The organism is Compostibacter hankyongensis (assembly GCF_039541075.1).
Lineage (GTDB): Bacteria > Bacteroidota > Bacteroidia > Chitinophagales > Chitinophagaceae > Compostibacter > Compostibacter hankyongensis.
The window spans coordinates 1,095,755-1,153,425 of sequence record NZ_BAABFN010000001.1; the positions used below are offsets into that span (position 1 = coordinate 1,095,755).

At 55.4% G+C, this 57,671-nt stretch carries 37 protein-coding genes (2 of these 37 running past the window's edge); 30 read left to right on the forward strand and 7 right to left on the reverse strand.

Translation table 11 applies throughout. The features are described 5' to 3' along the window. The 22 genes from ABD851_RS04570 to ABD851_RS04675 all read left to right on the forward strand — a co-directional run. Positions 1-238, forward strand: the final stretch of a protein-coding gene (locus ABD851_RS04570; RefSeq protein ID WP_344976045.1) for an EboA domain-containing protein. The gene continues 488 nt to the left of window position 1, outside the view; the window shows 238 of its 726 coding nt (coding positions 489-726); its start codon lies beyond the left edge, outside the window; the stop codon is at positions 236-238. Between the two features lie 36 nt (positions 239-274). Next, positions 275-1,261, forward strand: a complete 987-nt coding sequence (locus ABD851_RS04575; RefSeq protein ID WP_344976049.1) for a TatD family hydrolase — start codon at positions 275-277, stop codon at positions 1,259-1,261. Positions 1,262-1,378: 117 nt separating this feature from the next. Further along, positions 1,379-2,035 carry a hypothetical protein gene (locus ABD851_RS04580; protein ID WP_344976051.1) on the forward strand — a complete coding sequence of 219 codons (657 nt, stop codon included), beginning with the start codon at positions 1,379-1,381 and terminating at the stop codon, positions 2,033-2,035. 67 nt (positions 2,036-2,102) lie between these two features. Next, positions 2,103-3,026: an SMP-30/gluconolactonase/LRE family protein gene (locus tag ABD851_RS04585; RefSeq protein ID WP_344976055.1), complete on the forward strand. Its 924-nt coding sequence runs from the start codon at positions 2,103-2,105 to the stop codon at positions 3,024-3,026. 160 nt (positions 3,027-3,186) lie between these two features. After that, entirely contained in the window at positions 3,187-5,727 is a 2,541-nt protein-coding gene (locus tag ABD851_RS04590; RefSeq protein WP_344976058.1) for a phosphocholine-specific phospholipase C, read from the forward strand. 191 nt (positions 5,728-5,918) lie between these two features. Then, positions 5,919-6,455: a DUF2911 domain-containing protein gene (locus tag ABD851_RS04595; RefSeq protein WP_344976061.1), complete on the forward strand. Its 537-nt coding sequence runs from the start codon at positions 5,919-5,921 to the stop codon at positions 6,453-6,455. 124 nt (positions 6,456-6,579) lie between these two features. After that, on the forward strand, positions 6,580-7,470 hold the full coding sequence (gene eboC / locus ABD851_RS04600; protein ID WP_344976066.1) for a UbiA-like protein EboC: 891 nt from the start codon (positions 6,580-6,582) through the stop codon (positions 7,468-7,470). A gap of 109 nt (positions 7,471-7,579) precedes the next feature. Then, positions 7,580-8,758, forward strand: a complete 1,179-nt coding sequence (locus ABD851_RS04605) for a 3-dehydroquinate synthase (RefSeq protein WP_344976069.1) — start codon at positions 7,580-7,582, stop codon at positions 8,756-8,758. 28 nt (positions 8,759-8,786) lie between these two features. Continuing rightward, a complete protein-coding gene (gene eboE, locus ABD851_RS04610; protein ID WP_344976074.1) occupies positions 8,787-10,004 on the forward strand; it encodes a metabolite traffic protein EboE in 1,218 nt (405 codons plus the stop codon). A 12-nt stretch (positions 10,005-10,016) separates the two neighbouring features. After that, a complete protein-coding gene (locus ABD851_RS04615; RefSeq protein ID WP_344976077.1) occupies positions 10,017-11,369 on the forward strand; it encodes an alkaline phosphatase family protein in 1,353 nt (450 codons plus the stop codon). A 143-nt stretch (positions 11,370-11,512) separates the two neighbouring features. Continuing rightward, a complete protein-coding gene (locus tag ABD851_RS04620) occupies positions 11,513-12,334 on the forward strand; it encodes a phytanoyl-CoA dioxygenase family protein (protein WP_344976081.1) in 822 nt (273 codons plus the stop codon). Positions 12,335-12,362: 28 nt separating this feature from the next. Continuing rightward, the gene (locus ABD851_RS04625) at positions 12,363-15,191 is read left to right on the forward strand and encodes a glycosyl hydrolase (RefSeq protein WP_344976084.1); all 2,829 of its coding nucleotides are present in this window, start codon (positions 12,363-12,365) and stop codon (positions 15,189-15,191) included. Positions 15,192-15,279: 88 nt separating this feature from the next. Then, positions 15,280-18,339 carry a glycosyl hydrolase gene (locus ABD851_RS04630; protein WP_344976087.1) on the forward strand — a complete coding sequence of 1,020 codons (3,060 nt, stop codon included), beginning with the start codon at positions 15,280-15,282 and terminating at the stop codon, positions 18,337-18,339. A gap of 126 nt (positions 18,340-18,465) precedes the next feature. Beyond that, positions 18,466-19,953: a glycosyl hydrolase family 39 gene (locus tag ABD851_RS04635; protein WP_344976091.1), complete on the forward strand. Its 1,488-nt coding sequence runs from the start codon at positions 18,466-18,468 to the stop codon at positions 19,951-19,953. 331 nt (positions 19,954-20,284) lie between these two features. Then, positions 20,285-23,506, forward strand: a complete 3,222-nt coding sequence (locus tag ABD851_RS04640) for a SusC/RagA family TonB-linked outer membrane protein (RefSeq protein WP_344976094.1) — start codon at positions 20,285-20,287, stop codon at positions 23,504-23,506. Between the two features lie 70 nt (positions 23,507-23,576). Continuing rightward, entirely contained in the window at positions 23,577-25,463 is a 1,887-nt protein-coding gene (locus ABD851_RS04645; protein WP_344976097.1) for a RagB/SusD family nutrient uptake outer membrane protein, read from the forward strand. Positions 25,464-25,508: 45 nt separating this feature from the next. Continuing rightward, complete coding sequence (locus tag ABD851_RS04650; RefSeq protein ID WP_344976101.1) at positions 25,509-26,699, forward strand: DUF5000 domain-containing lipoprotein; 1,191 nt, start codon at positions 25,509-25,511, stop codon at positions 26,697-26,699. A 43-nt stretch (positions 26,700-26,742) separates the two neighbouring features. Continuing rightward, positions 26,743-27,843, forward strand: a complete 1,101-nt coding sequence (locus tag ABD851_RS04655) for a DUF4998 domain-containing protein (protein ID WP_344976104.1) — start codon at positions 26,743-26,745, stop codon at positions 27,841-27,843. Between the two features lie 256 nt (positions 27,844-28,099). Continuing rightward, a complete protein-coding gene (locus ABD851_RS04660; protein ID WP_344976107.1) occupies positions 28,100-31,159 on the forward strand; it encodes a SusC/RagA family TonB-linked outer membrane protein in 3,060 nt (1,019 codons plus the stop codon). Positions 31,160-31,210: 51 nt separating this feature from the next. Further along, entirely contained in the window at positions 31,211-32,707 is a 1,497-nt protein-coding gene (locus tag ABD851_RS04665; protein WP_344976110.1) for a RagB/SusD family nutrient uptake outer membrane protein, read from the forward strand. A gap of 14 nt (positions 32,708-32,721) precedes the next feature. Next, positions 32,722-34,542, forward strand: coding sequence for an alpha-L-rhamnosidase-related protein (locus ABD851_RS04670; RefSeq protein ID WP_344976112.1), 1,821 nt, complete (start codon positions 32,722-32,724; stop codon positions 34,540-34,542). A gap of 17 nt (positions 34,543-34,559) precedes the next feature. Next, the gene (locus ABD851_RS04675; RefSeq protein WP_344976117.1) at positions 34,560-37,664 is read left to right on the forward strand and encodes a glycosyl hydrolase; all 3,105 of its coding nucleotides are present in this window, start codon (positions 34,560-34,562) and stop codon (positions 37,662-37,664) included. Between the two features lie 6 nt (positions 37,665-37,670). Here ABD851_RS04675 and ABD851_RS04680 read toward each other — a convergent pair whose 3' ends face one another. From ABD851_RS04680 to ABD851_RS04695, 4 genes are all read right to left on the reverse strand, one after another. After that, entirely contained in the window at positions 37,671-39,101 is a 1,431-nt protein-coding gene (locus ABD851_RS04680) for an efflux transporter outer membrane subunit (RefSeq protein ID WP_344976120.1), read from the reverse strand. Between the two features lie 48 nt (positions 39,102-39,149). Continuing rightward, positions 39,150-42,302, reverse strand: a complete 3,153-nt coding sequence (locus tag ABD851_RS04685) for an efflux RND transporter permease subunit (RefSeq protein WP_344976123.1) — start codon at positions 42,300-42,302, stop codon at positions 39,150-39,152. 58 nt (positions 42,303-42,360) lie between these two features. After that, complete coding sequence (locus ABD851_RS04690; RefSeq protein WP_344976126.1) at positions 42,361-43,542, reverse strand: efflux RND transporter periplasmic adaptor subunit; 1,182 nt, start codon at positions 43,540-43,542, stop codon at positions 42,361-42,363. An 86-nt stretch (positions 43,543-43,628) separates the two neighbouring features. Next, positions 43,629-44,225 carry a TetR/AcrR family transcriptional regulator gene (locus ABD851_RS04695; RefSeq protein WP_344976130.1) on the reverse strand — a complete coding sequence of 199 codons (597 nt, stop codon included), beginning with the start codon at positions 44,223-44,225 and terminating at the stop codon, positions 43,629-43,631. A 138-nt stretch (positions 44,226-44,363) separates the two neighbouring features. On the opposite strand from ABD851_RS04695, the gene ABD851_RS04700 reads away from it, so the two are divergent. Together ABD851_RS04700 and ABD851_RS04705 are read left to right on the forward strand one after the other, a co-directional pair. Continuing rightward, a complete protein-coding gene (locus ABD851_RS04700; RefSeq protein ID WP_344976133.1) occupies positions 44,364-44,798 on the forward strand; it encodes a CBS domain-containing protein in 435 nt (144 codons plus the stop codon). Between the two features lie 106 nt (positions 44,799-44,904). Next, positions 44,905-45,660, forward strand: coding sequence for a dienelactone hydrolase family protein (locus ABD851_RS04705; protein ID WP_344976136.1), 756 nt, complete (start codon positions 44,905-44,907; stop codon positions 45,658-45,660). A 294-nt stretch (positions 45,661-45,954) separates the two neighbouring features. Here ABD851_RS04705 and ABD851_RS04710 read toward each other — a convergent pair whose 3' ends face one another. The 3 genes from ABD851_RS04710 to ABD851_RS04720 all read right to left on the reverse strand — a co-directional run bounded on the left by ABD851_RS04710 (position 45,955) and on the right by ABD851_RS04720 (position 49,934). Then, on the reverse strand, positions 45,955-47,322 hold the full coding sequence (locus ABD851_RS04710; RefSeq protein WP_344976139.1) for a Gfo/Idh/MocA family protein: 1,368 nt from the start codon (positions 47,320-47,322) through the stop codon (positions 45,955-45,957). 12 nt (positions 47,323-47,334) lie between these two features. Further along, positions 47,335-48,696 (reverse strand): 3-keto-disaccharide hydrolase, encoded by a 1,362-nt coding sequence (locus ABD851_RS04715; RefSeq protein ID WP_344976142.1) that lies wholly within the window; start codon positions 48,694-48,696, stop codon positions 47,335-47,337. Positions 48,697-48,902: 206 nt separating this feature from the next. Further along, positions 48,903-49,934, reverse strand: coding sequence for a LacI family DNA-binding transcriptional regulator (locus tag ABD851_RS04720; RefSeq protein WP_344976145.1), 1,032 nt, complete (start codon positions 49,932-49,934; stop codon positions 48,903-48,905). Positions 49,935-50,166: 232 nt separating this feature from the next. Between ABD851_RS04720 and ABD851_RS04725 the strand changes: the two genes are divergently transcribed. From ABD851_RS04725 to ABD851_RS04750, 6 genes are all read left to right on the forward strand, one after another. After that, entirely contained in the window at positions 50,167-51,432 is a 1,266-nt protein-coding gene (locus tag ABD851_RS04725) for a DUF6807 domain-containing protein (protein ID WP_344976148.1), read from the forward strand. Positions 51,433-51,500: 68 nt separating this feature from the next. Next, the gene (locus tag ABD851_RS04730) at positions 51,501-52,331 is read left to right on the forward strand and encodes a ThuA domain-containing protein (protein ID WP_344976151.1); all 831 of its coding nucleotides are present in this window, start codon (positions 51,501-51,503) and stop codon (positions 52,329-52,331) included. 47 nt (positions 52,332-52,378) lie between these two features. Beyond that, a complete protein-coding gene (locus ABD851_RS04735; protein WP_344976154.1) occupies positions 52,379-53,830 on the forward strand; it encodes a Gfo/Idh/MocA family oxidoreductase in 1,452 nt (483 codons plus the stop codon). 36 nt (positions 53,831-53,866) lie between these two features. Next, positions 53,867-55,252 (forward strand): putative oxidoreductase C-terminal domain-containing protein, encoded by a 1,386-nt coding sequence (locus ABD851_RS04740; protein WP_344976158.1) that lies wholly within the window; start codon positions 53,867-53,869, stop codon positions 55,250-55,252. 95 nt (positions 55,253-55,347) lie between these two features. After that, positions 55,348-56,112 (forward strand): SDR family NAD(P)-dependent oxidoreductase, encoded by a 765-nt coding sequence (locus ABD851_RS04745; RefSeq protein ID WP_344976161.1) that lies wholly within the window; start codon positions 55,348-55,350, stop codon positions 56,110-56,112. Between the two features lie 38 nt (positions 56,113-56,150). Next, positions 56,151-57,671 carry the 5' portion of a SusC/RagA family TonB-linked outer membrane protein gene (locus tag ABD851_RS04750; RefSeq protein ID WP_344976164.1) on the forward strand. Its footprint extends 1,650 nt past the window's final position, so only the first 1,521 of its 3,171 coding nucleotides appear in the window; its start codon is at positions 56,151-56,153; its stop codon lies off the right edge, out of view.

Consider the following 57,671-nt stretch of genomic DNA (forward strand, 5'->3'; position numbering starts at 1 on the left):
AGTGGCGCTGGACAATCCCTATCCTTCCGAATACCTGGAAGAAGGGGCCTGGAATCAGCTGGTATTAAAAGCATTTTTTATGGAACGTCCCGTAAAACGGATCATCGGTCTGGAAAAACGGGTGAACCCGGAGCTGGGCCGGATGCTCACCGATTATGCCCGGGAGCGGGAAGCCGCCGGCCGTACGGTGGATCCGCAGCTGCATCAGCTGGCTGCACGCTGTGCCGGGAAACAGTAAGGACAGAAATACAATTGTTATTTATAAATCAGTATTATGTGTTGCAGTTCAGCATTAACGGAGTCGCAGTTGCAGGATAAAGACAGCGAGCCGCTGTATCTCGAAAAGATAAAGGGGATGCGGTTCTTTGATCCGCATGTGCACATGACCTCGCGTACCACAGACGATTACCAGGCCATGGCGGATGCGGGCGTGGCCGCCATTATCGAGCCGGCCTTCTGGCTGGGGCAGCCGCGTACCGGCGTGGACACCTTCCGGGACTACTACAGCAGCCTTATCGGCTGGGAGCGGTTTCGCGCCTCCCAGTTCGGTATCCGGCATTACTGCACCATAGGGCTCAACTCCAAGGAGGCCAACAACGAAGGCCTGGCGGAAGAAGTTATGGAAATACTTCCCCTCTTTATCTACAAGGAAGGCGTGGTAGGGGTAGGGGAGATCGGTTTTGACGACCAGACCGCCCTGGAAGAAAAATATTACCGCGCCCAGCTGGAGCTGGCCAAGGAGGCCAACCTGCCGGTGCAGATCCATACGCCGCACCGCGATAAAAAGCGGGGCACCCGGCGCAGCATGGATATCGCGCTCGAGCATGGGCTGGATCCCGGCATGGTGATCGTGGATCACAACAACGAGGAAACGGTAAAGGAGGTCCTGGACCGCGGTTTCTGGGCCGCCTTCACCATCTATCCGTTTACCAAAATGGGCAACGAACGCATGGTAGCCGTGGTAAAGCAGTACGGCAGCAAAAATATCATGGTCAATTCCGCAGCCGACTGGGGGATCAGTGATCCGCTGGCTGTCCCGAAAACCGCTGCGCTCATGAAAGACCAGGGAATAACGGATTCGGATATACGTCTTGTTACCTATCAGAATGCCATCACCGCCTTCGGGCAAAGCGGACAGATCAATGAGGCCGAATTTGCTGCGGATGCGGATATAGACCAAAGCCAGCGTTTCGAAGGCAGCTCTGTGCTCCGCGGCGGGCAGCAGCCCCGTATCGACAAGCGCTCCGCCATTATCCGCTGAGGCACCCGCATAGCCGGAGGCCGGAGCGCGCGAAAGCGGCGGTCCGGCGCCGGGGAATTGGTACTATTTTTGACAGGGTCGGATGTGAACGTATCCTAATCCCTCAAACCACCGGTCATGAACTCCAGGTTACTGTCCATCCTGTTTGTCTCCGCCGCCCTGGCATTTGCCGGCTGTAAAAAAGACAATAACAGCCCCCGCACCCATATCCTGCTGCAGGATCATTTCGACGACAATACCAACGGCTGGCAAACCGGCTCTCTGATCCCCGGAAAGCTCTCTGCAGAGATCAAGGATGGGAAATACCGCATCAATTCAAAAGATTCTTCCTATAATTATTTTCTGACGCTTCAGGATAACCCTTTCAGCGGAGAAAGCGCCACCGTCCGCGGCATTGAGGCCTCCTTCCGGCATGTATCCGGCGAAAAGGACGATGAGATGGGCTTTGTCTTTAACGTCGAAGGCGATTATGAATTTTACAACGAGTTTCTCATCAGCGATTACGGGGATTTTTCCATCTGGTCGGAGAGCGGGGATATCGTTAACTGGACCGATGCCCCCTCCGTGAAGGTGGGAGGCGTGAATGTTTTGCGCATAGAGAACCAGGGCGATCAGTATGATTTTTTTATAAACGGCAAAAAGGTGGCCAGCGAAACGATCTCCAATACCGCGCTGGGCCCCTTTGGATTTGACATCTATGCTGCGCCCCATGCGGCGAGTCAGCAGGGCTCTGCCGTTTTGGAAGTGGATGACCTGAAGGCATATACCCGCTGAGCATGGCGGTAGGCGCTCCGGTAGGAACTTTTTCTTTTTAGCCCTATCTTTAGGACAAACACCGAAGATGAATAAAATAAAGATACGCAAAGCCGGCCTCGTCCTGCTGATGGCCCTGGCCGCTGCCGGCAGCAGCTCGGGCCAGTATGCGGCGGGAGGCAATACCGCCGCGGGACCTGTTGCGGATACTCCCCTCCGGCTGATCTCAAAGCAATTTTCCTTTACAGAAGGCCCGGCAGTGGATAAGCAGGGCAACATTTTTTTTACCGACCAGCCCAACAATAAGATATGGAAGTACGGAACAGACGGCAAGCTGTCCGTTTTCCTGGATACGGCCGGCCGTTCCAACGGCACCTATTTTGATGCCCGGGGCAACCTCATCACCTGCGCCGACCAGTACGACCAGCTTTGGTCTGTCAGCCCCGCCGGAAAGGTAAGCGTGCTGGTAAAGGACTTCCGGGGCGCGCGGCTGAACGGTCCCAACGATCTGTGGATCGATCCCGGCGGTGGTATTTACTTCACCGATCCCTACTATCAGCGCGATTACTGGAAACGCACCCAGCCCGAGCTGAAAAAGGAATGTGTTTATTATCTGTCTCCGGGCAGCTCAAAGCCCCGTGTGGTGGCTGACGATCTGGAGAAGCCCAACGGCATCGTAGGGTCGCCCGACGGCCAGTACCTGTATGTGGCCGATATAAAAGCCGGCAAAACCTACCGGTACCGGATTACCCGGGGCGGCAAGCTGGCCTATAAGCAGCTTTTTGTCAGCCAGGGCTCCGACGGCATTACGCTGGATAAGGCCGGTAACCTCTATATCACCGGCAAAGGAGTGACCATTTACGATCCGGCCGGTACCAAGATCGGGCATATCGACGTACCGGAAGACTGGACGGCAAACGTCTGTTTCGGAGGTGAACGGCGAAACCAGCTGTTCATCACCGCCGGCAAAGCCATTTACATCCAGCCCATGCGGGTCATCGGTGTAGAGTAAATCTTCCGTTATTTTAGTGTTATGGCTCGCTCCGGGCCGCCCGCCGGGGGGGGAGGTGTGTATCCGTTTCCGGTATCTGCGTATAGCCGGATGCGTTGTAGCGGTCCTCCTGTGGACCTTGCTTGCGCATTTGATAAAAAAGCCCTACTTTTCGAGCACTATGGATACAAGAAGAGAGTTTCTCAAAAAAGCCGCCCTGCTTTCGGGCGCTGCCGGGCTGGCCAGTGTGCTCCCCGAATCCATTCAACGAGCCTTTGCCATTGACCCGCCGCCGGGCAGCACCTATCAGGATGCGGAGCACGTGGTGATCCTGATGCAGGAAAACCGCTCTTTTGATCACTGTTTCGGTACCCTGCAGGGCGTGCGCGGCTTTAATGACCCGCGGGCCGTTACCCTGCCGGATAAAAACCTCGTCTGGCTGCAGACCAATGCCGCCGGCAAAACCTACGCTCCTTTCCGCTTTGATATCCGCGATACCAAGATCACCTGGATGGGCTCTATCCCGCATTCCCGCGCCAGCCAGGTGGATGCCAATAACGGCGGGCGTTACGACGGATGGCTGGAAGCCAAGCGCTCGGGCAACAGGAAGTATGCCGACATGCCGCTGACGCTGGGGCATTATACCCGGGAGGACCTGCCGTTTAACTATGCCCTGGCCGATGCCTTTACGGTCTGCGATCAGAACTTCTCTTCCGGGATGACCAGCACCTGGCCCAACCGCCTGTTTTTCTGGTCAGGCGCCATACGCGACCAGGAGCCGGGCTACACCCGGGCTTTCATCCGGAATGATCTGCCCTATGGCGTAGGAAAGTGGAAGACCTTCCCCGAGCGTCTCGAGGAAAACGGCATATCCTGGCGTGTGTATCAGAACGATGTTACCTGCGGGGGCGGATTTACCGGGGAGGAGCGGAGCTGGCTGTCCAATTTCGGCTGCAACCCGCTGGAGCTTTTTTCGGCTTATCAGGTCAGGTTTTCCTCCCGCTACGTGCAGAGCCTGAAAAAACAAACGGAAACCCTTCCGCAGGAGATTGCCGCGCTCGAGAAAAAGCTGCCTTCCGCCGGCGCATCCGCAGCCAAGCTGCGGAAGGAGCTGGAAAAGAAAAAAGAAGTGCTGGCCCGCGCCCGGCAGGAGCTGAGTAAATGGAGCCGCGAAAGTTTTGAAAAGCTGTCGCCCCGCGAGAAAAGTCTCTATGAGCGCGCCTTTACCATCAACTCGAATGATCCTTATTATCGCGAGATCACCCACCTCAGCTACCGGGATGGAAATACCGCTCGACAGGTGACCATACCCAAGGGGGATGTGCTGCACCAGTTTCGCGACGACGTCAACAAGGGCCGCCTGCCTGCCGTATCCTGGCTGGTGGGGCCGGCCAATTTCTCGGACCATCCCAGCACACCCTGGTACGGGGCCTGGTATGTCTCGGAAATACTGGATATCCTGACCAAAAATCCCGAGGTATGGAAAAAAACCATTTTTATTCTTACCTATGATGAAAACGACGGTTATTTTGATCATATACCTCCCTTTGTAGCGCCGGATCCGAAAAATCCGGAAACAGGCAAATGCTCTTCCGGCATCGATACCGCGGTGGAATATATCCGGCGCGACCGGGAGCTGGAGGAAGGGATCTCCAAAAAGGCCGCCCGCGAAGGCCCTTCCGGGCTGGGCTACCGGGTGCCGATGGTCATCGCTTCGCCCTGGAGCCGGGGCGGACGGGTCTGCTCCCAGGTATTTGATCATACCTCCACCCTGCAGTTCCTCGAAAAATTCTTTAGTAAAAAACTGAACAAGGATATCCGGGAAACCAATATCAGCCGTTGGCGGCGGACGGTGACGGGCGACCTGACCACCGCCTTTCTGCCTTATCACGGCGAAAAGATAAAACCCCTGCCTTTCCTGGAGAAAAATGCATTTATCGAAAGCATTTACAATGCCCAGTTCAAGAAAGAGCCCACTTTCAGGCCGCTGTCGGAAAGCGAGATCGCCCGGATCAACCGGAACCCCGCCGCCGAGCCGCTGATGCCCAAGCAGGAGCCCGGGATACGCGTGTCCTGCGCGCTGCCTTATGAGCTGTACGCGGATGGACAGCTGAGTCCCGACAAGAAAAATTTCACCCTGGAAATGGAAGCGGGAAACCGGCTTTTTGGGGAGGCCTCGGCCGGTTCTCCTTTCAATGTTCACCTGCCGGGAAAATATGCCAATAGTAAAGGCGTTCTGGAAAATGTGGGAAGCCGTTCCTATGCCGTAGCCGCCGGGGACAGCCTCAGCGATGCCTGGCCCCTGCAGTCCTTCGAAAACGGTATCTATCATCTCCGGGTATATGGCCCCAACGGGTTCTTCCGGGAATACCGGGGCAGCGCTGCCGACCCGCTGCTAAAAGTAGCGTGCCGTTACGGACAGGAGCCGGGCAGGACGCCGACCGCCCATATCGTGCTCAGCCTGACCAACCTGGACCCGGCAAAGGCCTGTACGGTGGAAATCACCGACCATGGCTATGGCCGCCCTCCGGTAAGAAGAACCATACCCGCGGGTTCCGGACAGGCGGAGGCCATCACCCTGGACCTGAAGAAAACCTATGGCTGGTATGATTTCAGCCTGCGGGTCAGCGGGGACAGTGTTTTTGAAAAACGCTATGCCGGACGGGTGGAAACCGGTAAGGACAGCTACAGCGATCCGGTGATGGGAAGATCCGCCGGCTAAGGCGCTGTCCCGCCCGCTGCCGATAGGCCCGGCCACTTTAATAAAATTTTAACATATCCCGGGAAAGCTTTTTTCAGCGGACGGGTTAAAAAGCCTATTATTGTTTTGTTTTTACGGCTTTGCCGCCCGGCGGCATCCCGGATGCAACCCTAATCGACGGCTTTCATTTTATTCATTAAAAACTGTATCTCATGAAAAAATTTTTGTCCTTTGCGGTAGTTGCGGCGCTGACGCTCGCAGCTTACGGCAGCGCCCGGGCCCAGGGTGGCGGCGATAAATCCAAACGGCCCAGCCCCCCTGCCAAGGTAACCCAGACCATTTCCAGCGGAGCTACCATTACGATAGACTACAGCCAGCCCGCCATCAAAGGCCGTACCATCGGCAAGGACCTCGAGCCGATGCCCGGAAAGGTATGGCGCGCGGGTGCCAACGAAGCCACCATCTTTGAAACCGACAAAGCGGTGAAGGTCGAAGGCAAGTCGCTGCCTGCAGGAAAATACTCCTTTTTTGTGCTGGATAACGGGAACGACTGGACGCTTATCTTCAACAAGAACTGGAAGATCTGGGGCACCGAATATGAGAAAAACAAGAGCGCCGATGTCCTGAAGGTGAACGTGGACAAGCAACAGGCCGCTTCCTCCCCCGAAAGACTGACCTATACCATCAGCAAAAGCGGAGATATAGCCCTGCTCTGGGGGCCGCTGAACATAGGCTTTAATGTTAAATAATGCTGCTCTTCCGCCACAGGCGGGGACGGTAACCATGCCCGAAACGGCCGCGTGAGCAAAACACGCGGCTGTTTTTTTGCAGTATGCTTCACATCCTGCGTCAGGCTGATTATTTTTGCAACCTATGCAGAAAGCGTATGCTTACCTTCAGCTGATGCGGCCGGCCAACCAGCTGACCGCCATATCGGATATATGGGCCGGGGCCGCCATTGCGGGCTGCTTTGCCCCGGAACAGTGGAGTGCGGCTATGATGGGCAAGGTAGGCTGGCTCAGCCTGGCCGCGTTCTGCCTGTATGGCGGCGGGGTGGTCTTTAACGATGTTTTTGATGCCGGGCTGGACAGGGTGGAGCGGCCGGAACGGGCTATCCCCAGCGGCAGGGTTTCGCTGGGAAGCGCGGTGATCCTGGGCCTGGTGCTGCTGGCGTTGGGCATGGCAGCGGCGCTGCAGGTGGGTTTGCAGAGCGGGGTGCTGGGCTTTGCCATCGTGCTGGCGGCGCTTACCTACGATAAATGGGGTAAGCACTATACGCTGGCCGGTCCCCTGAACATGGGCCTGTGCCGCGGGTTGGATCTTTTGCTTGGCATGAGCATGCTGCCTTTCCTGCACATCGGGTTGTGGGGAATCGCTGCCGTGCCGGTCGTATATATCGCCGCTGTTACGATGATCAGCCGTGGCGAGGTGCACGGCGGTTCCCGCGCCACGCTGTATGGCGCAGCGCTGCTGTATGTGCTGGTGCTGCTGGCCCTCCTGTTCTTTGCCTTTCACCGGGAAGAGCTCCTGATCGCCCTGCCGTTCCTGCTGGCCTTTGGTGTGATGATCTTCGTCCCGCTGACGGGAGCGGTGCGCGAGCCGGCCGGACCCCGGATCGGGAAGGCCGTGAAGGCCGGCGTACTCGCCCTCATCCTCATGAACGCTTCCTGGGTAGCGGCTTCGGGCAGCCTGCCCGCCGCCCTGCTTACCGTGCTGCTCCTGCCGCTGTCGCTGTGGGTGGCGCGGCTTTTTGCGGTCACCTGACAACTGCCGTACCCGCCGGTCACGAAGCCACACGGCCGGTCTTCAATTTCCGGGGACGAAAAAGGGTAAATTCCGTACATTTAGCCGCATGGAAAACAGGGTTGATAGTATGGCAACAGGCATTACGGTATCAGAAAGGATATTACAACAGGAATTCACTGTCCGGTACCGGTATCCGGTCTTTTTTACCCAGCATATATTTGATCCCGCCAACGCCTGCCTCCGGCGCTTTCTGGAAGGGGATGCCGGCGCCGCCGGCCGGAAGGTGCTGTGCGTGCTCGACGGGGGCATGCTCGCCCATCATCCGGGACTGGAAGAGACGATTGCGGCCTATCTGGAAAACATACCGGGCATCCGCCCGGCCCCCGTTATGCCGGTGCTGCCCGGCGGGGAGCAGGTCAAAAATGACCCCGCCTTTTATGAGGCGGTAGTGACGGCTGTGGAAAAGCACGGCATCGACCGGCATTCCTGGTTGCTGGCCGTAGGCGGCGGCTCCCTGCTGGATATGGCAGGATATGCCGCTGCAGTGGCCCACCGCGGGATCCGGCATATCCGTATCCCCACGACCGTTTTATCCCAGAACGATTCCGGGGTAGGCGTCAAGAACGGCATCAATTGCTTCGGCAAGAAAAACTTCCTGGGCACCTTTGCTCCGCCCGCGGCAGTCTTCAACGACGGCGCATTCCTGTCTACATTGTCCATGCGGGACTGGCGCTCAGGCATCGCCGAAGCCGTGAAGGTGGCGCTGATCCGGGACCCCGATTTCTTCAGCTGGCTGGAAGCGCATGCGGATGCGCTGGTACAGCGCGACGAGACGGCTATGGCCGGGCTGGTATACCGCTGCGCCCAGCTTCACCTCGAACATATTGCCGGGGGAGACCCCTTCGAAAAAGGCGCTTCCCGCCCCCTCGACTACGGGCACTGGAGCGCGCATAAGCTGGAGCAGCTCACCGCCTTCTCGCTGCGGCATGGTGAGGCGGTAGCCATCGGGATGATGCTCGATGTGGTCTATGCCCGCCTCAGCGGGATGCTGGCCTCTGCCGACGAACAGCGCATTTTTGACCTGATGAGGCGGCTGGGCTTTTCATGGTACCATCCTGCACTCGAAGACCCGGCCTTGCTCCAGGGCCTGGAAGAATTCCGGGAACACCTCGGCGGGATGCTCACCATCCTGCTGCTCCGCGGCATCGGCCGGGGAGAGGATGTGCATACCATGGATACGGCCAGGATAAAAGAGGCAATACAGCTGCTCAGGACAGGAGATAACGGACACTTCGCCGCAGACTGACGAACCGCTAAAACAGAAGCGCTTACAGATGAAAACCGGTATCGGAACGCTGACTTATTGTACCAATATTCACCCGGGGGAAACCTGGGCCGAGCACTTTGCCGCATTGCAGGAACATATTCCCGCCGTGCGGAAGCAGCTGGGCGCCGATGGCTCCTTCGGCATCGGACTGCGTCTCTCCAACAAGGCCAGCCTGGCCCTGGACAAGGCGGAACAGCTTTCCGCGTTTAAGGACTGGCTGCAGGAAAACGATGCTTATGTCTTTACCCTGAACGGCTTCCCTTACGGGAGCTTTCACCGCACCCGGGTGAAAGACCAGGTGCATGCTCCAGACTGGACCACCAACGAGCGGCTCCAGTATACCCTGCGGCTGTTCCGCATACTGGCGGCCCTGCTGCCCGAAGGTATGGAGGGCAGCCTGTCTACCTCACCCCTTTCGTACCGCTACTGGCATCCGGAGGAAGAGCGGCGCGCGCTTCGCGAAAAAGCTACCTGGAACATGCTGCAGGTCGTGGAGCAGCTGGCGCGGGTATACCGCGGAAGCGGAATCCTGCTTCACCTCGACGTGGAGCCGGAGCCCGACGGCTTGTTGGACAACGGCAGCGAGTTCATCGCCTGGTATCTCCAGGAACTGCTGCCCGCAGGTATCCCCCTGCTGTCCGATAAGCTGGACATAACCGCCGCAGAAGCGGAGCAGGTAATAAAAACCCATCTGCAGCTTTGCTATGATGTCTGTCATTTTGCCGTCGGTTATGAAGATGCGGACGAAATACTCCGGCAGCTGAAGATACAGGGCATCCGCATCGGAAAGATACAGCTCAGCGCTGCGCTGAAAAGTGCGCTTCCCCACGGTGATGCCGAACGAGAAAAGACGGCCGTCGCTTTCCGCCGCTTTAATGAATCCACTTATCTTCATCAGGTGGTAGCGCGGTGCGGCAACGGACGGCTGATCCGGTACCGCGATCTGCCCGAAGCCCTGCAGGAAATCAGGGACACCCCGGCGGAAGAATGGCGTGCGCATTTTCATGTGCCGCTGTTTGTAAGCGATTTCGGCCTGCTGCAGTCCACCCGCAATGAGGTGGCTGAAATGCTGCGCCGGGCGCAGCAGGATACGCTCACCCGTCATTTTGAAGTGGAAACCTATACCTGGGAGGTGCTGCCTTCCGATCTGCAGCTGCCGCTGCCGGCTTCCATAGCCCGGGAGCTGCAATGGGTACTGGATACATTAAACAATACAACCGGTTAACCGATCATGAGCATGCACAAAACAGTGGTCATTGATATCGTCGGGCTTTCCGCCCGGCTGATCGGGGAGCATACTCCCTTTATCCGGGACTGGGCGGCAAAGCGGCAGCTGTCCGCTATCCGGCCCATGCTGCCCGCAGTGACTACGGCGGTACAATCTACCTACGTCACCGGCAAATGGCCCTCCACGCACGGCGTCGTGGGTAATGGGTGGTACGACCGCAGCGATTGTGAGATAAAATTCTGGAAGCAGGCCAACACGCTGGTACAGGCAGAAAAGATATGGGAAAAGGCCAAACGCGAAGACCCTTCTTTTACCTGTTCGAAGATGTTCTGGTGGTACAACATGTATTCAACAGCCGATTACTCCGTGACCCCTCGCCCCCAGTACCGGGCCGATGGACTTAAGATACCGGACTGTTATGCTCATCCTTCCCAGCTGCGCGACCGCCTGCAAAAGGAGCTGGGGCAGTTTCCCCTCTTTCATTTCTGGGGACCGGCCGCCGACATCCGCTCCTCCCGCTGGATCGCCGAAGCCTCCATGAAGGTGGATACCTGGCATGATCCTACGCTTACCCTGATCTATCTGCCCCATCTGGACTACTGCCTGCAGAAGTATGGTCCCGACCTTTCCCGGGTAGCGGGAGAGCTCCGGGAGATCGACGAAGTAGTGGCCGACCTGGTGCGGTTTTATGAAAAAAAAGATGCGCGTATCCTGCTGCTTTCCGAGTATGGCATCACATCGGTGAATCATCCGGTGCACCTCAACCGGATATTCAGGAAGCACGGGCTGATCAGCGTGCGCGAGGAAAACGGCCTGGAGCTGCTGGATGCGGCGGCCTGCAAGGCCTTTGCTGTCGCCGACCACCAGATCGCGCATGTTTATATCAACGATCCCTCCTGTGAAAAAGAAGTAAGAAATATCCTTGAAAGCACTCCGGGTATAGGGCAGCTGCTGGACGCGGAGGGCAAGCGGCAGCATCATCTGGATCATCATCGCTCCGGTGATTACGTAGCCGTGGCAGATGAAAAAAGCTGGTTCACCTATTACTACTGGCAGGATGACCGGAAGGCGCCCGATTACGCCCGGGTAGTGGACATCCACCGCAAGCCGGGGTACGATCCGGTAGAGATGTTCATGAGCTCCAAGCTGAGGGCTGCGTACAAGCTGCTGCGGAAAAAGCTGGGCCTCCGGTATGTGATGGATGTTATTCCCCTGGATGCCACCCTTGTCCGGGGATCCCACGGACGGGTAGCCGCCTCTTCTGCCGATCATCCCGTGCTCATCGGAACGCTTGCAGAGGATAAAGCGGTTTATTCCCCGGTGGATATCCGGGAGCTGATCTGGCAGCAGCTCGTTTCCTGAGCCTTCTCCGGCCCGCTTTCTGCTTTCCGGCGGCGCTCCGCCGTGGCAGAAAGTATAAGGAAAATATCATTTTCTATATGGCAGGGACAGCAGGGGAGAAATATATTTGTCATGCAAGTTTCTTCACCCAAAAACTGTCTTTTATGAAGCATGATCTCAGCCGGCAGCAGAAAGATTTTTACCGGGAAAACGGCTTCCTGGTTATCGAGGATTTTTTAACGCCGGAAGAACTGGAAGAGTGGCGCGCGGCAGTAGACGGCGCCGTTGCCATGCGAAAGGGCAATAAGCTTCCCGATCGGGCTTCCGTATACGGAGAAGGAGATGATAAGGAAAAGGATTATTACGATAAGGTGTTTGACCAGCTGCTGAACCTGTGGCAGGATAATGAAGCCGTTCGCCGGCTGATGCTCGATGAGCGGATCGGCAGGATGGCGACCGAGCTCGCGGAAACAGACGGTATCCGTATCTGGCATGATCAGGCCCTGATCAAAAAGCCCTGGGCCAACCCTACTTCCTGGCACCTGGATACGCCGTACTGGTCCTTCAGCGACCGGCGGGCTCTTTCCATCTGGGTGGCGCTGGACGATGCCACCCTCGAAAACGGCTGCCTGTTCTTTCTTCCCGGTACTCATCTGCGGACGACTTTCGAAAACCCCGGCATCGGGAAAAACATGGATGCGATATTTGATTACTATCCCGAATTCAGGACAGTATCTTCCGTAGCGGCTCCCATGAAGGCCGGCAGCTGCTCTTTTCATAACGGCCTTACCGTGCATGGAGCGCATGCCAACATGACTTCCGGGTACCGCCGCGCGATGACCTGCGCCTATATGCCCGAGGGCGCCGTATTTAACGGCATACAGAACATCTTATCCGATGAACAGCTGTCCCGGCTGAAGGTGGGCGATCCCCTGCAGGACGACGTGCAGAACCCGCTGATCTATTCACGGAAGAAGCAGGATTAATAATCTCCATCATAAAAATCTCCATCGCATGCATATCGACAGAAGACGGTTTATAAAGCTGGGTTCGCTTACCGCGGCAGGCCTGCCCCTGATCGGCATGGGAAGTATGGCGGGTATGGCCGGCTGCAAGGGAGAGACCGCAGGCTCCGCTGCGGAACGCTACCGTGCATTCAGGGACCCCGACAGCCGTTTCCGGCCTTTTGTAAGATGGTGGTGGAACGGCGACCGGCTGCAGGAACGGGAAATCCTGCGCGAGCTGGATATCCTCAAAGCAGCGGGCATCGGCGGCGTGGAGATCAACCCGATCCGGTTCCCCGATGAGGCAGATCCGCTGGATATAAAATCCCTGGAATGGCTCAGCGATGAATGGATAGCCATGCTGCAGGTGGCCCTGAAGGGAGCGAAGGAAAAAGGGCTGACCTGCGACATGATCGTAGGTTCCGGCTGGCCTTATGGCGGTGAATTTCTGAGCCGGGAAGATCAGACGCAGATGATCGCGCTGGGCACGCGGAACCTGAAGGGAGGAAAAACTTACCGTATTTCGGCAAAAGAGCTGCTGGACGGCGTAAATCCGGATTTTCATTCCAAGTATAAAGATCCGCTCAAGGCGCTTGCCGGGCTCACGCTGGTGCCGGCAAGCCTGAAGGATATCTCCGCATGTACTGACCTGAGCGGACAGCTGGGGCAGGATGAGATCACCGTGGAAGTGCCGCCCGGTGAACATGTATTGTATTACCTGGTAAAGCTGACTGGTTTTATGGCGGTGATCAACGGGGCTCCCGGTGCGGGCGGGCCGGTGCTGAATCATTACAGCAAACCAGCGGTGGAAAAATACCTGAACCGGATGTCGGACCGGCTGAAGGCTCGTATCGGTCCGCTGGGCAATTCCTTCCGGGCCTTCTTCACCGACAGCTTCGAGCTGGAGGGGGCCAACTGGTGTACGGATATGTTTGAGGAGTTCAGGAAAAGAAAAGGGTACGACCTGGCGCCCTATTTTCCTTTTATCCTTTTTAAGACCGGTGAAATGGGCAATGCGGTCAGGGACGATTACGGAGCAAAGCCTTCCCCGGAGCTGCAGCAAACCTTCGACAATGTGCGTTATGATTTTGAGGATACCCGGCAGCAGCTGTTCAAAGAAAGGTTTATCGACACCTTTACAGACTGGTGTAAAAAGAACGGTGTAAAATCAAGAATGCAGGCCTATGGCCGCCCCTGTAACCCGGTGGAAGCCGGTATGGACATAGATCTGCCCGAATGTGAAACCTGGATGAGCAGCGAGGTGGGCAAAGTATTCAGCGATGAGGATTATCGCCGCGGGAGAGCCTATACGCTCAACAACAAGTTTGTATCTTCCTCCGCGCACCTGTCCGGCCGCCGGCTGATCAGCTGCGAGGAGATGACCAATACAGGCATGGTATTCAATGCCACGCTCGAAAATATCAAGATCACGGGCGACCAAAGCATTTTGACGGGTGTAACCCATTCGGTGTTGCACGGATTCAACTACAGCCCCCTGGAAGCGCCTTTTCCCGGCTGGATACGGTATGGCACTTTTTTTAACGAACGCAATACCTGGTGGCCTTATTTCCGGAAATGGTCGGATTACAAGGCGCGCCTCTATGCCCTGCTGCAGCAATCCGAGATGCAGGCGGATGTGGCGCTGCTGCCGCCGCTGGCCGATCTGTCCATGCGGTTTGGCTTTCAGCGCGATCCCTTTCCTTCGTTTGCCTATCCGCCTTATGTATACCAGGTCTGGGAGGCCGTTCATCAGGACGGGGGCGGCTGCGACTATGTAACAGAGCGCATTCTGCAGCAGTCCTCGGTAAAGGACGGACGGCTGACTTACGGCACGCGCAGCTACAAGGCCCTGCTGCTGATTGATGTGGAGTCGCTGCTTCCCGAAACGGCCGACCGGCTCCGGCAGTTTGTCAAAGCCGGCGGAAAGCTGGTCTGCATCGGGCGGGCGCCGCAGCAGACGCCCAGCCTTCAGTCCTCCGCGCGGGGCGCAGTGGACATCCTGAAGGATGCTGATCCTGCACATGCAGGGATCGTCCCTGCCCCGGAAAAGGATTTTATCAGCTGGTACCGCGGTATACGGAAACGGTTCGGCATCAGTTCCTATCTGGACATCAGCAACCCGGACCGTTTTGTCAGCCAGGTATATTACCGGGATAAGGATGCAGATATTTTCTTTTTCAGTAACTATCATGCAGAAAAGTCGCACCGGTTAAAAACGACCTTTCCCGTGAAAGGCCGCAAGGCATGGCTTTGGGATCCGGAAACGGGGCAGCGCTTTCTCTTCCCGGCGTCGTCCGGGGGGAATACCTGGGAGATCCCGCTCGGTCCGGCGGAATCGAAGCTGATCGTTTTTGACCCCCAGGAAAAAGGAGAACAGCTTGCAGTGCCCCCCTTCGGGGAGGCCGCCGGAACGGCCCTCGACGGTCCCTGGAAGCTGACCCTGCATAGCATAGACGGAAGTGTCCGTTCGCTCACGCTCGATGCGCTGGTAGACTTCAGTACCCGGGATGAGCTGAAAAATTTCGGCGGCACGGCGGTTTACGAGCAGGTGTTCCGGTCGGCCGAAAACGGCGGAGTCCGCTATCTTTCGCTGGGCGCGGTCCATGGCGTGGCGGAGATCACGATAAACGGGGAGCCGGTGGGTACCCAATGGTATGGCAGGCCCGTGCACGACATTTCGAAGCAGGTAAAGCCGGGCGATAACCAGCTCCGGATAAAGCTCGTCACCACGCTGGGCAATCACCTCAAGTCCCTGACGGATAACAAAGTGGCCCAGGTCTGGACCCGCCACCAGCCCCTGTATCCCGGCGGGCTGACCGGTCCGGTCCGGATTTCATAAGGCTGTCAGAATATACACCTCTACAGCCATATTTTATAACTATCGCCGTTGGCTTTTTACGATCATTGAGCGGTCAATGTTTATACCCATGCTTATACAACGGAAATATACCTGTCTGTGCTTCGCCTTCTTTCTTCTTTTGATCACCCTGGGTGGTTTCTATGGCTGTCGGCAGCCGGCCGGAGCGCCGGATATGACCGCGCTGCGCGCGGCTTTTCAGCATCCTCCCGATTCTGTGCGCCCCGGCGTATACTGGTATTTCATGGATGGCAACATGTCGGCGGAAGGGATTACCAGCGATCTGGAAGCCATGAAGCAGGCCGGCATAGGAAAGGTGGTGTTCCTCGAAGTAAATGTGGGGGTGCCCCGCGGCCCGGTAGATTTTCTGAGCGATGAATGGCTGGACATGTTCGACCATGCCGTTAAAGAAGCGAGCAGGCTGGGTATCGAGATTACCCTGGGCATAGGTCCCGGCTGGACCGGCAGCGGCGGCCCCTGGGTACAGCCTGCGGAATCCATGCAACATCTCGTCTCCAGTACCGTGCAGGTTTCCGGCGGTCATCAGGGCCCCATACAGCTTCCGCTGCCGCAGCCCAAAAAACCTTACTTCGGAGAGGGCTCCCTTACTCATGGGCTTAAGCAGCAGTGGGAAGACTTTTACGAAGATGTGGCCGTGCTGGCTTTCCCGACCCCGTCGGGGGACGAAAAGATTACCGATACCGACGAAAGGGCGCTTTATTACCGTGCCCCTTATACTTCGGCGCCCGGTGTGAAACCTTTGCTTTCCGCTCCGGCCGACTATCCGGACCTGCCGGACAGCGCTGTAATCGCAAAAGACCAGATACAGGATCTTACCGGAAAGCTCGGGCCCGACGGTACGCTGAACTGGAAGGTGCCGGCGGGCAACTGGACCATCATGCGTTTCGGAAGACGGAACAACGGCGCGGTAACCCGCCCGGCGCCGGTGCCGGGTCTGGGCTTTGAAGCCGACAAAATGGATACCGCCGCCCTGCATCACCACCTGAACGCCTATATCGGAAAGGTTTTTCGTAAGATAGGCGTTCCCGTTAAGGGAGCGGCCGGAGGACTGAAGATGCTGCACATGGACAGCTGGGAGATGGGCGCGCAAAACTGGACGCCCGGATTCCGTCAGGCCTTTATGAAAAGAAGGGGTTACGATCCCCTGCCGTTTTACCCGGTATATGCGGGTAATATCGTCGGCAGCCTCGAGATGAGCGAGCGCTTCCTCTGGGACCTGCGGCAGACTTGTCAGGAGATGGTCCTGGAGTATCATGCCCGGGCGGTCAAGCAGTACGCGCACCTGCATGGGCTGGGCTTATCTATCGAACCTTACGATATGAACCCTACCGCGGATCTCGAGCTGGGCGCCGTGGCAGACATCCCCATGGGGGAATTCTGGAGCAAGGGATATGGCTTTAATTCCGCTTTCAGCTGTATAGAAGCCACATCCATAGCGCATGTCAACGGTATCTCCGTGGTACAGGCGGAGGCCTTTACCGCAGACGGCAACGAAGCCTGGAAGCAGTATCCCGGATCCATGAAAAACCAGGGCGACTGGGCCTTTGCGTTGGGCATCAACCGTTTTTTCTATCATACCTTCGAGCACAAGCCCCTGGCGGATTCCTTACGCCCCGGTATGAACATGGGGCCCTATGGGGTGCATTGGGACCGGAAGCAGACCTGGTGGTCCATGGCCGATGGCTATCATCGTTATGTTTCCCGCTGCCAGTTCATACTGGAGCAGGGGAAGCCGGTAGCGGACATCCTGTACCTGACGCCGGAAGGTGCCCCGCAGGTATTCCTGCCTCCTGCTTCGGCCCTGGCCGGCGACTCCGTGCTTCCCGACCGGCGCGGCTATACCTTCGACGGCTGCGCTCCGGGGCAGCTGTATAAGGCCACGGTAAAGGATCACCGCGTGGTGTTTCCCGGCGGAGCCGCTTACCGGCTGCTGGTGCTGCCGGCCCGGCGCACCATGACGCCCGCCCTGCTGCAAAAGATCGGGGAGCTTGTCAAAGCCGGTGCAGTGGTGGTGGGAGTCCCTCCGGAAAAGTCGCCCGGCCTCTCGGGCTTTCCGGAATGCGATCGTCAGGTGCAGGCTGCAGCCCGCTCGATCTGGGGAAGTCTTACCCCGCCCGAGCAGCAAACCACGCATTCCTCCGGGGAGGGAAAAGTGATCTGGGGCGGCGCGCTTACCCCCGATACGGGAGCTCTTTATCCCGGATATGCCCAGACGGCGGCGCTGCTTCACGACATGCAGGTGCCGGAAGATTTCAGCTCGGAAGCTCCGCTGCGTTATGCCCACCGCGCTACAGGCGACTGGGATATTTATTTTGTCTCCAATCGCAGCGACAGCACACTGCAGGCTGCGGGCACATTCCGGACCGATAAGGGCGCTCCCGAGCTCTGGGATCCGCTGACCGGGACAACAAGGCCCCTGCCGGAATTCAGCGTCGGGAACGGCCGTACTACCGTACCCCTGCAGTTTGCGCCTTACCAGAGCTTTTTTATCGTCTTTGCAAAAGGCAAAGCCAGCGGCGGGCCGGAAAAGAACTTTCCCGCGTCGGCCACGGTGGCTACCCTCAGCCGTCCCTGGACGGTATCCTTTGATCCGCAGATGGGCGGACCGGCGCAGACGGTCTTTGACCAGCTTGCCGACTGGACCGCAAGGCCGGAAGCCGGTATAAAATACTATTCGGGTATCGCCGTTTACCGGCAAAACTTCGATCTGTCTTCCGCGTCGGATACCGGCCGGTACCGTCGCCTGATCCTGGATCTGGGCGAAGTGAAAGATATGGCGCGCGTTATCCTGAACGGCCATGATCTGGGCGTGGTATGGACATCGCCGCGTACCGTGGATATCACCGGCATCGTGAAGGAAAAAGACAACCGGCTGGAGATAAAGGTGGCCAACCGCTGGCCCAACCGGCTGATCGGGGACGCACAGCAGCCGGATGACGGCATCCGCGACGGCCGCTTTCCGGATTGGTTATTAAAAGGTGAAAAGCGAAGCAGCGGACGATATACCTTTTCCACCTATGAACCCTATCATAAGGAAGATGCCCTGCTGCCCTCGGGTCTGCTCGGTCCCGTCACAGTCCGCAGGGAAGATTATGGCGGTGCGCGCTGAGGCCCGCCGGAGCGGTCAGGCGGTGTCAAAAATTAAAGGTATAAAGTCAGAATTTGGAGTGAAGATGTCAGGGCTATCAGTAGCATTGTAAGGAATTCACGCTGGATATCTTTCAACTACCGCCTTATGTGTACGTGTTTTGTTATCCGTTCCCGGTTTTTTGCAGTGATCTGTCTGCTGGCATTATTTTGCGGGACCCGCACGCTCTTTGCACAGAAAAATACCGTCGGCATCACCTGGGACAAGGTGACTGCCGTATCCAAAACCACGCCCACCCTCCAGGTGGTGGTCAACCCCATGCTGCACAGGGGATCGCCCATCCACGACGGTACCTTTGAGGCGCTGAAGATGCTGGGGGCTGATTATGTACGGTTTGTGCCCTGGTTCCCCTACCCGCATATGGCGGTGGCCGAGCTGAAGCCGCCCACCGCCACAGAGACCTTCTGGGACTTCAGTCACGTGGATCCCATGGTGGAGGACCTGATGAAGGCTACGGAAGGACATTCGGTGATCATCAACTTCAGCACCATCCCTGTATGGATGTTTAAAACGGAAAAGCCGGTGGAGGTGCCTGCCGATCCCGATCAGGTATTCTGGGATTACAATCCCGGTACCGAGCTGCGCGATACCACGCTGAAGGAGCTGACGGATTATTATGTAAGGCTGTTCAGCTGGTATACGCAGGGCGGCTTCACCGATGAGCTGGGGAAATACCATAAATCCGGGTATCATTACAAGATACCCTACTGGGAGGTGCTCAACGAGCCTGACCTGGAACATCATGTTTCTCCCGAGCTTTATACACGTATATACGATGCCGTAGTAACGGCATTGAAAAAGATTTCCCCGGAGACCAGGTTTGTGGCCCTGGCGCTTGCTTCCGAGAACAATCCCGAATATTTCGAATATTTCCTCAATCCGGCCAATCATGCCCCGGGCGTACCCCTGGAAGGCATTTCCTATCATTTTTACGGCACGCCTTCCGACGATAAGATCACGATGGACAATTGCCAGTATTCGTTTTTCGATAAGGCCGACGGCTTTATCGACAAGGCGCGCTATATCGAAAGCATCCGGAAGCGGCTGGCCCCCGGCGTATTCACCACGGCGGACGAGATCGGAAATATCCTGGCCGGCAGTAACTATACCGATCCCATTCCGAAGGAGTACTGGAACCTGTCCGGCGCCATGTATGCCTATGTATATCTGCAGCTGATGCGGCTGGGCATCGACATTGCCGGGGAGTCGCAGCTGGTCGGTTATCCTACCCAGTTCCCGGACGTAAGCATGATGAACTGGAAAAACGGAAAGCCCAATGCCCGTTTCTGGGTGCTGAAGCTCCTGAAGGATAATTTCGGTCCCGGCGACAAGCTGGTCGCGACCAGTCTGCAAAGCCGTGATCTTGTGGCGCAGGCCTTTGTGACGGAGAAAGGGAAAAAGCTGTTGCTCATCAACAAGCGGAATGAAGCCAGGTCGCTCACGCTGCCGGCCGGGGCGTCTGAAATGCAGTTTGTAGACGTCTCCACCGGCGACGGTCCTGCGGCGCAGCGGCGTCTGACTTCAGGCGCGCTTACGTTGACACCATTCTCTGTAGCAGTAGTAACATTTAAGTAAAATATCCTATCAGCAGTTATTGACACCGCCCCCTTAGCCGACGGCTTTTGGACGCCGCATTGCCCCGGCTGAATTTAAACAGCCGCTTCCGCAGGCGTAGGCATGCTATTAATATCCTTCCTAACGGTCTCGGATATCCTCTTCCCAAAAGTTAATCAAAACTTAAACAAGCGAAGGCCGCAAAACCAGTTGCGGCCTTTTACTTTTGCGCCGTTGTATTGGTAAGCAGTGTTGAGATGCCCGGTACCTTGAGCTGCAGTAATATGCTTGCCTATAGCGGCTTTGCGCTGACAGGCAGGTGCCTTATATTATTTAATTCTAAAAGACCCGTATGAGAAAAATCTATTCTGTTTTTCTTCGTGGCAGATTGTTTTGCGGCGTGCTGTTCGTATTGTTTTTCGGACCATCTGCCCATGCCATGCTCCTCTCTTCACTCTCCGGTCGCCCGGTCCTTTCTTCCGGATGCGCTTTGATTACCCCCCAGAAAGATATCACAGGCCTGGTGGCAGACAGCACCGGCGCTCCCTTGCCGGGCGTCACCGTTTATGTAAAAAGCAATAAGCAGATCGGCACCGCTACAGACCTGAACGGAAGATACATCCTGGAAGTCCCGGACAATGCCGTACTGGTGTTCAGCATGATCGGATTTGAAACGCGGGAGATCGCGGTGGGCAGGGGAAATGTGATCAACGTCACGCTGCACCCCGCCGCTAACCAGCTGGAAGAGACCGTGGTCGTAGCTTTCGGAAAACAGAAGCGCAGCGACATGGTGGGGTCGGTCACCTCGGTCAATCCTTCCGACCTCAAGGTGCCCTCCAGCAACCTGACGACCGCGCTGGCCGGGAGGGCTGCCGGTATCATTGCCTACCAGCGCAGCGGTGAGCCGGGACAGGACAATGCCGACTTCTTTGTCCGCGGCGTCACTACATTCGGTTATAAGAAGGATCCGCTGATCCTGATAGACGGCATAGAGCTGACCACCACAGACCTGGCCCGGCTGCAGGTAGACGATATTTCCAGCTTCTCTATCCTCAAGGATGCCACCGCTACTGCGTTATACGGTTCCCGCGCTGCCAACGGCGTCATCCTCGTCACTACGAAGGAAGGTGCGGTAGGCAAGGCCCATCTGTCTTTTCGGGTAGAGAATTCTTTCTCCATGCCGACGCAGAATGTGGAGCTGGCAGACCCTGTGACGTACATGAAACTCTCTAATGAAGCGACCCTCACGCGTGATCCCCTGGGCGCTCTGCTGTATTCGGATGAAAAGATCAACAATACGGCGGCAGGAAAAAATCCTTACGTCTATCCGGCGAATGACTGGAGAAAGACGATGTTCAAAGACTATACCACCAACCAGCGATTCAACCTCAGCGTGAGCGGCGGAGGCGGGGTGGCCCGCTATTATGTGTCAGGATCCTATAACCGGGACAACGGCCTGATGCGGGTAGACGGCCGGAACAATTTCAACAACAATATACAGCTGAACAGCTATACGCTCCGCTCTAATGTGAACATCGACCTGACCAAATCCACCGAGCTGACCGTGCGCCTGAGCGGCAACTTCGACGATTATTCCGGACCGATAGACGGGGGCGCCGATATGTACAAAAAGGTGATGCGGTCCAACCCCGCGCTATTCCCGGCATTTTATCCCGTGGATGCCCAGCATGCCCATGTAAAGCACATCATGTTCGGGAACTACGATGCCGGACAATATATCAATCCCTATGCAGACATGGTGAAGGGGTACAAGGAATACTCCCGCTCGCTTATGCTGGCCCAGCTGGAGCTGAAGCAGGATCTGACCGTTATCACACAGGGCCTGTCGTTCAGCGCCATGGTAAATACGAACCGGCAGTCGTATTTTGATGTCAGCCGGTTCTATAATCCTTTCTGGTACACCCTCTCGGGCTATGATCAGCTCAGCGGCTCTTATTTCCTCACCAATATCAATCCCGACAAGGGGACCGAATACCTGGGATATAACGAAGGGAAAAATACGATCAGCACTTCCTTTTATCTTGAGTCACGGCTGAACTATGACCGGACTTTCAAAAAACAGGGACTCAGCGGATTGCTGGTGTTTATGGCGCAGACACGGCTCGACGCAAATGCCGGAGACCTGCAGAAATCGCTGCCCTACCGCAACCTGGGCCTCTCCGGCAGACTGACCTATGACTACGACAAGCGATACTACGCGGAATTCAATTTCGGGTACAACGGTTCGGAGCGTTTTGACGAAAACCACCGCTTCGGATTTTTTCCTTCCGTGGGGCTTGCCTGGACGGTCTCCAATGAGAAGTTCTGGACGCCGCTGAAGCCCGTAGTATCCAGCCTAAGGCTGAGGGCTACCTATGGCGTGATCGGGAACGACGCCATCGGCTCGGCAGACGACCGCTTCTTTTACCTTTCGAACCTGAATATGAATGATGCTGGCAAGCAAGCGACTTTCGGACGCGATCCCGGCAATACCCAGTATACCCTGGACGGTATTACCATCACCCGGTATTCGAACCGCGATATCACCTGGGAAACTTCTACGCAGAAAAACTTCGCCCTTGAGTTCAGCCTTTTCGACAAGCTGAATGTGGATGCGGAATACTTTTCCCAGTATCGTGACAATATTCTCATGACCCGGGCATCCATACCGCTTGAGGCGGGCTTTTCTGCACCGATCCGGGCTAATGTGGGCGCGGCTTCAGGTAACGGAGTGGACATCTCCATGGATTACAAGCAATATTTCCAGCATACTTTCTGGGCATCTGTCATGAGTAACTTCACCTATGCCACCAGCAAGTATAAGGTGTATGAGGACCCGAAGTATGCGGAGGCCTACCGGTATCATGTGGGCAGACCCATATATCAGACTTACGGATATATTGCCGAAAAGCTGTTCACCGATGACGAGGAAGCCCTTAACTCGCCCAGACAGAATTTCGGGGAGTACGGCGGCGGCGATATCAAATACCTGGATGTGAACGACGACGGGCAGATCACGGCGGCCGACCAGGTGCCGATCGGCAATCCTACTATGCCTGAGGTGGTTTATGGGTTCGGCTTTTCCATGGGGTACAAGAACTTCGATATATCCGCCTTCTTCCAGGGGCTGGCCAACGAATCGTTCTGGATAGATGCGAAAGCCACGGCGCCGTTTGTCGAATACCGCTACAGCGAAAACGAGCTTCCGGGATACCTGCCCCAGAACCAGTTGCTGAAGGCTTATGCCGACAGCCACTGGTCAGAAGATAACCGGGATGTATACGCCCTCTGGCCCAGGCTGAGCCCGACCCTTAACGAGAACGATACCCAGACCAGCACCTGGTTCATGCGCAACGGCGCCTTCCTGCGGCTGAAGCAGGTGGAGATCGGTTATACCCTTCCCCAGCGTTTGCAGAAGCGGCTCCGCACCAGCACCTTTCGGGTTTACCTGAATGCTACCAACCTGCTTTCGTTCAGCAGCTTCAGGCTGTGGGATGTGGAAATGGGAGGCAATGGACTGGGATATCCGATACAAAAGGTGCTTAATATAGGCCTGAACGTGAACTTCAATTAAACACACCATTATCCATTTTCCTGTAAGGCATTTACCTAAGCTGCTGTTCAGGATATCAAATATGAAGATCATGAATAAGAAACATATACTGGCAGGGGCTTCTGCAGTTATCCTGTTTTTCCTGGGATCCTGCAGGCAGTTCCTGGATGTGGTGCCGGACAACGTGGCTACGCTGGACAATGCATTCGCTACCCGTATCGAGGCGGAGAAATATCTCTTTACCTGCTACTCCTATATGCAGAAAAACGGGAACATGAGCGACGATCCTTCGATCGCCGGAGGAGACGAGGTCTGGCAATTTGCGACAAACGCGGGTTATTTCAATATCGCCAAAGGACTTCAGAAAGTGGTAAGCCCTTACGGGGACCGGTGGGAATTTCTATTCAAAGGGATACGGGATTGCAATATCTTCCTGGAGAATATCGGGAAAGTGCCTGATATGGAGGAATATGAAAAGCGGCGCTGGATTGCCGAAGTGAAGTTCCTGGAGGCCTACTTTAACTTTTACCTCGTAAAGATGTACGGCCCCATTCCGCTGATGAAAACCAACCTGCCGATCAATGCGGATGAGAATGAGGTACAGTCGACCCGTATGCCGGTGGATTCCTGTTTTGATTATATCGTGCAGCTGATCAACGACGCTATCGGCGACCTCCCCCTTACCATTGAAGATCCGACGCATGAGCTGGGCCGCATCACCCAGACCATCGCCCTTTCTTTCAAGGCAAAGGTGTGCGTATATGCCGCCAGCCCCCTCTTTAACGGGAATACGGATGAGGAAGGTCTGAAGAACCCCGACGGTACCCCGCTCTTCAATACCATCTATTCCAAGATTAAGTGGGATTCGGCGGTAATAGCCTGCAGGCAGGCCATAGAAAGCTGTGAACAGACCGGCATGAAGCTGTATGAGTATCTGCCCGATTTTCAGCAATACAACCTCTCCGATACCATCATGACCCAGCTGAGCATACGCAACAGCGTTTGTGAGCGGTGGAACAGCGAGATCATCTGGGCCAATACCCAAAGTAACTCTACCGCCATACAGCAGCTGGTCACTACCTGGATAGACCCGAAATATGTGGACGGCACTGCGACCAAAGGACAGCTGTCGCCTCCCCTGAAAATGGCCGAGCTGTTCTATACCCGTCATGGGGTACCGATCTCCGAAGACAAGACCTGGGGTTATCAGAACCGCTATGGCCTGCATACGTCTGGCGACAGCGATAAACTGTATGTGCATGAAGGATATACCAGCGCGCGCCTGAACTTTGACCGGGAGCCCCGCTTTTACGCCGATCTGGGATTCGACGGCGGAGTATGGTACGGGCAGGGTCAGTATGATGACAAGAAATATATGGACCTGTTTTTCCTGCAGGCCAAATACCGGCAGCGGAACGGCTTCGGTAAGCCGAATTTCAATACCGTTACCGGTTATTATGTAAAGAAGCTGGTGCATTTTCAGAATGTGATCGGCACCGGGAATAACTATTCGGTGACCCCTTATCCCTGGCCCATGATACGGCTGGCCGATCTTTACCTGATGTATGCCGAAGCCCTGAATGAATCCGCAGGACCGGGTCCCGAGGTATACGAATATGTCAACCGGGTGCGCGAACGGGCCGGGCTGCAATCTGTAGAATCTTCCTGGAGTGCTTACTCCACCAATCCTTCGAAGTACACGACCAAGGAGGGCATGCGTGCCATCATTCATCAGGAGCGCCTGATCGAGCTGGCTTTTGAAGGACCCCGGTTCTGGGATCTGCGGCGCTGGAAAGAGGCGGCCGCGGAGCTGAACAAGCCTATTACCGGTTGGGATCTGATGCAGGAGACCGCGCCGGCCTATTACCGACAGACGGTAATCTTCAATCAGACCTTCGGACAGAAGGATTATTTCTGGCCGATCAGCGAGACGGCGCTCACCGATAACAGAAGCCTGGTACAGAACCTGGGGTGGTAAATGCAAAACAGGGATACCATCCTTTTAAAAAATAAATATATATCCATGAAACCGATATACTTCATCATGATACTTTCGCTGACCGCCTTAGGGTACGGTTGCAAAAGAGAAGACAGACTTGATCATTTGGATTCCTCCGCGCCGGCGCCGGCCCAGATCAGCGATGTAAAAGTCGAGGAAACACCCGGCGGGGCTGTGCTCACCTATACACTGCCCAAAGATCCGAACCTCTCTTACGTAAAGGCGGAATACGAAATACAGCCCGGTGTGATGCGGGAGGCCAAATCTTCCTACTATAAAGATACGCTCACCCTGGTCGGCTTCGGGGACACCCTGAGCCATGAAGTGAAGCTATACAGCGTAGGGAAGAACGAGAAAGCTTCCGAGCCCCTCTCTGTCAATGTTACTCCCCTGACTCCGCCGGTAAGGAGTGTATTCAGGACGCTATCGGTGGATCCGACCTTCGGGGGAGTGCAGATCAACTTCCGGAACAGCTCCCAGGCCAACCTTGCCATTGCCGTCATGCTGGATACTACCGGCCTGGGTACCTGGTCTACCATCAGCACCTTTTATACAGGAGCGCTGGAAGGCAAGTTCTCCGTCAGGGGATTTGACTCTACGGAAAAGAGATTCGCCGTTTATATCCGGGATCGCTGGAACAATAAATCCGATACGATAACCAGGAACCTCTCCCCGATCTATGAAGAGGAGATTCCTAAAAACACCTGGAAGGCGCTCTTCCTGCCCACCGACACCTACCAGCCGGCATCGCCATCGTATTCGCTGGAGCATCTGTGGGACAACATCATCACCAATTATGACGGCATATTTGCCTCTTCAAACTCATCCCAATTGCCGCAATGGTTCACTGTTGACCTGGGACGGAAGGTGGTGATCAGCCGGATTGTGGAACATCAGCAACAAACCTCTCACATCTATGCCGGTTCTGCGGTAAAAAGCTTTGTATTGTACGGCTCCAATAGTCCCAATGCTGACGGCAGCTGGGCCAGCTGGGACTCCTTGGGAACCTTCAACTCGTTCAAACCCTCGGGGCTGCCCATGGGATCGCTGACCGATGAAGACCGGGAATACGGCTGGCGTCAAGGTGAGGACTTTGCCTTTGACCAGCTGCTGCCCGCCTACCGGTATATACGATGGAAGACCCTGGAAACATGGGGAGGCGGCGGCCAGGTCGTGATTTCCGAACTGGATGTGTGGGGACAGGTCCAGCCATGATTTTTCTCTTTCTTAAGCGCTTATAAACTTAAAAATGCTTGTCATGAAAAATATATTCCGTTACCGTATGGTTTTACTTGCCGGCTGCTGCCTGTGGGGAAGCTGTAAGAAAATGGACGAACCCTATAAACAGTTCCTTGTGAAAGGAGGGAAGACCTATGTGGGAAGGGCCGTCGCCGCGATAGCCCATTCCGGCCGTAACCGGGTTAAGATATCCTGGCTCAGGGGTTCCGATCCGGCGGTTACGAAAGCCCGTATCTTCTGGGACAATTATACCGATTCCGTGGAAGTAGAGATCCCGTCCGGGGGCGATACCGTCAGCGCCATCATCGGCGACCTTCCGGAAAAGCCCTATACGTTTGAGGTGGTTACCTATGACGACATGGGGCATTCTTCGGTGCCCGTCGAGCTGCTGACCAGGGCCTACGGAGACAGCTACCAGGCCGGTCTGCTGAGCCGCCCTGTCAACCAGAATACCCTGTTCCCCGGTGGAACGCACGTCTTCCTTGAATGGGGGGCTTCCAATATATCCGGAGGAGCTTATGCCACCGATATCGTGTATACCGATACATTAGGGCGGGAGCAGACCGTCCGTATACCGGCCGGTACGGATACTTCCTCGATGGATATCAAGCCCGGTACATTGTTCCGGCACCGGACGGTATATCTTCCGGACTCTCTGAGCATCGATACCTTTTATACCGACCTCGAGCAGAACACAGACTATCAATTATACAAGCAGGACTGGCGAGTGATCGACTCTTCCACCGCACATCCCGGAGCCGATAATATCGCTTCCCATATTATCGATGGCAACCCCGGCACCCGCTGGCATACCTGGGTGGACCATTCCCAATATCCACATTTTGTCACGGTAGATATGCAACGCCAGGAAAAGATCAACCGCTTTGAGGTATTCCGGATGACCGGCGATGAGCGGGCATGCAACAGCTTCCAGCTGCTGGTGAGCCGGGACAATGTCAGCTGGACGGATCTGGGCGTGTTCTCCTTTAACCGGCTCACGGACGACGGACAGTTTTACGAGATACCCTCGCAACCTGAGGCGCGGTATTTCAAATTCGTAGGACTGAGCGGACCTATGACTTATATGGTCATGGGCGAGATCGGCGTGTACGGCTTTTAGCCCTCCTGCTCCTGCCGGCCGGCGCCGCTGTGTCAAAAATTGAAGGTAGAGAATCAGAATTTGAAGCGATCCCCCCCGCTAAAAGGGTAGTATTGCATTGAATATAGCCCGCTGTCCCGCCCCAGGTTGGACGGCGGTTGCTGCTTCATCCGGGGTAATATCCGGCGCTTATTACGCTTTACCCGTTTTGTTTTCTTTATTCCTGTATCATGCGGTTTGGGACCGCAGGGGTCTTTTCATGCCAAAATCAACTTATATGTGTTACTCCCACCGTTTTATGCAGCGGGCCAGATGTATCTGCGTGACGTTCCTGCTGATACTGGCTGTTATGCCCGCATTCGCCCAGCAGAATGTGGCAGTGCACGGTCGCATTACCGGGCCTGATAACCAGCCGGTAGCCGGCGTGACGGTTATGATCAGCGGTACGCAAAATGGTACCACCAGCGGGGTAGACGGCCGCTACAGTCTGAACGCCCATGCTGGGGATTCGCTGATTTTCCACGCCCTCGGACTGCAGACACAGCAGGTGAGGGTAGGCGCCTCTCCCGAAATAAATATCCAGCTGTCTTCCGGTAGCAAGGGGCTTAACGAGGTAGTGGTGCTGGGCTACGGCTCCCAGCGGAGAAGGGACGTTACCGCGGCAGTTTCCACCATTGATGTTTCAAAGCTGAGGGATGTGCCGGCCACCAACGTGAGCCGCCTGCTGGAAGGACAGGCTCCGGGCATCACCGTAAAGCAGACCACCGGAGCTCCGGGTAAGGAGATGCAGGTAAGGGTGCGCGGCCTGGGTTCTCTCGGCGCCGGCAGCACTCCGCTGTATGTGATCGACGGTTTTGCCGTGGGTAACTCCATCGGGCAGAACCTGAACCCTGCCGATATTGCGACCATCACCGTGCTTAAGGACGCTGTTTCCACGGCCATCTATGGGGCCAGGGGCTCAAACGGGGTCGTGCTGATCACCACCAAGCAGGCAAGATCCGGCGAAACCAATCTGAATGTAACCGCCAATTACGGCGTACAGAACGTGCCGGATTCGAGGCGGACAAAGGTGCTCAATGGCCGCGATTTTGCCGAGTTCAAGAAAGAGGCCTTTATGGACAAGATCCGGTATTTTGAGAACCGCGAGCCCGACCTCAGCGAGGTGCCTGCCGATTTCCGTAATCCTGAGGATACCAAATACAATACCGACTGGATGGATGAGATCCTCAACCGGAACGCTTCCTTCCAGAATTATAACATCACCTTTTCGGAAGGGAAGGGAGATGTCCATTCCCTGATATCGGTAGGCTATATCGATCAGCAGGGTGCGCTGCTCAATACGCGGTACAAGAACTATTCCGTACGGGCAAACGTAGAAGGAAAGGTCAACAACTTCATCAACATGGGGCTGAACCTCTATGGCGCCTGGTCCAAACAGAATACCGCCACTACCGAAGGCCGGAGCGCGCTGGTGGGTTCAGCCCTGCTGCTGGATCCCCGTGAGCCGGTGCGCAACGAGGACGGCAGCTGGAACGATTATATCGGAGGACACGACGGTATATTCGGATTTACCAATCCCGTGCAGGCGCTGGAGGAAATTACGCGTGACCGCCAGATCGGAGACGCGCTGACGACCGGCTATCTGGAATTTTCTTTTCTGCGGGACTTTAAGTTTAAAACCACCGGTAATGCCCGGTTCATCTTTGATTCCTACAAGCAGTATATTCCCTCCGACATCGCCGGGGAGAATGCTCCTCCTCCGCGGGATGCCACCGCATCGGATGACGCCCACCGGATCATGAATCTTTCAGCAGACCAGCTGCTCACCTATGCGCACGACTTTGGAGAACATCATCTGGACGCCATGGTCGGGTTTACCGCGCAGGAGGAAATGACCCGCGGTGTTGCCGGATCAGCCACTACCTTCCCGGATGATAAAACGCCCTATCTTCAGATCGGGGCCATCAATTCCGGCGTCTCGGCAGACTCGGGCTGGAGCATGCTGGCCTATTTCACCCGGGTAAACTATTCCTATAAGGACCGCTACCTGTTTACCGGCACCTTCCGCCGGGAAGGGAGCTCCCGCTTCGGAGAGCTGACCAAATGGGGAAACTTCCCTGCGCTCTCGGTGGGATGGCGGATATCCGACGAGCCGTTTATGCCGAAGACCAGCTGGCTGGATGACCTGAAGCTGCGCGGAAGCTGGGGGGTCACGGGCAACAACAACATCGGCAACTATTCGAGCCTGGCCTTTATGAACCTCAATAACTATGTCATCGGAGACCAGTTTGTATATGGGCGAACGGTCAGCGCCTTCGCCAATCCGGACCTGAGCTGGGAAACATCGGATCAGCTGGATATCGGGTTGGACCTTACCGTACTGGACAATACGCTGACCTTTACCGGCGAATATTACAACAAGATCACCACCGATATGCTGCTGCCCGTTCCCCTGCCCGTCGTATCCGGGTTTACCACCATGCTGGATAATATCGGCAAGGTGCGAAACCGCGGGTTTGAGTTCGGGCTGGATTACCGTAAGCGGATCAATGCGGTAAATGTCTGGGGCAACTTCAATATCGCCTTTAACCAGAACAAGGTGCTGGCCATGCGTTCAGAAAACGATGTAATATGGAACGGTACCATGTATGGCGACTTCAACGTTTCAAAGGTAGGCCGGCCGATCGGCATGATATACGGGTTCAAGAACCTGGGCATCTTCCAGAACCAGAAGGAGATCGATGAGTCGCCCACACAGGACGGCGCTATTCCCGGCGTATATAAATATTATGACGCCAATGGCGACGGGGTCATCTCCTACGACCAGACGGATATGGTGGAGATCGGCAACCCCTGGCCCAAGTTTACCTGGGGGCTTAACCTCGGCGGCAGCTATCAGAATATCGACCTGAGCGTGCTGCTCACCGGCGCGCAGGATTACGATGTATTCCGGCAGATCGAATCCTCCACGCTGAACATGGACGGAGTGTTCAATGTCCTGGAAGTAGCCAAGCAGCGGTGGAGATCGGAGGATCAGCCCGGCATATATCCCACGACCAATACCTGGAAATGGGAGCGCGAAAGTAATTCCCGTTATGTATATGATGCCAGCCATGCCTGGGTGAAAAACATCAGTATCGGCTATACGCTACAGAAATCAAAGCTGAAATTCGGTAGCGTACGGCTTTATCTCAGCGGGGACAACCTGTTTCTGATCACCAAGTACCCGGGTAATAATCCCGATGTGGACAACAACGGCGGCATCAACCCCGGTCTGGACGATGAAGCCTATCCCGTGCCGCGCACTTTTTCCATCGGGGCCAACGTGACCTTTTAACAGCGCCCAGCCGTGCGTAATCCTGACATACAAACCATAAAATATTCAGGTATGAAAAACATACTCTTTATAGCAGGCCTTGCGGGGTGCTTTATACAGTTCTCCTGCAATAAAGACTTCCTTTATAAAACCGACCCGACTCAGATAAAAACTGATGATTTCTATAAAACTCCGGCCGAGCTGGAGCAGGCGGTCAACGGCAGCTATTCGCAGCTGCAGGGTATCATCAATAATCAATGGACCTTTAACGAGCTGCCTACCGATAACACCACCATCGATTTTAACCCCGACGACCGGGGCCAGGCGGATCGGATCGAGGCCTTTGAGTTTTACACCGTCAACCAGGGCAGCGTTAACATCGAAGGTCTGTATAACAGTTATTACAGCGCCATCTTTAACGTCAACAATACGCTGCAGAAGATGCAGCAGTCTGAGATCCCGGATTCGGTAAAACCGGCTTACGAAGGACAGCTCAAATTCTTACGGGGATACTATTACTTTAACCTCGTGCAGTATTTTGGAGATGCGGTGCTCATCACGGAACCTATCCCCACCGACAATCCCTCCCTGGCCTGGGATTATCTGCGGAAGCCGGTGGATTCGGTGTATATGCAGGTGGAGAAGGACCTGAAGGATGCTGCTGCCGAGCTGTCTCCCGATCCCAATATCGGCAAGGCCACGAAAGGCGCCGCGCTAACCCTGCTGGGAAAGATGTACCTGACCCGGAAGCAGTATGCCGAGGCGGTCAGCACGCTGAAACAGGTGTTGTCCCTGGGCTACAGCCTGGTGCCTTCCTATGCATCGATTTTCGATCCGAAAACGGAGAACGGTCCCGAATCTATTTTTGAGGTGCAGTACGACAGTAAAAGCGACAAGGGAGAATGGAGTACCTTTATCTATACCTTCGCTCCCCGCAAATCCGGAGGCGCCGTTACGCGCTGGGACCAGAGCAATCCCGGCGGCTGGAACATCCCAACGAATGATATGATCAACACCTACGAAGCCGGGGATAAGCGAAAGGCGGCTTCTATAGGGCTGGACTATACCAGTCCCGATACGCATAAGGTGGTACCCTATATCAAGAAATATGACCATCCGCATGCCATTTACAACCGTACCGACGACAACTGGCCCTTGCTGCGCTACGCCGACGTGCTGCTGATGCTGGCCGAGGCCATCAACGAGCAGAGCGGTCCGACAACAGATGCCTATACCTACCTGAACCAGGTGCGGCAGCGTGCCGGTCTCAAGGCCGTGAGCGGTCTCAGCAAGGATGCGTTCCGGGAAAAAGTGCTTCATGAAAGAAGGGTAGAGCTGGCCTTTGAGAACTGGCGCTGGTTCGATCTGAAGCGTACCAAGACGCCGGAGGAGCTGGCCAGCTTCCTGAACGCGTATGCGGCAAAGGAAAAGGCCAACCCTACTGCCAGCCGGCAGGGTGTGCCTTATTCGAGCAGCGACTATATCTTCCAGCCGTATGAGGCTTTATACCCGATCCCCAACTCGGAACGGCTGGTGAATGACAAGCTGACCCAGAACGAAGGATACTGAACCGAATAACTGTAATGACTACACGCCGCCGATTCATCCAGCAAACATCCCTGGCCGGAATAGCCCTGGGGTTGCCGGGAAGCTTTTCCCGGCTGACCGCCGGAGATCCTTTTACCTATGCCTCGCCTTATCTCAGGCTGCAGCTGATGCGGGACCGGCCGGCGTTTTCTTTTTTCTCCACGGACAGCCTCGGCGGGGGGCAGCTTTCCGTAAGTCCGTTGATGAAAGCGGCGCCGTCGCAGGGCGCAGCTTACCAAAGTCGCGTTACCGGTGGAGAGATCGCTTATTTTACCGGAGCGGGGAAGTCCGACATTGCGGTATGGACCTGCAGCATGCAGCCAAAATCCTTTTCCCTTCGTACCCGGACAGACGGGACCCATGCTGAGCCTTTTGCCGTTACCTTCTCCCAAAAAGCCAATCACTGCACAGTGCTGGGGACCATGAGCGGGGACAAGCAGGTAAAATTCCCCTGTGTGCTGCATTTTCCCGGCATGGGAACGTTCCGCGTCTTTTGCAGCGATCCGGATATCCGTCTTTTTTATAACGCCGAGCTGACGGAGCAGCCTTTTGTGCAGATCGCTTTGCCGGCAGCAGATGCCGGTCATCCCGATATCACCTACCGGTTTGATTCGGTGGCCATCTTTCCTGACGCCGCCGGTATAAAAAACGATCCCCGGTACGACGGATTCAGAAAAAACTTTATCAACATCTTCCAGCTCAGCCCGGGCTTTAAGACCCTGGCCAACAACTCTACCAGCGATGCCTGCGCCTTTACGCTTTTTCTGTACGCCGAAATGGCGCAGGTGACCCCGGCGCTGGCGGAAGGGCTCACAGCCATGGACCTGGTCAGGAACAGCCTGGACCGTTACTTTGAAGGCATGCTCGGTTACGGCATGGTAGGTAAGCACAACTGGCAGAGCAAATACAACTCTTCAGACAGCTTCCCTTCGCTGATCATGTCCGCCTGTTATTATATCCAGCATACCCGGGACCGGGAATGGGGGATGAAGAACTATGCCGGCATCCGGAGCTGGGCGGAGAAAATGATCGCCACAGACACCAACAAAGACGGCATCATCGAATATGGCTATTCCGGCAACTCCGGGAGCTGGGACAATAAGCAGGGTTTTAAAAGACCGGCCAACTGGTGGGATACGATCGGCTTCGGGCACGACGATGCTTATTCGAATGCGCTGGCCTACCGCGCGGCTGCGCTGATGAAGGAAACTGCAGCCTTCCTGGGTAAAAAAGAGGATGAAAATTACTTCTCCGACTTTGGGGGCAGGCTGAAAAAAAATTACTATACCCGTTTTTATAACCCCGCTACCGGCGTGCTGGGTGGATGGCGGAGCGCAGACGGGCAGCTGCACGATTATTATTTTACCTTTGTAAATAGCATTGCCATCTGCTACGGGCTGGTGGAAAAGAAAGCGGCCAAAAAGATCATGCAGCGTTTGCTGGATAAGATGAAGGCGGTCGGCTATACGGACTTCCGGCTGGGATTGCCGGGTAACCTTATCCCTATTGCCGATGAAGATTACGCCCACCACGATCCGCGCTGGGGATACCAGCGGTTCCAGGTCTATGAAAACGGAGGCGCCTCCGGCTGCTATGTGTATTATACCCTGCATGCCCTTTACAAGCTCGGCATGCGGGACGAAGCGGAGCGTATCCTGATGCCCATGCTCGAAAGCTATAAAAACGGTAGCTTTGAAGGCAGCTGCCCGGGCGGTAAGATGACCCGCGACTGGAAAACCTGGAGCGGGGAATGCTGGGGATACGAGGGATTTCTGGTAGACAATTACCTGGCCCTGAAGGCGGTGCTGGACCGTTAAAAAAGAACAGTCTTTCCATGCTTCAAAAAATACCATGCTCTCTTGTTGCGTTGTTTTTATTTTTAGCCGCTGCGGTTTCCTGTAGCCGGCAGCAACGCGAGCACCCTGCAGACCTTGCCGCCTTTACGCCCTCTGCCGACCTGGAAAAAGATTTTAAGCATCCCCCGGATCAGAACCGTCCCTGGGCTTTCTGGTGGTGGCTGGAAGGGAATATCGACAGCGCCGGTATCCGCAAGGACCTGTCGGAGATGAAAAAGGTGGGTATCCGCGGCGCTATCATTTTTGACGCGGGGTCATCCTCCTATACCGATGTGCGGCGTACTGCCGCAGGTCCGGCATTCATGAGCCCGGCCTGGCGAAAGCTTTTTGCCTATGCCAATGCAGTGGCGGACAGCCTGCAGCTGCAGCTGAGCCTGAACATCGGCAGCGGCTGGAACGACGGCGGCCCCTGGGTAACGCCTGAGCTGGCTTCTCAGAAGCTGACCTGGAGCCGCACAGACGTGAAAGGAGGCGCCTCCATCCGGCAGCAGATGCCCCTGCCGGGCAATGTATTCAGATACGGAGCGGAACAAAAGCCTTTTTTTAAACCGGTGGCCACGCTCGCCATCCGGCTGGGCGATTCCTCTCCGGTGGTCACTCCCCTGAAATATTTCGATCTGAAAGCCGTGCACCGCGTCACGGGTATCCGGACGCCTGACGGCTACGACTGGAGCATTTTTCTGCAGGAAGATTCCGCTACGCTGCAGCAGCACAATGCCCGGATAAAAGATGTGATCGACATCAGCGATAAAACCGATTCGTCCGGCAACCTCAGCTGGGATGCTCCTCCCGGCGACTACGCCCTCTTGTGGTTCGGCTATACCGGCACCGGCGCAAAGGTTTCCACCAGCAGCCCGGGCGGGGAAGGGCTGGCCATCGACTATATGAATCCGGCTGCTATGGACCTGCAGTTTGAAAAGGTGCCGGGCGTGCTGATCCGGGATATCGGTCCGCTTGCGGGGCGGAGCCTGAAATACCTGCACGATGACAGCTGGGAGCTGGGCGCGGCCAACTGGACACCGGGATTCCGCGAAGCTTTCCGGCAGAAACACGGCTACGACCTGCTGCCTTACCTGCCGGTGATGGCCGGCTGGATCCTTGAAAACAAAGATGTCTCCAACCGCTTTCTCACCGACTTCCGGAGGACCATTGCCGACCTGATCGCCCAAAATCACTATACCCGTTTCAGACAGCTGGCGCATGCCCGCGGTCTGGGCATTCATCCCGAAGGGGGCGGTCCTCACCCCGCGCCTATCGACGCGCTGCTGAACCTGGGTATCAATGATGTTCCCATGGGCGAGTTCTGGGCCCGGGTAAAGACCCACAGGGTGCAGGATTTCGAGCGGATCTTTGTAAAACAGAGCGCGTCCGCCGCTCATGTTTACGGCAGGCGATATGTGCAGGCGGAAGGCCCCACCTCCATCGGTCCCCAGTGGGAGATGGACCCCCGCCGGCTGAAACCCACCATTGACCGGGCCTTCTGCGAGGGGCTGAACCGGCTGGTGTTCCATACCTTTACCCATTCGCCGGACAGTGCGGGCCTGCCGGGATTTGAATATTTTGCGGGCACCCATTTCAACCCCAACATCACCTGGTGGAAACAGGCGCCGGCGTATGTGGATTATATCGCCCGTTGCCAGCTGTTGCTCCAGCAGGGATTGTTTGTCGGCGATGTCTGTTATTATTACGGTGATAACGTGCCCAACCAGGTCCACCTCAAGCGGACCGATCCTTCCCTGGGTGAAGGATATGATTACGATGTTGCCAATACCGACGTGCTGCTGAACCGTATGAGCGTAAAAGATCACCGCATTTTTCTTCCCGACGGTATGCACTACGAAGTGCTGGTGCTGCCGCCGCAAAAGACCATGACGCTGCCCGTGCTGAAAAAGATCCGGCAGCTGGTAAAGGAGGGAGCCACTGTGATCGGTCCCCGCCCCCGGCAGGCGGCCGGGCTGGACGGATATCCGCAGGCGGACAAGACCCTGGAACAGATCGCGGACGAAGTATGGAGAGATGCCGACGGAGTGCATGCGGTGGAACATGTTTTTGGGAAAGGAAAGGTGGTATGCGGAAAGACCATCCGGACGGTATTGCAGGAGCGGGGCGTAGTTCCGGATTTTGTCGCCCGGGACAAGAAGCTGTTGCAGGATATCGACTATATCCACCGGAGCTTTGGAAAATACGAGATCTATTTCCTCAGCAACCGGCGGGATACAGCGCAGTGGCTGACGGCAGGCTTCCGCGTCACGGGAGCCGCTCCGCAGCTCTGGCAGCCGGATAACGGCAGCATCGTTCCGCAGGCGGTTTACGATACCGCCGGGGGACATACGCTGCTGCCGCTGTACCTGCCGCCCGAAGGAAGCATCTTTGTGATCTTCCGGAAAGGGGAGGTGCCGGCCCATCTCGTGTCCGTAGCGCGGGACGGACGTACGGTCTTTCCCTTCGCAACGGCGCAGCCGCCTGCAGAGGAGCGGCTGGAGCCTGCGGCAGACGGACAGTTGATGACGGCCCGTCCGGGCCAGTATACCCTCAAGTATGCCGGCGGGCGGACGCGCGACATCACCCTGACGCCTCCGCCGGCCGCGGTAGCTCCGGATTCGGCCTGGCGGGTATACTTTTCGCCGGAATGGGGCGGTCCCGGCGGGGTAACCATGGATTCCCTGATCTCCTGGCCGAAGAGTACGGTAACGGGCATACGTTATTACTCCGGCACGGCGGTTTACCGGAATACTTTTTCCTTACAGCAGACACAGCTGCAGGAAGGGCGGCGGGTGATGCTGGACCTGGGGAGCGTGCAGAACCTGGCTGAAGTATCGGTAAACGGAAAACCGGCCGGCGTGCTCTGGAAGCTTCCTTTTGCCCTCGACGTGACGCCATGGATAAAGGCGGGACGCAATACCGTCGAGATCCGGGTGGCCAACCTCTGGCCGAACCGCATCATCGGCGACCAGCAGCTGCCCCCGGGAAAACGCTATACCCGTACCAACGTCATCAAATTCAAAAAGGATTATCCCCTCTTGCCTTCGGGTCTGCTGGGGCCGGTGCGTGTCCGGTTTGTGCCGATGTTGCCGGCCGAATGATCCCGCTCAGCGCCATCCTCCTCCCAGGGCCATATACAGATCGGCTGCCGCAGACAGCTCGCGGCTCCGGATATCGGCAAGGTCCAGCTGTGCCTGCAGTGCGCTGCTTTGGGCGGAGATCACCTCCAGGTAGTTGGCCATGGCGTTTTTATAAAGCTGCTGTGCATTGCTGATGGCTTTTTTCAGGATCGCCACCTGTTCCGCTGCCGTCTTTTCCTGCTGCCGGAGCTTATCGGTCTTTATCAGTGCATCCGATACTTCGGTGACCGCCTGCAGCACGGTCTGCCGGAATGCAGTGACGGATTGCTCCCGTTCTATTTTAGCGACCGCATAATCCGTTTTCAGCCGCCGCCGGTCAAAGAGCGGCTGTGTTATACCGCCGGTCACCACACCGAACAAAGATCCGGGCAGGGTAAACCAGCTGCTGGCCTTCAGCGCATTCACTCCCCCTTCGGCGCTGATCGAAAGCGAAGGGTACATTTCCGCCTGCCGGATCCCGACGGCAGCATTGGCTACGATAACATCCATTTCAGCCGAGCGCACATCAGGACGGCGGCTCACAAGCGCCACGGGAAGACCCGCCGGCAGAAAATCAGGGATGGTAATATCCGAAAGATTTACGGTACGGGCCACGGTGCCGGGGAACTGTCCCGTAAGCAGCTGCAGAGCATTTTCCTGCAGGGCGATCCCCTGCTCCAGCTGCGGTATCAGGGCGGCGATGGCTTTTTGCTGTGCCTCGGTCTGCTGCACGGAAAGGGTGGTAGCCTCGCCCGCATCCCTCAGCAGCCGGGTCAACTTCAGCGTATTGTCGCTCAGCGCAAGGTTCTGCCGGGCGATCTTCAGCTGCTTGTCCAGCATAAGCAGCTGATAAAATCCCCTGGCAATATCCGAGACCAGCCTTGACTGCACCGCCTTTTTCGCTTCATGGGTCTGCAGGTACTGGGTGCGGGCGATTTCTTTCTGCCGGCGTATCTTTCCCCAGATATCCGCTTCCCAGGATATTCCTGCCGATGCGTTGTAATCTTCGAGGTGGTCGCTGTGCAGCACGCTTCCGGCGCTCATGCCGTTCAGGCTGTTTTTGGAAGGGTGATTGTATTGGGCGCCTATCTGCAGATCGGCTTGGGGGAGCCCGGCGAGACGGGCTGCCTTCAGCCGCTGCTCGGCCGCTGCGATCCTTTCCACCGCAAGCTGCAGGTCGTAGTTATACCGGATACCTTTGGCGATCAGACCTTGCAGGGTAGTGTCCGTAAAGAATTTCCGCCATTCCAAGGCTGCGATACCGGCGGTATCGCCATAAGTAGTAACCGGGGCGTGGCGGTAATGATCCGGCAGCTGCAGCTCCGGCCGCCGGTAATCCCTGCCCACCCTGCACGAAAAAAGCGTAAGGCCCAGGACGAGACCAAGGAGAAGGCCGCCGGTATTGGTTTTATGTTGCATGAATACAGTGTTTATCCGTTTCGTTGACGATGATTAGAAAATAAAAGGTCAATCTTCTGCTTTTAAGCGCGGCGCGCCGGCGACCTTTTCCTGGAGGTACTGGAAGATCACGAACAGCACGGGAATGATAAAGATGCCGAGGATCACTCCCGTAAGCATACCGCCCACCGCGCCGGTGCCGATAGAGCGGTTCCCCAGGGCAGACCCGCCTGTGGCCCACATCAGCGGCAGCAATCCCGCGATAAAGGCAAAGGAGGTCATCAGGATTGGCCGCAGACGCAGCTTCGAGGCTTCGAGGGCGGAAGCGACGATGCTTTTTCCCGCCCTGCGCCGCTGCACGGCATATTCGACGATCAGTATGGCGTTTTTGGCCAGCAGCCCGATCAGCATGATCAGTCCTACCTGCACATAGATGTTGTTGACGATGCCCATAAGGTTGATAAAAAGCATTACGCCGAAGACGCCCAACGGTATGGTCAGCACTACGGCCAACGGCAGAATATAGCTTTCGTACTGCGCCGAGAGCAGGAAATAGACGAACACCAGGCTCATGATAAATATCAGGATGATCTGCGAGCCAGCCTTAATCTCTTCCCGCGTCATGCCGGTCCATTCATAGCCGAAGCTGCGCGGAAGCACATGCGCTGCCGTTGCCTTTATGGCTTCGATGGCGTCGCCGGTGCTGTATCCCGGCGCCGGAGTGCCGTTGATGGTAACGGCGTTGAACAGGTTGTTACGCGTCACCGTCTCCGGACCGTATACCCGTCTGAACGTTGCCACCGTATTGGCCGGTACCATCTCGCCCTGATTGTTCTTCACATAGATCTCATTCAGCGAAGCCGCATCTTTCCGGTAGGGTACGTCTGCCTGTGCCATTACCCGGTAATATTTTCCGAAGCGGTTGAAATCGGAAACGAAGCTGCTGCCGTAATAGACCTGGAGCGTCTGCAGGAGGTCGCTTACCGAAATACCCAGCTGCTTGGCCTTGTCGTTATCGATCTCGATGTTATACTGGGGGTTGTTGGCGGCGTAGGTGGTAAAGGCATAGGCGATCTCTTTCCGCTGCATCAGGGCATTGATAAAGCTGTGCGCCACGGTGTCCAGCTTTCCCAGGGAGCCGTTGCCATGATCCTGGAGCATGAACTCAAACCCGCTTACGTTCCCGAATCCCTGTACGGTAGGAAAGGTGAAGAAGAAGGCCTGGGCATCTTTGACTTTGGCGGCTACCTTCTGGGTCATGCTGGCGGCGATCGCTTCAAAATCTTTCATCGGACCGCGCTGGTCATGCGCCTTCATCCTGATAAAGCCGGCGCCGTAAGGAGCGGCATTGGCGTTGGAGATAAAGTTAAGGCCGTCTACCGTGTAGTGGTTTTGCGTAATGGGGTCATGCATCACAATGCTGTCGATCTCCGCCATGGCCTTGTGCGTTCTGTCCAACGAGCTTCCCGGCGGGGTATTGACGGCATAGAGCAGGAATCCCTGGTCTTCGGTGGGAATAAAGCCTGTCGGTGTTTTTCTTATCAGCACAACCGTAGCGGCCCCTGCCAGTGCCAGCGCTGCCAGCGCGATCCACTTGCGGCGGATGAGAAATTGCAGGGCCCTTACATACCTGCCGGTAATGGCTTTAAAGCCGGTGTTGAAAGCCAGGAAAAAGCGTCCGAAAAATCCTTTCCGGATCCCTTCGTTTTCTTCCCCCGCTTCACCGTGCGGGTTCTTCAGGAAGAGCGCGCAGAGCGCCGGGCTCAGCGTGAGGGCGTTCAGGGCGGAGATCAGGATTGCGATTGCCAGCGTAAAGGCAAACTGCCGGTAGAACACGCCTGCAGGTCCCTGCATGAATCCGACGGGAACAAATACCGCGGCCATGACCAGGGTAATGGAAATGATGGCTCCCGATATCTCGTGCATGGACTGTATGGTGGCCTTCCGGGCGGGCAGACCGGTTCGTTCCATTTTTGCATGTACCGCTTCCACCACCACAATGGCATCATCCACCACGATGCCGATGGCCAGCACCAGGGCAAACAGGGTAAGCAGGTTGATGCTGAAGCCGAACAGCTTCAGGAAAAAGAAGGTGCCTACGATGGCCACCGGGACGGCGATGGCGGGAATGAGCGTGGACCTGAAGTCCTGCAGGAATACGAAGACCACGAGAAAGACCAGGACAAAAGCTTCCAGCAGCGTCTCCTTCACCTGTCCGATGGAAGCGTCCAGGAATTCCTTGGAGTTGTACATCACCACGGTCTTTACGCCTTTGGGCAGGTCCGAGGAAAATGCTTTGAGCTGTCTTTCGGCTTCGGTGAGGATGTCGTTGGCATTGGAGCCCGCCGTCTGGAAGATGGCTACGCCGGAAGTGGGACCGGTGTTCAGCATGCTGCTGGAGGAATAGGTATAAGAACCGAATTCCACCCTGGCCACGTCTTTCAGCCGGATGACCGAACCGTCGGTGTTGGCCCTGATGATGATGTTTTCATAATCCCGGGCTTTGTTGAGCTTGCCTTTGTATTTCAGCACATATTCAAAGACCTCCCGGCTGCCTTGTCCCGTTCTGCCGGGCGCCGCCTCCAGGCTCTGGTCCCGGATGGCGCCGGTGACATCCTGTGGTGAAAGCCGGTAAGCTGTCAGCCTGTCGGGTTTTAACCAGATGCGCATGGAATAATCGTGCGCGCCGAAAGGCTGCGCTTCGGCCACGCCGGGGATACGTTGCAGCTGGGGCACGAGGTTGATCTTGATATAGTTCTGCAGGAAGGTTTCGTCATAAGCCGAGTCGGTGCTGGTCAGCGCCACGAACATGATGATGCTGTTCTGCTGTTTCTGGGTGGAGATACCGGCCTGGATGACCTCCTGCGGTATCTGGCTGGTCGCTTTCGAAACCCGGTTCTGCACATTCACGGCCGCGATGTCGGGATCGGTGCCCTGCTTGAAATATACATTCAGCGTCATGCTCCCGTCGTTGCTCGAATTGGAGGTCATATAGGTCATGTTCTCCACACCGTTGACCGCTTCTTCGATGGGGGTTGCCACGGATCGCGCTACGGTCTCCGCATTGGCGCCGGGATAAGCGGCCGTTACCTGCACGGTAGGCGGCGCGATATCCGGGAATTGGGTAATGGGAAGAGTTTTGAGCGAAACGATCCCGAGCAGCAGTAACAGCATAGAGATGACTGTCGAAAGGACGGGCCTTTCAATGAACTTGCGTAACATAGAGATATTTGGGTTTTTCTGTTTTTGGGGAGAGGCGCTTCCGCCGAAGGCCCCTTGTCTACAATGGGTTGGTTTGTATGAGGCTGTCCATGGCTAACGGCTGCGGGATGATCTGCATGCCGTCTTTGAGCCGGTCGAGACCGGTATACACGATTTTGTCTCCTTCTTTTACGCCGCCGGTCACGAGGTAGTAGCTGCCGCTGCTGCCGCTTATGGTGATCGGCTGACCGCTGACCCTGTTGCCTTCCGCCACTTCAAAGACGAAGGTCTTGTCCTGTATCTCATAAGTAGCGGCCTGGGGTACCATCACGACTTCGTCGAAGCGCTGCGGGATGCGGATCTTCCCGGTGTTTCCCGAGCGCAGCAGTCCCTGCGGGTTGGGGAAGACGGCCCGGAAGTTGATAGCGCCCATGGAGGGATCGAACTGTCCTTCTGCCAGCTGTACTTTTCCTTTTTCCGGATAAAGGCTGTTATCGGCCAGCACCAGCTGTACCGGGGGCAGGTGCTTTATTTTTTCCTCAATGGTAGCGCCCGGAAACTGGGATTTGAATTGTATAAAATCCTTTTCGCTCATGGAGAAATAGACGTGCATCTCTTTTGTCTCCGACAGCATGGTCAGCGGTTCGGAGGAGGCCGGTCCTACCAGGCTCCCGGTTTTGAAAGGAATGGTGCCGAGGTATCCGTCTGCCGGCGCGGTGATGGTGGTGTAGCCTACGTCGATAGCGGCTGCGGACACGGCGGCTTCTGCCCGGGCTACCTGGGCCCGCGCTGCTGCATCGTCGGCCTGTGCGGATTTCAGCTGTATATCGCTGACTACCTGGTTTTTTACCAGCGGGGTGAGCTTTTCCACGTTGATGTCGCTCCGCTCCAGCGCGGCCTTTGCCGAAAGCAGCCCGGCTTTTGCATTGTTCAGCTGTTCGAGATAGGGCCTCGGGTCGATGCGGAACAGTACCTCGCCTTTGTGTACGTAGGTCCCTTCGTCGGCCGCAATGCCCTGCAGGTAACCTTCTACCTGAGGACGGATCTCGATGTCGCGGGTTCCGCGGAGAGACGCGCTGTATTCCCGGTAAAGGGTGGCAGGCTGCTTTTCGAGGGTAAGCACCGGGAGCGACTGCTCCGGCGGCTTTGTCATGCCGGTGGATGATGCGCTGCCGCAGCTGTACAGCAGCAGTACAGACAGGGCGCCGAGTATCCAGTGTATGGATTGCCGGATAAAACGGGGTTGTGGGGTACGGGTCATGGATTTGGGTTTGTTTGTTATTAAAGATTAATTAACACTATTATTATTAATAACAGTGTTATTTTTTAGGCAAAAAAATAAGGCGGTTACAGGTTTTTGATAAAAGCATTGACAACGTCGTCCATCATTTTTTTGTTCATGCCGTCGGCGATATCCGATTTACGCATCATAACGATGGAGATGAGCCCGTGCAGGACCGACCAGAGCGCCTGATATTTAAAGCAGGCGTCTTCCGGATTGGATTTCTTCTTTTTAATGATCGCCTTAATGGCGCCTATCATCAGGTCACTGAAAGCAGTGAACTCCGTTTTCATTTTCCCGGCGCCGCAACAGGGGATGCCCAGGCCGTACATCAGCTGGTAAAATTCCGGGTTTCTGAAGGCGAAGTTCCAGTATGCGTCGGCCAGCGCTTTCAGCTGCTCCTCTGGATCCGTTGATCTCTTTCTGGCCTGCTCCAGCTTTTTTTCCAGCTCCCGGAACCCCTCCTTCGATATCTCCAGCAGGATGGCTTCCTTGTTTTCAAAATGCTCGTAGATCACGGGAACGCTGTACTCGATCGCTTCGGCGATCTTCCGGATGGAAAGCGACTGCCAGCCCTCCTCCTGCGCCATGCTGCAGGCGGCGCTCAGGATCGCGGCGCGTACGTTCTCCTTTTGTCTCAGTTTGCGTTCGGCAATTCCCATGTCTTTTTCCTAACACTGTTAGCAAAATTATCGACGTTTTTAAAACTGGCCAAATCTTTTTTGAAAAAGGGCAGTCCGACCGTGGGGCGGAAACCAATGGAATTTTTTTATTATCTTTAGGAACATAAAGGCCAGCCTATGAAGACGGTCCACCACATCCTCGACACCAAACCCCAGCCGCTGCCGGTCTATTCGGTTGCGCCGGACTGCTCGGTCCTCGACGCTTTGCAGGTGATGATGGAAAAAAACATCAGCGCCCTGCTGGTGATGGAAGGAGCGCAGCTGCTGGGCATTTTTACCGAACGCGATTATGCGCGCAAGATCATCCTCCGCGGCCGGTCCTCCCGGGAAACGCCTATCCGGATGGTTATGACGGAGCATCCTTTTGTCGTGACGCCGAAAGACAGCATCGACCGCTGCATGCAGCTGATGACCGAAAAGCATATCCGGCATTTGCCGGTAGTGCAGGAAGGCGCCGTTGCGGGCATGATCTCCATCGGCGACGTGGTGAAGTTCATCATCGAAGACCAGCGGCAGACCATTTCCCACCTGGAAAACTATATCAACAGCTAAACCCTGTATCTTTCTTTTTATCCTTAGCTTTGCTTCCGGCAGGCCATAGCTGCGTGCCGCTTCTTCTCCTCACGCTGCAAGTGAATTCAATAACAAAAGCGATAACATGATATATGCAATAAAAACCGGGGAACAAACCGTTGATGCAGACCATTCACCCATGACCATCTATACGGCTCAGCCCGACGACGGTAAAAAGCATCCGGCTGTAATAGTGGTCATGGAACTGTTCGGGGTCAATGATAATATCCGCGATATCACCAACAAGATCGCGGAGCTTGGCTATATTGCCGTTGCCCCTGATTTTTATCACCGTACAAAAAGACCGGGCGATATACCCTATGGCGACCAGGGCAGAGCCTACGGGTTTGAGCAGCTGAACCAGCTTACCCGCCAGCATGTATGGACCGACACGGACGCCGCGATCGCCAGCCTGAAGAGCATGCCAGGCTTCAACCACAAAATCGGTATTGTGGGTTTTAGCGTGGGCGGACATATGGCTTTTCTGGCTGCGGCAAAATTTCCCTTTTCGGCAGTCGCCTGTTTTTATGGCGGCTGGCTCACCAATACCGAGATCCCTATAAGCCGTCCCGACCCTACCGTCACGCTTACCAAAGATCTTGTGGCAAACGGCAGCAGGCTTATTTACTTTGCCGGCGGAAAAGATCCTCATATCACCCAAGACCAGCTGGAGGCGATGGAAACGGTTTTCGAAACAGAGAAGCTGGCTTATCAGCTTGTGGTTTATCCCGGTTCATCGCATGGATTCTTTTGCGACCGGCGGCCGGACGACTATAATGCTGCAGACCATGATGATGCCTGGCAGAGATTGCAGGAGTTTTTAAGCAGCGCGCTGAAATAAGCGGTGCATTTCCGGTTTATATCGTTTGCAAAGTTTTTAGCGGTATCCGTGAAACGAAGTTCGGCAGCACCATTTAAAAATAATGCAATCCCGTCGCCGATGCTGCGCATTCGAGGTTCAATAGTCTAAAGTTTAAGGTCTAAAGCCTAAAGTTTCCATTCCGGACAGATAACCTTAGACTTTAGACCTTGGACTTTAAACCTAAAATGCCCTTCACCCTTCGCCTTTAACCGTTATTCCCCCTTTAGGGGGTTAGGGGGTTCGCCTTTGACCCTTTCCCTCTCTCCTTAGGGATTAGACGTAATCAAACGGCTTGAACGGCTTGCCGCCGGCCATGACCTCCTGGGTCTTTTCATCAAAGGTTACCTTTTCGCCCGTGCGATAAGCGGCGTTGGCCATGATGACCGCGATGGCGTGATGATAACCCGCCTCGATGGGGGCATGGGGCTGCTTGCGGCTGCGCACGCATTCCATCCAGTTGCGTACATGCGCCTGCGTCATCGGATCGCCGCCGGTATTGGCGTCGGTGGACACATTGGCCACTTCCTTCAACGACGTTTCCGGCAGCAGGAATGGCTTCATGTCCATGTCCTTGGCGTAGCGTTCCGTTAGGCCGCCTGCGGGAGTGATTTTGTTGGTGTCCAGGTTGAGGGTGCCCCCATTGGAATAATAGATCTCCTTTACATCCCCGGCCGAGTTGGTCTGCCTTGCGGTAAACATCACCTGGAAGCCGGTCTTAGGATCGTCCAGCGGGCCGTAATCAAATACCGCAGTGAGGGTATCGGCATTCTGCCGTCCGTCTTTCCACAGGTAGATGCCTCCATTGGCGGCTACGCTGCGGGGATGGGGCAGACCGGTAAACCAGTGCACCGTATCGATCTGGTGACACATCCACTGGCCCGGCAGTCCGGAGGAGTAGGGCCAGAAAAGACGGAACTCCAGATACTTCCGGGGGTCGAAGGGCACCTGCGGCCGGTTGATGAGAAAGCGTTTCCAGTCCGTATCTGCTTCCCGGAGCTGGGGCACCAGGCTGGGGCGGCGCCAGCGTCCGGGCTGGTTGACGTTCCAGGTAAGGTCCACCATCACGATGGGACCGAACTTGCCGGAGCGGATATAGTCGTTGGCCGCATGGTAATTGGCCCCGCTTCTCCGCTGGGAGCCGATCTGCACGATCTGCCTGGACTCCTTTACGGCCTTCAGCACGGCGCGATTGTCTTCCATGGTTTCGGCCAGCGGCTTTTCGGAATAGGTATCGCAGCCCGCCTTTACCGCTTCTATGGTATGGGTGGCATGCTGGAAGTCGGCGGTGCTGATGAATACGGCATCCAGATCTTTTATCCGGTACAGCTCATCGTTGTTTACGCAGGCCTGTACAGCATGTCCGATCTTCTTTTCCCAGTAGGCCTTTCCTTCCTCACGGCGTTTTTTCCAGATGTCGGAAACGGCTATCAGGTCGAAGTTCAGCTCCTTATACAGGTTCATAAAAGAGGGGATATGGGCATCCTTGTGCCGGTCGGAAAAGCCGACTACCCCTACGCGTATACGGTCGTTGGCCCCCAGGATATTACCGTAGCTGCGGGCGCTCAGTCCCATGGTGCCAAGATAGGTGCCCGCGGCCGCCATAGCGGATTTTTTGATAAAATCTCTTCTGTCTGTGGTCATTTTTCAGGATTGTTATTTCAGCACTTTTATTTTGAGGCTACGGAAAGATACCTCATTTCCATGGTCCTGCAGCAGGATGTGACCTTCTTTCCACAGGCCGAAGCCTTTCCAGTCCTTATACTTGCTGATGGCCACCAGCTGCATGAACTCGGGAGATCCCTTTACGTACTCCACTACTTTGTATCCGTTGAGGTAATGTTCCACACGGTTGTCGGGATATACCACGATACGGCCGTCGTTCCAGGCGCCGATCGGTTTCAGGGCGCGCTTATCGGTGATCTTGCGGGGAATGAGGTCGTACAGGGAAGAAAGGGTGCGGTCCCCGTTCCGGCCCAGCTTGGCATCGGGATGATTTTTATCGTCCAGCACCTGGTATTCCAGCCCGATGCCGGATTTGCCCTTGGTATCATAGTTTTCGGTTACGAAGTATTTCACGCCGCTGTTGGCACCCTTGGTCAGTTTGAACTCGAACTGAAGTTCGAAGGCCTTGTATTCCTTGTCTGTAACAATATCGCCCCCCATGCCTTCTTCCTGGCCGTTGGAGGCCTGCACGGTAAGGACGCCGTCTTTTATGGTCCAGCCTTTTTCAGGAAAGTCTTTCCTGTTGATGCCTCGCCAGCCCTTTGTGGTCTTGCCGTCCCAGAGCAGCTGAATGCCGTTGGCCTTTTCCTGTGCCGAAAGGTTATTGGGGATCAGATTCACGACATGGATATTGTCGTACGGCGTGGGGCGGAGCTTCCCGGTCTGGATGCGGATATTCTTCCAGCGGATCTGTTTTCCGGGGTTGTCGGATTTGGAGATGGCATGTACCTGCAGGGCGATAAAGCCTTTCAGCGTCATGTTGTCCACCAGGTTGGATGCGGGTACGCCGTTAACCCAGGTACGGATGCTGCTGCCGATGCATTCCACGCGGTAGTGGTTCCATCCGTCGGCTTTAAAGGCCTTCTGGGCGGCCGGGTTGTAGGTAAGCGGGTACAGCCAGTCGCGCCGGGCCTCGTCATAGATGCCGCCGCTCCAGGCGCGGGAGGAAGGGTCTATTTCCACCTGATAGCCGTGTACGCGCCCGTTGCGGTATTCCGGAGTGCTTTCGCTGCGGATCTGGATGCCGGAATTCATGGAAGGGTCTACTTTCAGATCCAGCTCCAGGATAAAATCACCGTACAGCTTGTCGGTGCACAGGAAGGAGTTGGGGGTATTGGCTACGGTGGTGCCGACGATCTCCCCGTTTTCCACCGTGTAGTTTGCTTTGCCGTTGAGCTGGTGCCAGCCCGACAGGTCTTTCCCGTTAAAGAGGTTTTCCCATTGTCCCTTCTTCTGAGCGCTGCTCCACAGGGTTACGGCCATAGCTGCCGTCAGTAAAATGTACTTTTTCATTTGTTATTTTTTGTTTTTTTTAAGGTCCGATAGCGCCGCGCATACATTCATCTCTCGTAATACCGCTTCAGGAGGGATGATCATGCCCGGTTTCATGCTGGTATTTTCCTTGTTTTTGTTTTAAAAGATGGGTTTTGCGCTTCAAAATAGTAAGATTTCCGGCAAAATGCAAACGATTGCATGACTTTTTATGAACGTAAGATCCCTTACCCTGTAAGGTTTCGCGAAGAGTCCTGTATATCGAGCGTGGTTTTCATTTCGATGGTCCGGTAGTTTTTGGGCGGCGTCTTGCTTTCGATGAGCTCGATCAGCAGCTCGGCCGATTTCTGCCCGATATCAAAGGTCGGCTGCTGCACGGCGGTCAGCGAGGGGGCCATAAACTTGTTCAGGGGGTTATCGGAGAAGCCGACCAGCGCCACATCCATGGGGATGCGCAGCTTCATTTCCCGCAGCACCTTTATACAGCCGATGGCCAGCCGCTCGGTGGAGGCTACAATGGCATCCGGCCGCTCGGAACCCTCAAAAAGCTGCCGGACCGCCTTTTCTATGCTCATGGCGTCAAAGTCGCAATGCACGATCCAGTTCTTTTTTACCGGCAGGTGATGGGAGCGGAGCGCTTCCTCGTACCCCTTCAGCCTGTTTTGCGTAATAGAGAGATAAGGCGCTATGGCCACATGCGCAATCCGGGTAAAGCCTTCGCGGATCAGGTGGCAGGTAGCGTCGAAGGCGCCCTGGTAATCGTTTACCACCACCTTGTGCGTTTTGATTTCCTCACAGACCCGGTCAAACATCACCAGGGGTATCCCTTTGCCGCGGAGCGCCTGGAGATGATCGTAGTTCCGGGTTTCGTTGGAGATGGTGAGGATCAGCCCGTCGATGCGCCGGGAGGTGAGGAGCTGGATGCTGGTCACCTCCCGCTCGTACAGCTCGTGGCTCTGAAAGATGATTACATGATAGCCGCGGCTGTATGCCACCTCCTCGATGCCGGCAATGGTGGCGGAGCAGAAGTTGTTGGCGATCTCGGGAACGATGACGCCGATGATCTTGCTTTTTTTTTCTTTCAGCGACAACGCGATGGGGTTGGGGCTGTAATGCATTTCCCGGGCCACCTCCTGGATCAGCCGCCGGGTTTCCTCGCGGATCTCGGTTCCTCCCCGCAGAGCCCTGGAAACGGTAGAGGGTGATAGCTTCAGCCGCTGCGCAATATCTTTTATGGTAACTGAATGCTGATCATCCATACTTGATTTCGTTTTAAATCCCCCATCGAGGCGGGCGTTATTTAAAGATTTATTAAAAATTTAACCGAATAAATGTAATAAATATTACGCAAACGATGCCGGGAACGAGTGAATTATTTTAATCGGTCGAAAGCCAGTGCAGACGGTTGCACAGGCTACCCTTAATATCTACTTTTATGTCGCAACAAACAACATGGCAGTTAATACAAAGGACGCAGACAAGCATATATTTATGAAAAGATTGTGGCTGAAGGGTAGTATGATCATGATGGCCCTTGCCGGCTTTTATTCCGGCAAGGCGCAGCAGGTGCTGGCCACCTTTACACTCCCGCAGGTGCAGAATAATATTGCGGCGCCCGTATCCGTTGATCTGGATAATATTACCGGCGTTGCCGACAGCAGCCTGGTTTTGCGCCGGGTCCAGGGGGGCAAAAGAACGGTAGTCCCTTTTCAGGTGGAAGACGGTTACCACCGTTTCCTTTGGTGGACGGTAAAAAAGGAAAGCACCGCTTCGGCGGAAAAGCAGGTTTTTGAATTGGTAGAGGACGGAGGAATAAATACCCAAGCAGCGCCCACCATTCTGGTGCAGAACCAGGATGGGGCGCTGCTTATTACTGATGAAGGCAAAAAAGTGCTGCAGTATAATTTCAATACGGTATATCCCCCCAAAGGCGTGGATACGGTATTCCGTCGCAGCGGCTTCATCCACCCCCTCTGGTCTCCCGCCGGTCATGTAATGACCCGGATCAACCCCCGGGACCACTATCATCATGTGGGCATATGGAACCCGTGGACCCACGTGGGTTTCCAGGGTAAAACGGTTGATTTCTGGAACCTCTATGAGAAGCTGGGGACGGTGAGGTTTTCAAAATTTATCGCAAAAACCTCCGGAGATATATATGGTGGCTTTAAGGCGCTGCAGGAACATGTGGTGCTGCCCAAGGGAGCGGCAGACGGAAAGGAAAAAGTGGCCATGGACGAAGTCTGGGATATACGGGTATATAACATAGGCCCCAAGATGTGGCTTTGGGACTTTACCTCTTCCCTGAACTGCGCCACCCCCGACCCGGTGCTGCTGGAAGAATACCGTTACGGCGGTTTTGGCTTCCGGGCAGACAGTTCCTGGAACAACCGGAACAGCAAGGTGCTTACTTCCGAAGGCAAGACCCGAAAAGAGGCTGATGCCAGCCGCGCCCGCTGGTGTATGATCGACGGCGACATGTACGGCGGTCATTCCGGAATACTATTTATGGGATATCCTACCAATTATAACTTTCCCGAACCCATGCGGGTATGGCCGGAAAATATGAACGGCCGCGGAGACGTGTTCTTCAGCTTCAGCCCCACGCGCAACATGAGCTGGCCCCTGTCTCCGAAGAAGACGTATGTGCTGAAGTACCGTATGCTGGTGTACGAAGACACCATCACGCCTGCACAGGCAGAAAGCGTATGGAAAAGCTTTGCACATCCCCCGGCGGTGAAAGTTACCCTGCGATAAGTTGCTACTCCGGAAACGGCCGAAACAACAACAATCATCAAAAAAATTACAGGTAAAAAAAGAAAAGCATGCAGAGAAAACTATTAGCAGGTCTGTTGATCGCCGCCTGGGTGTGTATGTGCGGTCTTACCGCTTCCGCACAGTCGCGTAAGGACCGGGTCAACTGGAAAAAGGTACATGTGCTGGTGTATACCAAAAACGGAAAGGGTTATGTGCACGACAACATCCCCTCCGCTGTGGCCTGCATAAAAAAGCTGGGTGCGGATCATGGTTTCAGCGTGGATGTGTCGGACAATCCGGCTGACTTTAACGACGATAACCTGAAGAAGTACAATGCGCTGGTGTTTACCAGTACGAACAATGATGTTTTTGATACGGATGCGCAGAAGGTAGCCCTGATGCGTTATATCCAGGCCGGAGGCGGTTTTGTGGGGATACATTCGGTAACCGGTACCGAACGCCACTGGGAATGGTTCAAGAGAATGCTGGGAGGCACCTTTGTCCGTCATGCCAAGCACCAGGAGTTCAAGGAGATCGTCCTTGATCCGACCAATCCCTCCACAGCCAAGCTTCCCCGCGTATGGGACCGCAGCGACGAATGTTATTATATCACCACCATCAATCCGGATATCCATGTGCTGATGGTGCACGACCTTAACAGTGTCAACGACAAAGCCAAGCCCACTATCTTCGGTACCGCTTTTCCCTCCTGCTGGTGTCATGAATTCGACGGTGGCCGCGAGTGGTACACGGCCCTGGGTCACGACGGGAAAACCTATTCGGAGCCGGCTTTCCAGCAGCATATTCTCGGCGGTATACAATGGGTAGTGGCAGGCAACCGCAAGCTGGATTATTCCAAGGCCCACGCCAAGAGCCCCGATGACCCGCTGCCTTATTAAACAATGAACTGTAAACCGATTTATCCTATCATTAAATACGACATTAAATGGTACAAAAAGAAACCAACCCCTTCTCCAGAAGGAATTTCCTGAAGACCTCCATGGGCGCTGCCGGCGCTTTTGCCCTGGGAAGCATACCTACCATTGTTCCGGCGCAGGTGATCCGCGGTAAGCTGGCACCGAGCAATCGTCTTAATATCGGCGTCATCGGCGCGGGCCGGATCGGCACTTCCTGGGATATTCCCGGTACGCTGCAGCATGACCTGGCCAATATCATGGCGGTGTGCGATCTGGATTCCAAACGGCTGGCAGGGGGCAAAAAGCTGATTGACGACTATTATGCTAAAAAGAAAGGAGGAAGCTATAACGGAACGAAAACCTATTCGGACCACCAGGAGCTCCTCGCCGATAAGGATATCGACGGCGTATTGATCTGTACACCCGACCATCAGCATGTGCGTCCGGCCCTCCATGCGATACACGCAGGGAAGGATATTTATATGGAAAAGCCGGCATCCCTGACCATTACCGAAGGCCGTATCCTCAGCGACGAGGCGAACAAGGCAGGAACGATCTTCCAGATCGGCTCCCAGCAGCGCTCCCTGAACCCCTGGCCGCAGTTCAAAAAAGCCTGCGAGCTGGTGCGCAACGGGAGGATCGGGGAAATTAAAGAGATCTATGTGGGCCTGCCGGTCGACAATCCCAAAGAGGCCAGGGTGGAAAAAGAGATGCCCATACCGGCGAACCTGAACTATGAAGCATGGCTGGGCTCTACGCCCTATGTGCCTTATACCGAACACCTGGTGCATCCGCAAAACAGTGTGGGGGCAAGACCGGGTTGGCTGCGTTGCCAGCAGTTCGGCGCCGGCATGATCACCGGCTGGGGAGCGCACCATTTCGATATCGTAAACTGGGGACTGGGCACTGAGCATACCGGTCCGGTGGAAGTGACCGCCTCGGCAGAGTGGCCCCGCAAGGAAGCCCTCTGGGATGTGCATGGTCCGTTTAAGAGCGAAACGGTCTTTGCCAACGGTGTGAAAGTGCATGCCAGCGACAGCTATCCGAACGGGGTAAAATTTGTGGGCACCGAAGGCTGGATATTCGTAACCCGCGGGAATGCCCAGATGACCTCCAGCGATCCGGTATCTCAAAAGAAAGGCGCCAAGGCCTTTGATGCGAGCAACCCCAAGATACTGACTTCCGAGATCGGACCCAACGAGATCCACCTGGTGGAAAGCAAGGAGCATCACGGCAACTGGCTGGAATGTATGGTCAGCCGTCAAGCGCCGGTGGCGCCGATCGAAGTGGGACACCGTGCCTGCACCATTTGCCTGATCAACGACACGGCTATGAAGCTGAAGCGGAAGCTGTACTGGGATCCGATAAACGAACGCTTCAAGAATGACGAGGAAGCCAACAAGATGCTGTGGCGGGCAGAAAGGTGGCCGTACCAGATTCATCAGGAATACGACGTGCGGACGCTGATCAACAAAGCCTGATCAGCATAGCAGTTACTGTAAAAACAAGGAATATTTATGATCCGATACAGGACAGTCATTGCGGTTTTACTCATGAGCGGTCTGGCTGCGGTAAGCTGTAAGCAGGGAAATACCGGCGAAGGGGATTTCAGGGTGAAGCTGATCACCCTGGACCCCGGCCATTTCCATGCCGCGCTGGTACAGAAAAGCATGTACCCGCAGATCGATTCGGTGGTGCAGGTATATGCTCCGGAAGGACCGGAGCTGCAGGCACAGCTGGATTATATCAAACAGTACAATACCCGTGCGGAGGACCCCACCCACTGGGTGGAGCAGGTGTATACCGGAAAGGATTTCCTGGAGAAGATGGTGGAAGAGAAAAAGGGGAACGTAGTGGTGATGGCCGGAAACAATCACCGGAAAACGGAATATATCAAACGAACGGTGGATGCAGGCATGAATGTGTTGGGAGATAAGCCCATGGCTATTGACACGGCAGGCTTCAACCTGCTGCTCGAGGCCTTCCGCGAGGCTCCGGAGAAAAAGGTGCTGCTGTATGATATCATGACGGAGCGGTCCGAGATCACCACCATCCTGCAACGCATGCTGATGCACATGCCGGAGGTTTTCGGCACCCTGCAACCGGGTACCGTCGATTCGCCGGGTGTGGAGATGCAGAGCGTGCATTTCTTCTACAAGCGCGTTTCCGGCAATGTGCTGACCCGTCCGGCCTGGTTTTTTGATCCCAGACAGGAAGGCGATGCCATTGTGGACGTAGGAACGCATCTGGCCGATCTGGTGCAGTGGGAGTGTTTCCCGGACAGCGTCCTCAACTACCGGGAGGATATCCGGGTGCTGCGCTCTCGCAAGTGGCCTACCAACCTGGGGCTTTCGCAATTCAGCGCCATTACCAAACAAAACGCTTTTCCCGATTACCTCTCCGGTTATGTTACCGGCGATACGCTGCATGCGGATGCCAACGGATCGGTGGATTATACCCTGAAAGACATCCATGTGCGGATATCTCCGCTCTGGCACTATCAGGCACCCGAGGGAAGCGGGGACACCCATTTCTCAAGAATGCGGGGAACCCGGGCTACGCTCGAGATCCGGCAGGGAGAAGCAGAGCAGTATGTGCCCGCCTTATATGTGATACCCGCCGATAAAAAAGATGCCGCCTTTGCCGCGGTGCTGGAGAAGGCCGTCGGGCAGATCGGGGGGCGGTATCCCGGTGTGGGCCTGAAAAAGACGGATGAGGGCTGGACGATAACCATCCCGGAAAAATACAGGGTAGGCCATGAGGCACACTTTGCCCAGGTGATGGAGCGGTTCCTGCAATACCTCGAAGACGGGAAGATACCCGAGTGGGAGCTGCAGGGCATGATTGCAAAATATTATCTGACTACAAGCGCTTCGGCTATGGCGTCGACGCCGGGAAAATAAGCAACAGCAAGGTTTTTATTGCAAATAAAATGTGAGCACCCTGATCCTTCCGATATGGGGGAAAAGGGTGTCTTATGTCTCTAAAAAATAAAAGTATGGATAAAAATGCCGGATTCGACCTTTCGGGAAAAACAGCTTTGGTAACAGGCGGCGGGTCAGGACTGGGTTTTGCAATTTCAAAAATACTGATACAGAGCGGAGCAAGGGTAATCATTATCGGGAGGCAGGAAGCAAAGTTGGCGGAAGCCTGTGAGAAGCTTGGCAGTCAATGCAGCTATAAGGTCTTTGATCTTTCCGCTGTGGAAAAAATCAAATGGTTTGTAGAAACCCTGGAAGCGGAAAACGGGCCGTTGGACGTGCTGGTGAACAACGCCGGCATACACCTGAAAAAAGACACCCTGTCTGTCAGCGACGAGGAGTACCAGCGGGTAATCCGGATCAACCAGCAGGCGGTTTTTGCACTGACGCGGGAAGTGTCCGTGAAGATGGTAGAGCGTCAGGCGGGATGCGTGATCATGATCAGCTCCATGGCTTCGCAATACGGTTTGCCGAAGGTGATTGCCTATACCGCGGCAAAATCGGCGGTGGAGGGTATGACGCGCGCGCTGGCGGTGGAGCTGTCGCCCCTGGGGGTACGGGTAAACTGCGTGGCGCCCGGCTTTATTGCCACCGATATGTCGGCCGGTGCGCTCAACAACGATAAGGAGCGGATGGCCCGCGTGCTGACCCGCACACCTATCGGCAGGCTGGGAGAACCGGACGATATCGGCTATGCCGTGACCTATCTGGCTTCTGAAGCGGCACGCTATGTTACCGGTGTGGTATTGCCGGTGGATGGGGGAAATTCTATCGGATTCTGATTCCTCTAATAATCAACCAATTTCTAAAACCTGTTGTCATGAAAAAAATTTTTTTGCGACGGATACTTTGGCTATTCTGCGCCGCTGTGCTGGCGGGTAGCTGGAGTACCGCCGTTGCACAAAACCTCACAGTACAGGGAAAAGTGACCGCCGCAAATAATAACTCCGGTCTCCCCGGCGTAACCATTAATGTATTGGGAACTTCCAAAGGCAGCGTGACCGATGCCAATGGTAATTACAGTCTGAATGGCTTGGCCGCATCAGATAGCCTGGTGTTTTCCTATGTGGGCTATGATAAAAAGACGGTTGGCGTAAACGGCCGCGCCCGCGTCGATATCAGCCTGACCCAGGGGGCTTCTTCTTTGGAGCAGATCGTCGTGATCGGGTATGGCACCGCGCAGAAGAAAGACCTTACCGGGGCGGTATCTTCGGTGAATGCCGAAAAGCTGGAGAATGAACATCCCAACTCCGTGCAGGACGTACTGCGCAGCAATGTTCCCGGGCTGAAAGTGGCTTATAATACCAGCGCCAAAGGAGCCAGTGATAATGACCTTGAAGTAAGGGGAAAAAATACCCTCAATGCAGGCTCCAATCCTCTGCTGGTTGTGGACGGTGTGATCTATTACGGCTCTATGTCGGATATCAATCCCAACGATATTGCCACGATTGATGTGCTGAAGGATGCCAGCTCCGCCGCCGTATACGGCGCCAAGTCTGCCAATGGCGTGATCCTCATTACCACCAAAAGAGGAAAGGAGGGCAAACCGGTCATCAATGTAAATGCCAGCTTCGGGCTGGCGACCATGGGTGTCAATCAACGCCCCTATAGTGCGCAGGACTTTCTGAAATTCCGCTCCAACGTGCAGTATAACCGTTATGCCGGGGATGCAAAGCCTTATGAATATTCCGATCCGCGTACGCTGCCGGATGATATTTCGATGGACGAATGGCTGGGATATGATGGTTCCAGCGGTGATCCGGTGTCGGTATGGCTGAACCGGCTGAACTTCAAGCCGATCGAGATCGCCAATTACAAAGCAGGTAAAAGCATAGACTGGTACGATAAGGTATTCCAGACCGGTCTCCGGCAGGACTATACGGTGAGCCTTTCCGGCCGGAAAGATGAATTATCCTATTACTGGTCGCTGGGCTATACCGATAACGAAGGCGTCGTGGTAGGGGATGAGTTTTCCACGGTTCGTAGCCGGATCAACCTCGAAGCCAAGATCACCAAATTCCTGACGGTGGGTACCAACACCCAGTTTTCCTACCGGGATGAAAGCCAGGTGCCGGCCAACTGGGACAACGCCATTATCGCTTCGCCCTGGGGATCCATGTACCGGGACGATGACTCGACCGCCCTGCGCTTCAGTCCCAATGATCAGGCCATCGCGCAGAACCCCTTTGGCGATCCCACTTATACCGACCGTATGCAGCGGTATTATACCCTGAATTCCTCGATCTACGGAAAAGTGACCCTGCCTTTTGATATTACTTATCAGGTGAACTTCACACCCCGTATTGAATGGTACAATTTTTTCCAGCACCAGTCGGCGGAC

Coding starts and splice junctions, on each gene's coding strand:
- ABD851_RS04675 (WP_344976117.1), top strand. CDS start 34,560: ATGCTTCAAAAAATACCATGCTCTCTTGTTGCGTTGTTTTTATTTTTA.
- ABD851_RS04645 (WP_344976097.1), top strand. CDS start 23,577: ATGAATAAGAAACATATACTGGCAGGGGCTTCTGCAGTTATCCTGTTT.
- ABD851_RS04575 (WP_344976049.1), top strand. CDS start 275: ATGTGTTGCAGTTCAGCATTAACGGAGTCGCAGTTGCAGGATAAAGAC.
- ABD851_RS04640 (WP_344976094.1), top strand. CDS start 20,285: ATGAGAAAAATCTATTCTGTTTTTCTTCGTGGCAGATTGTTTTGCGGC.
- ABD851_RS04595 (WP_344976061.1), top strand. CDS start 5,919: ATGAAAAAATTTTTGTCCTTTGCGGTAGTTGCGGCGCTGACGCTCGCA.
- ABD851_RS04615 (WP_344976077.1), top strand. CDS start 10,017: ATGCACAAAACAGTGGTCATTGATATCGTCGGGCTTTCCGCCCGGCTG.
- ABD851_RS04650 (WP_344976101.1), top strand. CDS start 25,509: ATGAAACCGATATACTTCATCATGATACTTTCGCTGACCGCCTTAGGG.
- ABD851_RS04730 (WP_344976151.1), top strand. CDS start 51,501: ATGCAGAGAAAACTATTAGCAGGTCTGTTGATCGCCGCCTGGGTGTGT.
- ABD851_RS04660 (WP_344976107.1), top strand. CDS start 28,100: ATGTGTTACTCCCACCGTTTTATGCAGCGGGCCAGATGTATCTGCGTG.
- ABD851_RS04720 (WP_344976145.1), bottom strand. CDS start 49,934: ATGGATGATCAGCATTCAGTTACCATAAAAGATATTGCGCAGCGGCTG.
- ABD851_RS04635 (WP_344976091.1), top strand. CDS start 18,466: ATGTGTACGTGTTTTGTTATCCGTTCCCGGTTTTTTGCAGTGATCTGT.
- ABD851_RS04625 (WP_344976084.1), top strand. CDS start 12,363: ATGCATATCGACAGAAGACGGTTTATAAAGCTGGGTTCGCTTACCGCG.
- ABD851_RS04585 (WP_344976055.1), top strand. CDS start 2,103: ATGAATAAAATAAAGATACGCAAAGCCGGCCTCGTCCTGCTGATGGCC.
- ABD851_RS04740 (WP_344976158.1), top strand. CDS start 53,867: ATGATCCGATACAGGACAGTCATTGCGGTTTTACTCATGAGCGGTCTG.
- ABD851_RS04695 (WP_344976130.1), bottom strand. CDS start 44,225: ATGGGAATTGCCGAACGCAAACTGAGACAAAAGGAGAACGTACGCGCC.
- ABD851_RS04700 (WP_344976133.1), top strand. CDS start 44,364: ATGAAGACGGTCCACCACATCCTCGACACCAAACCCCAGCCGCTGCCG.
- ABD851_RS04630 (WP_344976087.1), top strand. CDS start 15,280: ATGCTTATACAACGGAAATATACCTGTCTGTGCTTCGCCTTCTTTCTT.
- ABD851_RS04690 (WP_344976126.1), bottom strand. CDS start 43,542: ATGACCCGTACCCCACAACCCCGTTTTATCCGGCAATCCATACACTGG.
- ABD851_RS04705 (WP_344976136.1), top strand. CDS start 44,905: ATGATATATGCAATAAAAACCGGGGAACAAACCGTTGATGCAGACCAT.
- ABD851_RS04605 (WP_344976069.1), top strand. CDS start 7,580: ATGGCAACAGGCATTACGGTATCAGAAAGGATATTACAACAGGAATTC.
- ABD851_RS04710 (WP_344976139.1), bottom strand. CDS start 47,322: ATGACCACAGACAGAAGAGATTTTATCAAAAAATCCGCTATGGCGGCC.
- ABD851_RS04715 (WP_344976142.1), bottom strand. CDS start 48,696: ATGAAAAAGTACATTTTACTGACGGCAGCTATGGCCGTAACCCTGTGG.
- ABD851_RS04620 (WP_344976081.1), top strand. CDS start 11,513: ATGAAGCATGATCTCAGCCGGCAGCAGAAAGATTTTTACCGGGAAAAC.
- ABD851_RS04590 (WP_344976058.1), top strand. CDS start 3,187: ATGGATACAAGAAGAGAGTTTCTCAAAAAAGCCGCCCTGCTTTCGGGC.
- ABD851_RS04725 (WP_344976148.1), top strand. CDS start 50,167: ATGAAAAGATTGTGGCTGAAGGGTAGTATGATCATGATGGCCCTTGCC.
- ABD851_RS04665 (WP_344976110.1), top strand. CDS start 31,211: ATGAAAAACATACTCTTTATAGCAGGCCTTGCGGGGTGCTTTATACAG.
- ABD851_RS04745 (WP_344976161.1), top strand. CDS start 55,348: ATGGATAAAAATGCCGGATTCGACCTTTCGGGAAAAACAGCTTTGGTA.
- ABD851_RS04670 (WP_344976112.1), top strand. CDS start 32,722: ATGACTACACGCCGCCGATTCATCCAGCAAACATCCCTGGCCGGAATA.
- ABD851_RS04580 (WP_344976051.1), top strand. CDS start 1,379: ATGAACTCCAGGTTACTGTCCATCCTGTTTGTCTCCGCCGCCCTGGCA.
- ABD851_RS04735 (WP_344976154.1), top strand. CDS start 52,379: ATGGTACAAAAAGAAACCAACCCCTTCTCCAGAAGGAATTTCCTGAAG.
- ABD851_RS04680 (WP_344976120.1), bottom strand. CDS start 39,101: ATGCAACATAAAACCAATACCGGCGGCCTTCTCCTTGGTCTCGTCCTG.
- ABD851_RS04655 (WP_344976104.1), top strand. CDS start 26,743: ATGAAAAATATATTCCGTTACCGTATGGTTTTACTTGCCGGCTGCTGC.
- ABD851_RS04685 (WP_344976123.1), bottom strand. CDS start 42,302: ATGTTACGCAAGTTCATTGAAAGGCCCGTCCTTTCGACAGTCATCTCT.
- eboE (WP_344976074.1), top strand. CDS start 8,787: ATGAAAACCGGTATCGGAACGCTGACTTATTGTACCAATATTCACCCG.
- eboC (WP_344976066.1), top strand. CDS start 6,580: ATGCAGAAAGCGTATGCTTACCTTCAGCTGATGCGGCCGGCCAACCAG.